Consider the following 57671-nt stretch of genomic DNA (forward strand, 5'->3'; position numbering starts at 1 on the left):
TTATCAGGCCAGTGATTCCAATAATGGCAATGGAGCCGGTTTTGGATTAGGGCTAACTATTTCAAATGAAATTATAAAGCTGCATCACGGAGAAATAACCGTTAAAAGTAAAAAGGGTTCCGGCAGTACATTTATAATCACATTGAAAAAAGGGAATGCTTATTTTAATGAAGATGAAATTGGAGGAAATGAAACCAATGATGAACTTATAGAAAATTATTTTACCAGTAAAAAACGGAAGGAACAAATCGTTGAGCAAACTCATGATGCTATTGCTGTAATCAAAGAGCAAACGTTACTTATAGTAGAAGATAATGCGGACATATGCAACTATATCGTTGACCTTTTTTCTGATGAGTTTACTGTTTTACAAGCTTCCAATGGAAAAGAAGGATTAGAAATTGCCTTAGAAAAATTGCCTGATCTCATTGTGAGCGATGTCATGATGCCTGTAATGGATGGAATAGAGTTAACTCATAATTTGAAATCAAACGTTAGTACGAGCCATATACCAGTCATTCTTTTAACAGCGAGAGCTTCTTTTATGCATAAAATGGCAGGTTTTGAAACGGGTGCGGACGATTATATTACAAAACCTTTTAATGAGTCGCTCCTTCGTGCCAGAATTAAAAATATTTTAAAAAATAGAGCACGATTACATGAAATATTCCGTTCAGAGGATTTTATGGCTATTGGGGACTTAACCAAAAGCAAATCAGACCTTGCCTTTCTTCAAAATCTAGGCAATTTAATTGAGGAAAATATAGATTGTAATGATTTTTCTGTAAATGTAGTAGTTAAGCATTTGGGCATGAGCCATTCCGTAATTTATAAAAAACTTAAAGTTTTAACAGGTTTGTCACTGGTGGAGTATGTCCGAGAATACAAATTAAAGAAGGCTAAACAATTGCTCTTAAAAAAAGAAAATACAGTAGCTGAGGTCTCCTATTTGGTAGGATATTCTGATCGTAAATATTTTAGCAAGCTCTTTAAAGAACGTTTTGGCAAAAATCCTTCCTCTTATTTAAACGATTAATAGCTTACTGAGGTGTTGGATTATTCAGGTAACACTTTAATTTCCTTTTTAATTCCATTAGGAATTCTATACCCGTTACAATCTGGAATGCATCCATTTTTTAGCACATTACCTAATTACTATAATTCTGGATTATAGTGCCCAAAAGCAGTGTCGTTTTTTATTTCACAAATGAAAATTGATGCTAATTCTTTCCTTGTTTGCTACTTCAGTCCTGCTTGGGAATTCCTAAAATCGATGTTTTTTTTTAAAGTTGCAAAGCGAACTTGCTTTGACTTTAATACCGTTGTGGTTTTTAAATAAAAAAATAATAATAATTTAAAAAATCGCCTTTTTTTTCTATATCCTTAATTTTATTGGTGTTTTATGCCGATAAAACGATTTTGTCTCCCTATAAAGATGAATTAATTCCCCTTTGATTTTTTACCCTAAACCTAAATTGCAACGTATTAGAACCACCTATTTTTTTAAAAAAAATTAACCAAAACAACCAAAAAAATTAATTATGGGAAAACGAATTAACAGTAATCAATCCAAAACCAAATTGAAGCAATCAAACATTTTATAACCAAAACATAATATGAATTCAAAATTAAAGCAAAAGAAAAAGAGAACATTAATAGCTTTTAAGCTATCCTGTTCAATGATATTTTTTTTAATACCTCTTGTGTTTTTCGGACAAAAAACAGCCATTATAGGTGCCGTTGTAGATGAAGCTACTAAGGCGACTCTTTCTGGTGTAACGGTAACATTAAAAAACAGCACTAATTCTACTATTTCAGATAGTAATGGGAATTACCAGATAAATGCAGAAAACGGAGATATTGTACTATTTTCATTTGTAGGATATCGAACAATAGAAAAGAAAATTTCAGGGAACATATTGAATATATCCCTTCGTGAAGATTCTAAAACACTAAATGAAGTTGTGGTTATTGGATATGGATCAACCAGAAAAAAAGACCTTACAGGTTCAGTAACACAAGTAAGTACTAAAGATTTCCAAAAAGGATTTGTAACCAATGCAGAGCAACTTATAGCCAATAAAGTTCCTGGATTGCAAATCACACCAATAAGTGGAAAGCCTGGAGCTGGAAGTTCCTTTTTATTAAGAGGTGGAGCTTCGTTAAGTGCTTCCAATAATCCGTTATTTGTAATTGACGGTGTTCCTATTGGTCTTAATGACGGACCTGGAGTGCTAAGCGCTTTGAATCCTGATGATATTGCATCTTTTAGTATTTTAAAAGATGCTTCAGCCGCCGCAATTTATGGTTCAAGAGGGTCGAATGGAGTTATAATTGTCACAACTAAAAATGGAAGAAATGGAGACTTGAAAGTTTCATTTGTTTCTAAGATTTCTGCTTCGAACAATATTTACAAACAAGATGTATTGTCAGGAGATCAATATAGAGAAGCTGCAAAGCAAGCTTCTTTAGTTTCAGGTATACCTATTTCTAATTTTAATTTAGGTACAGCAAACACGAATTGGCAGAATGAAATTTATCAAACGGCTTTGACTAAAGACAATTCAATTAGTTTTACAGGAGGGATAAAAGTATTGCCATACCGCTTGTCATTGGGTTATTTAGATCAAGACGGTACACTTAAAACGGGTAATTTTAAGAGAAATACAATCTCTCTTAATATTAATCCAACTTTTTTTGACAATCATCTTAAAGTAAATTTAAATGTAAAAGGAATAAGTCAAAAAGAAAGAAGAGCCGATGAAAGTGCTATTTATACAGCAGTAACATTTGATCCAACACAATCGGTTAAAGACCCAAACTCAATTTATGGGGGCTACTGGCAATATTCTGAATTTGCATCAAATCCTGCCGTTTTACATGGTCATAATAATCCGGTGTCTCTATTGGAACAGGTCAATGACAGGGTTTCAAGTCTAAGAAGTATTGGGAACATTCAATTAGATTATAAAGTGCATTTTTTTCCGGATTTAAGTGTAAAAATAAATTCCGGTTATGATGTTGCTAAAGGGACCTGGAATTATAATGTACCTGCTAATTATTTCCCGGCAATTATTTCTAATGGACTGGTATCTAAAGGCGATCCCAGTTCTAAGACGGAGAATGTGTTTTCAGAAACTACCTTGAATTATTTTAAAGAAATTAAAGCTTTAGACAGTCGTATAGAGGCTTTGGCGGGGTATTCATATAACGATTTTAAAACAACCAACTATTATTATCCCTCTTATGATGTAGCTGGGAATGTACAACCTGGTTCTACTCCGAATTTCAATTTTGATATTCCTCAAAACACTTTGATATCTTATTTTGGAAGATTAATGTATACGTTTAAGGATAAATACGTTCTTACCGGAACGTATAGAACAGATGGTTCTTCAAGATTTTCTAACAAAACAAGATGGGGTTCATTCCCTTCTGTATCGGCTGCCTGGAAAATAAATGATGAAAAGTTTTTGGTTGATTCTAAAGTTATTTCAAACCTTAAATTTAGAGTGGGATGGGGTATTACAGGACAACAGGAAGGAATAGGTAATTATGGCTATATCCCAATTTATAATTTAGGGGCTTCAAATATTAAATACCCAATTGGTAATGATTTTATACAAGGAGTTAATCCTAGTGCAACTGACCGTAATAGAAAATGGGAGCAATCAAAATCTTTAAATGTTGGGTTAGATTGGGGTTTGTTTAAAAATAGAATAAATGGAGGTGTCGATTTTTATCATAGAATTACCGATGATTTATTAAACGATGTAACCATTCCTTCAGGGACAGATTTTGCTAATAATATTGTTAAAAATATAGGAAGTTTGGATAACAAAGGTTTTGAAATAAATGCTAATGCAGTGTTGATTCAAAAAACAAATTTTAATTGGAATTTAGGCGTTAATTATAGCTATAATGAAAATAAAATAACAAAGCTTTCTATAGGAGACAATTCTGGTGTTGGTTTATTTAGCGGTAATTTATTGGTAAATACGGTTGGATATTCTAGAAATACCTTTTTTGTTTATCACCAAGTTTATAATGCACAAGGAAAACCTATCGAAGATCAAATGGTAGATTTAAATAACGATGGTGTTATAAATGAACAGGATAGATATAGAACCGAAAGTTCCACTCCAAAACATGTTATAGGCTTTAATACCGCTTTTAATTACAAAAAGCTTGCCTTAAGTATGGCGTTTCACTCAAATCTTGGACAATATGTGTTTTATAACCCTAACGATAATTTATCGGCTATATATGATGGTATCACACGTAATAACATCAACCAATTGTATTACAAAACTAATTTCACGCAAACCGGAAATAACAATCAAAAGTATAGCGATTATTACTTGCAAAATGCTTCCTTCTTAAAAATGGATAACATCAACCTAAGCTATGATTTTGGGAATTTAATAAATCCTAAAAAAGATAATAATAATGTTGTGTTGTCAGCTTCTGTTCAAAATGTATTTGTAATTACTGATTTTACAGGAGGCGACCCGGAAGCATCTTATAATTATGGGACCAATTTTGGAGGTAATTATACATCACCAAGAACGTATTCAATTTCTTTGAATTTCAATTTCTAGAGAATACTTAATTTATTAAAATTATAAAAATGAAAAACAAACTATTTAAAATCAGATATATAGCGGTTGTTTTGGTCGCGCTAATGATTACGTCTTGTACGGATGATTTGGACCGATTTCCTACAAACGCATTGACAAATGAAGCCCAGTTTAGTTCGCTTGAAGGATATAAACAAGGACTTGTTTCTACTTATATTCAATTATCCGGGGCCAACAACTTTTTTTACAGAGGATACTGGGAATTACAAGAACTTTCAAGTGATGAAGCCGTAAATACTTGGGACAGTCATAAAACAACTGAGTTGGACTGGTCTTCTGATCATACAGAATCGGCTGATGTTTATAAAAGTGGCTTGTATCTTATAACGCTATGTAATAATTTTATTATTGAAGCAGCACCAGGAATGGTTGAGAAAAGAGGATTTTCAAATGCAGATAAAGCAGAGATTGCAAAGTATTATTCTGAAGTTCGTTTTGTAAGAGCGTATGCTTATTGGATGCTTTTAGACTTATTTGGAAACCCTTCATTTGCAACAGAACAAACATTAGCCAATGGTGAAATTCCAAAACAAATAAAACAAGCCGATTTATACCACTACATTGAATCGGAACTAAAGGCTATTGATGGATCTATGATTGCTCCAAAAACGAATGAGTATGGACGCGCAGATCAAGCTGCGGTATGGTCGCTTTTGGCAAGACTTTATTTAAATGCTGAGGTGTATTCTGGTGAAGCACATTATACAGAAGCCATCACTTATAGTAAAAAAGTAATCGATGCGGGTTATTCTTTAATTTCGAATCATCAGTGGTTGATGCTCGGAGATAATAATAAAAACACCAGTGAATTTATTTTCACCTTCAATTATAATAATGAATATGTAACTTCTTGGGGAACGACAAATGTTTTTGCTCTGGGAGCATCAGGAGTTCCTGAGGAAATTAATGGTATGAGTGCCAGTTGGAATCTATACAGGGTAACGCCTTCTATTCCGGCATTGTTTCCAACCCATGATACAAGTGTAGATAAAAGAGCAGTGTTTTGGACGGAAAAAGAAGAACCAAAACGCACTTTAGAAATAGAATCTTTATCCAATTCAAAAAGTGGCTATTCTATCTATAAATACCGTAATGTGGATAGAACAGGAGCCAAAATTCCACAAAAAAACACCTACAATAATTTAAGTGATATTGATTTTCCTGTTTTCCGTTTACCCGAAATGTATTTGATTTATGCCGAAGCGGTTTTAAGAGGAGGAGCTGGAGGAGATTCTCAATTGGCACTAAGCAATATAAACAAGTTAAGAGGTAGAGCTTATGCAAATGATCCCAACAGTACGCTAGGAAATATAACTTCAACGGATTTGAATTTAGAGTTTATTTTAGATGAGAAAGCTAGAGAAATGATGTGGGAAGGGTATCGAAGAACCGATCTTATAAGATATAAAAAATTCACTTCCGGAGATTATCTATGGGCCTGGAAAGGTGGTGTGTTAAATGGAAAAGCAGTGGATAGTAAATACAAATTATTCCCAATTCCAGTATCTGAAATTCTATCAAATCCAAATTTGAAACAAAACCCAGGGTATTAAAATATTAAAACTATACTAAGATGAAAAAAATAATCTATTCCATATTACTTATTGGTAATGTGCTGTTATTTACGGGTTGTACAGATGACAAACCAATTTTTATTGCTGATTTAAGTTCAGAAAGCATTGCTTTTACGAACGATTTCGCAAGTGAATATGTATTGTCCAAAGAGACAAAGAACAATATAGCCGATCGATTGATTTGGGACGCATCGATTTTAGGTGTAAATACCGATTATGAAGTTCAGGCAGCAACAGATGAGTCGTTTACTAAGGTAGTTTCATTAGGAGTTACAAAGAAAACCAATATGACAGTTTTAGTAAGTCAATTATTAGATTTGGCCGATCAATTGGGTCTGGATGAAGATCCAAAAACGACAAACAGTGATGGAAAGCTAAATAATTCTGGAGTTGTTTATTTTAGAGTTAAGTCTAAAATAGGTAATGGTGGTGCAGGTACTGAAGAAATTATTTCGACTGTTCAAATGATAAATATTAGATTAATTGAAAAAGTGGCAACTTCAACCGCCTGTAATCCAATATGGGTAGTTGGTGATGCAATTAAAAATGTTGGATGGAATTTCACACTAAATACAAAATGTGAATTGGAAGTGCAACGAGTTAAAATTTCATTTCTAAAAGGAAAATTTAGATTCTTTACTGCCGAAAATGATTGGGCTACAGGATTAAATTATGAATATTATAAAGGCAAAGGATATACAATTGATTCCCGTTTGATAAGTGAAGGTTCGGGAGATTATAATTTTGTTTTTGATGGTACTCCGGGTATTTATGAATTGGTAGTAGATAGCACTAAAAAAACGATTGTTTTAAACCCATCAGGCCCACTTTGGGTTGTAGGTGATGCAACACCGGGAGGATGGAATTTTAGTGGAGGCGAAACACAAATTGTTGAAATAAATCCTGATATTTGGCAAGCTACTTTTGCATTCTCTGCTGGAGTTTTCAGATTTTTTGAAAGTCAAGGGGTTTGGGATACCAATAATAATTACAAACATTATGCGGATGCCGGTTATGTCATAGATTCAAAATTTCAAAATGATGGAAGTGGTGATGCAAATTTTAAGTTTGTAGGTACCCCAGGAACTTATACAGTAACAATTAATGCAATAGACAAAACAATCAAGTTAAATTAATAATTAGCAGTATGATTCTATTGGTTGATTCTAATAAAATTAACCAATAGAATTAAAAAAAGAGTTGAATAAAGGTATCTAAAGAAATTTAGAATCAGAACTCTATAATACGTCTGTTTTTCAGGCTTTAAAAAAATTAAGATGAATAAAATATTTGTACAAGTAAGACAGATTTTCATAGTATTAATGGCATTGGCAACTTTTTCTTGTAGTAATGCACAAAATCCAGAGACAACTCCTGCGGAGCCAACAGTACCAACAACTTTTGCCTTGTCAAAAGGAGCCGATGTAGGATGGCTACCCCAAATGGAAGCTACAGGGTATGAATTTTATGATACAGACGGTACAAAGAAAGACTGTTTGCAACTGTTGAAAGACAGAGGAATCAACACGATTCGTCTTCGGGTTTGGGTAAATCCTTCCAATGACAAAGCAAGTGGACATTGTAGTCCTGCAGAAACAGTGGTTATGGCTGTTCGTGCTCAAAAATTAGGAATGCGCATTATGATCGATTTTCATTACAGTGACACTTGGGCCGACCCCGGAAAACAAACAAAACCCGCGGCTTGGGCAAACCATTCTTTTACGGAATTATTAAATGATGTTTATAATCATACGTATGAAGTTTTGAATTCTCTAAAAGCGGCCGGAGTAACTCCTGAATGGGTACAAGTGGGGAATGAAATTCCTGACGGCATGTTATGGCCAGAAGGTAAATCGGCTAATTTCGGTCAACTCGCACAACTTTTGAATAAAGGCTATGATGCTACAAAAGCCATCAATTCGGCTATCAAAGTTATTGTCCATCTTGATGAGGGGAATAATAATGCCAAGTTCAGATGGTTTTTTGATAATGCTAAAGCAAATAATGTAAAGTATGATGTAATAGGTCTTTCGTATTATCCGTATTGGTTAAAAAGTGATTATAAAGCTACTATAGCTGATTTAGCCAATAATCTCAATGATATGGTTTCCAGATACGGAAAAGAAGTTATGGTTGTTGAGGTTGGTGGCGATTATGCCTTAGCCCAAAATACCAAGGATATGTTGACAGCCGTAATTAATGCGGTTAAAAATGTGCCTAATAATAAAGGGCTTGGCGTAATTTATTGGGAACCTGAAGGAGAGAAAAGTTGGAGTGGCTATCAATTAAATGCATGGCAGTCAAATGGGAAACCATCACCGGCCTTAGACGCTTTTAAAGAATAATTTATGATTGATAAAACAGGATAGCTTAATAATAAAGTTACATTGAAAAAAGATAAGATTTTTTTTCATATTATAATATTAAATAATTAGACAGATTGATAATGAATAAATTGATGAATATTATAATTGTATTTTTAACAATTACACAAATTTCCTTTGCTCAGGTACGGACAGTTAGGGAATTAGACTCGAACTGGAAGTTTCAAAAAGGAGATTTCGAAAATGCTTTTCAATCCAATTTTAATGATTCAAAATGGGAAAAAGTGAGCGTGCCTCATGATTGGGCAATTTACGGTCCTTTTGATAAAGAAATAGACAAACAAAAAGTAGCTATTGTTCAAAATGGCGAAAAAGTAGCTTCCGAAAAAACAGGAAGAACAGGTTCATTGCCTCATGTTGGTTCCGCTTGGTACAGAAACAAGTTTTCGATATCGGCTGCGGAGAATGGAAAGAAAGTGATTCTGCTTTTTGAAGGTGCCATGAGCGAACCACAAATCTATTTAAACGGGAAAAAGGTGGGCGAATGGGCTTATGGTTACAGCTATTTTTATTTTGATGTAACTGATTTCATTACAACAGGAGAGAATTCCTTGGCGGTAAAATTAACCAACAAAGAGTTTGCTTCACGTTGGTATCCGGGTGCCGGTTTGTACAGAAAAGTAAGCCTTATCATAAAAAATAAGGAAAGTATTGATCAGTGGGGAACTTCTATTACAACGCCTTTTATTAGCAAGGAAGCAGCTAAAGTAAATGTAAAAACAAAAGCTACTGGCGAAAATGGCTATTTAGTTACCACTATTTTTGATGCTAATGGGCAAAAACTAAGTTCTGATAAAGTAACAACAAAATTCGGAAATGAATTCGATCAAAACATCAAAGTTGAAAATCCAAAATTGTGGAGTCCAGAAAGTCCTTATTTGTATAAAGCCGTTTCGCAATGGTTTGTGGGAGACGAATTGAAAGACGAGGTTATTACTCGTTTTGGAATTCGTGACATAAAATATGAAGCTAATAAAGGATTTAGCTTAAACGGTGAAGTTAGAAAATTTAAAGGAGTTTGCCTGCATCATGATTTAGGACCTTTGGGAACAGCAATAAATGTAGCGGCTTTACGTCGTCAATTGACTATTTTAAAAGACATGGGGTGTAATGCTATTCGAAGCTCTCACAACATGCCATCATTGGAACAACTGGAATTGTGTGACGAAATGGGTTTTATGTTTTTAGCTGAAAGTTTTGACGAATGGGCAAAGCCAAAAGTTAAGAATGGATACAATCGATTTTTTGAAGCTTATGCGGAAAGAGACTTGGTTAATTTAATTCATGCCACCAGAAATCATCCTTCTATTGTAATGTGGAGTTCCGGAAATGAAGTTCCGGATCAATGGGGAGAAGCTGGGGTAAAACGTGCCAAATGGTTACAGGAAATTTTCCATCGTGAAGATCCAACAAGACCTGTAACGGTAGGTATGGATCAGGTTAAAGCTACTATGGAATCCGGTTTCGGAGCTTTGTTAGATGTTCCGGGCTTAAATTACAGAGTACATTTGTATGAAGAGGCATTTAAAAAATTTCCACAAGGATTTATTTTAGGTTCTGAAACGGCTTCTACCGTAAGTTCAAGAGGAATTTATAAATTTCCCGTAGTACAAACTAAAGACAAGCAATATGCTGATTTTCAAAGTTCTTCTTATGATTTAGAAGCCTGTAGTTGGTCAAATGTACCTGATGAAGATTTTATATTACAAGATGATAAGCCATGGGTTATTGGTGAATTTGTTTGGACAGGGTTTGATTATTTAGGTGAACCGACTCCTTATGATGAAAGCTGGCCTTCTCGTAGTTCATATTTTGGAATTAATGATCTAGCAGGTTTGCCTAAAGACCGATTCTATTTGTATAGAAGCCGTTGGAATAAAGAAAAAGAAACCTTACATATTTTACCACATTGGAATTGGGAAGGTCGCGAAGGTAAGGTAACACCGGTATTTGTGTATACTAATTATGACAGTGCAGAGCTTTTTGTAAACGGGAAAAGTATGGGAATTCAAAAAAAGAATACTGCAACACCACAAAACAGATATCGTTTGATGTGGATGGATGTTAAGTACGAACCAGGAACAGTGAAAGTAGTTGCCTTTGATAAAGAAGGAAAAGCAGTTGCAGAAGAGGAAATTCATACTGCTGGAAAAGCATACCAAATTGTGCTTAACGCCGATAGAAAAACAATAGAGGCAGATGGTAAAGACTTGTCTTATGTTACTGTTTCTTTAGTAGATAAAAATGGGATTCCATGTCCCATAGCAACAGATCAATTGCAATTTAAAGTGAAAGGAAAAGGAACCTATAGGGCAGCATGTAACGGGGACGCTACTTCACTGGAACAATTTCATTTGCCAACAATGAAACTATTCAGCGGAAAATTAGTAGTGCTGGTTCAATCGTTAAAAGAAGCCGGAAATATGGAATTAACGGTTAGTGGAAAAAGATTAAAAACAGCAACTTTAATTATTAATTCTACTAATTAGAATTTCATAATAAAAATTTAGCACCCCTTCTTTTCTGGAAATGGAAAGAGGGGTTTTTTTGTTTATCGAATTTCTAAATGGATTCTCAAATTGGTTTCTGGACCGATGGTGCAAATTGCAAATTATTGGACAGCGAATTCTCCGTTGAATGTGATTGTGTATAGCAATTGTGACGAAGTGGCATTGTATTTAAATGATATTTTGGTAGCCAAAGAAAAACCATTGATAAATGAAAACAGTAATGAATTAAAACATGCCCCATTTATTTTTAAACTGGATAAATTTGTTCCTGGAACCTTGCGGGCCGAAGGATTTATCAAAGGAGAAAAAGTAATTGCTAATGTTGTCAAAACACCCGAAAGCCCAGTAAAAATGGAATTGAGTTATGATGTTTCGTCAAAAGCAATCAATGCGAATTCTCCTGATATGGTTTTTGTATATGCTAAAATCACCGATGCGAATGGAACCATTATCCCAACGGCAATGAACGAAGTGACTTTTGCTTTAAGTGGAAAAAATGCAGCATTAATTGGCGAAAATCCCGTGAAAGCCGAAGCAGGAATTGCTACCATTATTCTTAAAACTAAGAATTTAAAAAGTCCGATAACGATAAAGGCTTCGGGAGCAAATTTAAAATCTGCAACTCTAAAAATTAATTAAGGCAGGAAATAGTATGAGTTATTGTAATAAACTTTAAAGAACCATCAAGTTACAACCTCGAATATCAGAATTATCAAAACGTCCCAATACCTCGAAAGAGTTGTTGGGATTTTTTTTGCCTAAATCCTGCGTGGCAATAAAAGAGCAGGAATTAATATTAGCCAAATCAATTACGTTGATTCCGCCTGTTTTCCCGTCTTGAATGTAGGTCAAAGCATCTTCGGTGTCGCGAATGAGGATTTGCATCCAAGAAGGGCATTCAAATACGCCATTTCCTAAAGAATAAGCTTGTGAAAGCAATTCGGTCATCCCGTATTCAGAATGAATCGCCGCAACGCCAAATCCTTTGCACAGTTGTTCGTGTAATTCTTCCCGAATCATTTCTTTTCGTTTGCCTTTCATTCCACCCGTTTCCATGATTATGGTGTTTTGCAGTTGGAATAGGTGTTTTTTTTCTGAAAGTTCAGTTGTTTGCCTAAGGTCATCAAGAACCCTCTTTTTTTTATCTGAAAAAGAACTTTTTCCATTGAGGGTTTCAATCAAATCTAACAAAGCATAAGTGACGCCAATCAAAATGACATTTTGTCCTGCTTGATCCAGAGCAATGAGTTTTGCTATAAGTTCGTCATGATTGTGCAGGTAAAAACCGCTTTCCAGATGATTGGAAAGTGTTATCAAATCTTCAACCATGTAAATCAACGAAGAGCCTTCTCTTTCCAAATAAGAAGGAAGCAAAGCCAATACAACATAATCCTCGATGTTCCCATAAAACTCAGAAAATCCTTTGCGGTAGCTTTCTTCATATATGGAAGCATCAGTGACTAAATGCTTACTGGTAATCATTCCGGTTGTTCCGCTACTGGTAAAAGTTTCTTCAATCGCATCTGTATTAGAAACGACTTGGTGACTCTTGAAAAACTGTATCGGTAAAAAAGGAATTTGAGATAATGATTTTACTTTGTGAGGATCTGTTTTTAAAAAATTACAAAATTCCTGATACACCTTATTGTTTTCGTATTGAAAACGAAACACTTTTAAAGCGATTTTCTCAAACTGTTTTTGACTGGAAATAGCAAATATATCGGTAGTTGGAATCAAGAATTTTTTTTACAAAAGTAAGTAAAAAAAATGTAGGCACTTAAGCATTCAAAGTCTTTGCAAGCGCTTTACTCAATTTAATAAATAGCAGTACTGTTTTATAAAAAAAGCCCCAATAGAATTGGAGCTTTTGAATTTGTCAGTTATAGATTATTATCGAACAATTAATTTTCTTGTGGCTGATGCGTCATTTTCATTGATTTTAATGATATAAACACCTGATGTAAGATTTGAAACATTTAGTTCTCTTGAACTCAGCATTGTTTGGAGTACTTTTTTTCCTAAAACATCAAAGATAATGATTTCTTTATCCAAGTCATTTTTTGAAGTAATGTAAACTTTGCCATTACTCACGGGGTTCGGGTACAAGCTTAAGCCTTCTATCGAAGCAGTTTCTTGTGTTCTTGGCTGTTGTTTGTTTTCCTGAGCGGAAAGGCTCACAGAAAAGAAAAAAACCAATAAGATAGTAATATAAAAGTAGTTTTTCGCCATGATTTCGATTTGTTATGTAAATATATAAAAAATAATTCAAATATTGTACCACAAAAAAAAAACACCTCTCATAAAGAGAGGTGTTTAACTATTATTTTTGAGTGTTTTAACTAAAAATTATTTAATTAAGCTAGTTCCACCAACAGTTGCCCATGCACCAGCAGTTAATGAAGCCCCAGTCGCAGTTGTAGTTGTTGCAAAATTTCCAACTGGGAAATTAACTAGAATACTTGAAGTTGCTCCTACAGGTGTAATTTGTGAAGTTGAAGAGATGGTCACATTAGTTAATTTTATTTTTGATCCATTAACTTGATTGGTATTTGTGGTAGCATCTTGAATTTTTACTGCTGCACCTTTGTAAACAGTTGTTCCTTCAGTATAATCTCCGTATCCTGAGATAATGATGTTGCTATAATCTCCATTTCCTTCTTTTTTGAATTGGAAAGCATCAACTTGAACATCACCAGCAACTTCTGGTACACATCCTGCTTCTCTTTTTAAAGTGATATTAATAACTTTTGGCCAGAATGCATTGTTGTTGTTAGAACATTCAATTTCCATTCCGTAATTCCCTTTACCCGTTTGGTAAGCATACCAGTTAGAGTTGTTTTGACCTTGCCATCCATCTTGCCAGTCAAAAGCATCATCATAGTTACCATAAGAAATAGCGTTTGTCATGCTTACAGTTCCTCCAAAAAATTCATATCCATCATCAGCACCTTTGTAAGAAACTAAGTGGTCTAATGTTGTTCCTGAACCTACTGAATAAAATGTAAATCCATTATTTTCTTTTGTTCCATCAGCTAATTTTGCTCCAGCATATTCAACTCTTGCATAGTTTAATGAACCTCCGTTGTGAGCAGCATTTGTTCCTCCGTAAGGTAATGCATTTCCATCTTCTGAAGTAGAAGTAGTTACGCCACCAATTGCTTTTATTGGAGCATCACCATAGATGATAATTCCTCCCCAAGAACCTGGAGTTGCAGATGCTTCTGTAAATACAACTGGTTTATCAGCCGTACCGTTAATGTTTAATTTTCCTCCGTTTAAAACAACAAATGCGTTGTCTCCTGTAGTCTTATTTGCTGTAATTGTAGAACCTGCATCGAAAGTTACTGTTACTCCTGAAGCAACTTTAACAATACCTTTTAAAGTGTAATTTCCGTATGCAAAAGTTTTATTTGCAGTTATTGTACCTGTGATTTCGCCTGTTGCCGGTGGTGTAACAGGAATTGGACTGTCACTACTTGAGCAAGAATTTAGAAATAACCCTGTAGCAAGTGCTAAAGCAAAAAATTTAGTTTTCATAGTTTATTGTATTATTTATTGTTTTTTATTTTTGTCAAAATTATAGGATAACTTCATAAAGGGTGTTAGCTGAATATTACAATACAGTTACTAAAAAAACACTAAAATGTGAAGAGAATGTTAAGTGCGTTATGTGGGTTTTAAGCATAAAAAAAGCCCTAAATAAATTAGAGCTTTTGGTATTAAATAGGGTGTCTCTGTTAAAAAGTGTATCCTAAGTTTATAGAGAATCCTCTTCCTTTTTTATAACTGTTTGTTATGGTTGAATTTTCAACTATAATTGAAGTTCCGTTATTTCCTTGTTCGGATTTGCGTATTGGATCAAGTAGATTGTCGGCGCTAAATTTTAAATCAAAATGATCTGATAATTTGCTGCTCCAAATGAAATCCAACTGTTGAACCGGTAATTCATAAATATGGTCTAATCCACCAGTTCCCACTGCATAAATTCTTTTTCCAAATACAGAATAAACTAATGAAACGGTGTTGCTCCAAGATTCGCTTAAGTCAAATTGATATTTTAAATCAGAGTTGATTAACCATTTTGAAGCTCCTTGAAGTTCTCTATTTTTAAAGGTTTCGATTGATGTTGTTACATTACCGTCGCTGTCAGTAGTTGTTGGCTTCACATCTACTTTAGTATGCATTAAAGAAGTATTAAACCCAAATGAGAAATCAGATAAACTTTCGTCAATTCTTGCAAAATCTAAGATAAATTCAATTTCTGCTCCATATAAAACTGCATTGTCTGAATTTAAATAAGTTGTGATAGTTGAATTTGCAGCATTAGAGATGAATGTTCTTTCAATAGGCTGATCGATTTTTTTACCGAACAATCCAAGTACAAAAACTTCTTTTGATGTTGGGAATAATTCATATTTTAAATCAACATTGTAGTTGCTGCTATTTTTTAAAAATGGATTTCCTTTTGTTGAAGTTCCGTCAGCATTGATATACTCGATAGGATAAGATTCCATTACTACCGGTCTTGTATATGTTTTTCCAGTAGCAAAACGCAGATTCGAATTCTCATTCAAACCGTATTTCACATTTAAAGCAGGTAAAACATACAAGTTGTCATATTTTAAAGTTTTAAATGGGTCTGAGAAAGAACCTTGAGTTCTGTACTTTGTTTCTCTCATGGTGCTTTCTAAACGAATTCCTCCGTTTAATTCCCATTTTTCTCCAAACTTGTAAAGCAAGTTAGCATAACCGGCATTGGCAGTTTCCTTTAGTTTTGCCTGATATGTTGCATTGGAACTTTCTCTAAAACTAATAGCATTTGAAGCTAAATAACCATTTAATTGAGTGTCCAATGAATTTAACGGTGCTGTAAAACTGTTTGGGGCACTATTATTAACTGGTGTTATAAAACGATAGGATGAGGTCATGTCAGACATGTTTCCATTGTATCCAGCAGTGAAAATATTATTTTTTTCAGTTTTGCCAAATTTCAAACTGTATTCTCCTAATCCAGAAAAATAAGAATCACCAGAAATATCCAAATACTGCTTGATGAAATTATTTCCGGCAACTGAAACTAAAATATCCTCAGTTCCTGATCTTGTTCCTGAAAAGAATTTTCTGTCCGGTTGCGCATACTTAGTAATAGCATACGAAACTGCCGCTTTTACATTTTGACTTTTATCCTCATTCAATGCATACTCACCTAATAACTGGTTGTTTAAATAATTAGATTCGTCTAATTGATTGGTTCTAATTAAAGTGTTATTGTTGCTTGAGTTTGAATCAGCTACACCAAATTGATCTTTAACTAAATTTTCAGTAGTTCTGATGAAAAGTGTATTGTAAGAGAGTTTTAGTCTATTTGTCGTGTAATTTAATCCTACTAAAGAAGACAGTGATGTTTTATATCGGTATTCCGTGTTGTCAAAGTCATTTCTATAAGTGAAGCCAGAAGGATTGTTAGTAAAAGTTCTTTCCACTCCATTTCTAATTGAATAATTATTGTCAAAATTAATCGAAAGTAAATAAGAAAAAGTCTTGTCGTCTTTCAGGTTAAACTTCTCTGAATGAAGAAAACCGATGCTTGAATTCAAAGGACTGTTTATTTTTGAAACATCAAATCCACTTTTAAAAGATCTCAAAGATTCATCGGCAGTAAGCGTGTAACTTGAAGGTGCATTTCCCAATAATCCTGGAAGTTTTCTGTCGTTTCCGGTCAAGCCAAATAATCCTTTGGTAGAATTAGCGTCTTTAGAAATTAAAAATTTTTCTAAATTATTATTTACTGTGTACCCAACTCCAACATTCAATTTGGTTACGCTTTTCGAACCTTTAGAGGTTTGGATATTAAAAGTTCCTCCGGCAAAATCTCCATAAATATTCGGGTTAAACGTTTTGTATACTTCAATAACACCTACAATATCGGTAGAAAATAAGTCTAACGGAATAATTTTTTTGAAAGGATTGTTAGTTGGAGCAGCAAGATCATTTATCAGTAAATTGTTGTATCGATCTTCCAGTCCGCGTACAAATAAACCTCTTGAGCCTACTTTTGTAATTCCTGTTATTTTGGTAAGCCCTTCCTCTACATCGCTAACTCCTTTACGAGCCATTTCTTGGGCGCCAATACTTTGTTTTATGACAACTGCTTTCTTTTGGTCAAGTAATAATACAGTTTCTTTTTCTCTGCTTGCCGTATTCTTTATTACTACATCTTCCAGTTTGTAACTTCCTGAACCTATCGCTTGATTTAGATTTACAGTTTCATTTGCAACTACAGTTACCGGAACGTCTACAGATTCATAACCTACGAAACTGAATTGTATCGTATAATTCCCAGGTGCCATAGCGATAGTATATTTTCCATCAATATCAGTATTGGTTCCTATAGTGGTCCCTTTTATAAGTACATTAGCAAAAGGCAAGGATTGATTGTTAGCATCTTTATCAGTTAGGATTCCAGAAACGGTACCTTTATTCTGTGAAAAAGAAAAAGTTGTAATTAATAATGCTATAAACAATATTCTAAATTTCATTTTTGTGTGTTTTATTTTTATGCAAAGTAAAGTTGGTTTTGTAAAGTAAAAGTTACTTGACTATTACCATTTAGTTTCGTGAATATTAATAAATCGTTAACATATTAAATTACGGTTAATGTGATTTTTAAACGATTCTTTTATTGCTATATTTACAATCGGAATTGAAAATCACTGAGCATTTCAGGCGTAAATTCTATCAGAATAATATAATTTTTCTATTTATGAAAAAAAGAAACACAAAGATTTTACTCGTTGATGATGAGCCGGATATTTTGGAAATTGTAGGATATAATCTTACTCAGGAAGGATATCAGATCTTTACTGCAGCAAACGGAAAAGAAGCTATTATAAAAGCAAAAAAAGAATTGCCGGACCTTATTATCATGGATGTAATGATGCCGGAGATGGATGGAATGGAAGCGTGTGAAAATATTAGAAAAATACCGGAATTGAATAATGTGATTATCACTTTTCTTACAGCTAGAAGTGAAGATTATTCTCAGGTGGCCGGTTTTGATGCTGGCGCAGACGATTATATTACAAAGCCAATCAAGCCAAAATTATTGGTAAGTAAAGTAAAAGCATTGTTAAGACGCTTGAAAGAGCAAGAACAAAATAGTGAAACACTTAACGTAGGAGGAATCGAAATCAATCGGGAAGAATATAAAATAAGAAAAGATAATGTGGAGATTGCTTTGCCACGAAAAGAATTTGAATTGTTTTATTTATTGGCTTCAAAGCCGGGAAAAGTATTTAAGCGCGATGAGATTTTAGATAAAGTCTGGGGTAACGAAGTCGTTGTTGGCGGAAGAACCATAGATGTACACATTAGAAAATTACGTGAAAAAATTGGTGAAGATTTATTTAAAACAATTAAAGGAGTAGGATATAAATTTGAAGTATAATTACACTCACTTTTTTAGAATAACAAAATGCAAATCAAATCGCTGTAAGAGCGCGATGTGAAATCGATGAAAATAAATTTTAAGAAAACCTATAAGTTTGCCATAAAATCTGCTTTATTCATTAGCCTTTTTGCTACTGGATTTGTTATTTTAATGGTGTTATTATTCTTTGGTTCCAAAGTAAAAAACATACTATTTTTTGGAATAGTTTGTCTGTTGGTTATTTATCTATTTTCTTTTTTGGTTTTGCAATATCGCGTTGAACGGTTTATTTACAGACGTGTAAAAAAAATATACGATGATGTATCGTTATTAGAATCCAGTACTTTTATAAATCAGCCCATTACTACTGATATGGAAACCTTGACGCGAGAAGTCAAGAAGTTTGCCACGGATAAAAAGCTGGAAATTGAAATGCTGCAGATTCGGGAAGAATACCGAAGAGAATTTCTTGGAAATGTTTCACATGAACTAAAAACACCCTTGTTTACAGTTCAAGGTTATATTTCTACTTTGCTTGATGGCGCAATGGATGATAAAAATATCAGAAAAAAATATTTAAAACGTGCTGAGAAAGGAGTAGAACGATTAATTTATATCGTTGAAGATTTAGACATGATTACAAAGTTGGAATCGGGTGATTTGAATCTGGAGTTTTCTGAATTTGACATTGTAGAATTGATACAAAACGTTTTTGATCTATTGGAAATGAAAGCTGATAAAAAGAAAATCACCTTAGCATTTGAAAATTATCACATACAGCCTATTATCGTGCATGGAGATAAAGACAAGATTCAGCAAGTTGTTGAAAATCTAATTGTAAACTCCATTAAGTATGGTAGAGAAGGTGGTTTTACTGAAGTAGCCGTTGTTAATTTAACCAAGAAAAAGGTCTTGGTTCGAATAACTGATAATGGAGAAGGAATTGAAAAACAAAATATACCAAGGCTTTTTGAACGTTTTTATAGAGTAGATAAAAGCGGTTCCCGTTCAGAAGGAGGGTCAGGTTTAGGATTGGCAATTGTAAAACACATTATAGAAGCACATAAAGAGAAAATATATGTGGAAAGTGAATTTGGAATAGGATCTGAATTTTCCTTTACAATCGAGAAGGCCAAATTAAAAAAACCAGAATTAAATCCTGAACAAATATATAGTAAAAGTCTTAAAATTAATAAACTAAAAAAACTGTAAGTCTAGAAATGATTATGAACAAATCCTACAAATTGGATTGGAAACATTAACGAAACAATAATTTATCATCAACATAATATTGTGTTAACATTAGCTTAACATAGCTGGTTCACCTTTGCAAAAAAATTAATCATATAACAACAATGAAAAAAATTTTATTTGCAGTTTTAGTTATGACCTCAGTTTTGGCCAATGCACAAGATGTTAAGAGTGATACTATTAAAGCAGTACCTGTTGATTCTTTAGAAACAACTAGTATTGATTCAGTTAAGACGGTAAGCGTAGAATCTTTGAAAGAATCCCTTGATGAGCATTCCATGAAATTTTCAGGTTTAGAAGAAAGACTTTCTACTATGGACAGTGATCTAGCAAAATTAACAAAAATTAAATTTTCAGGTTACTTACAGGCGCAGTATGAAATGTATAATTATCAAGATAATATTGGACCAGGGCCATCTACGACAGCTGTGCCAATAACAAATACTTTTTTTATCAGAAGAGCTCGTGTGAAATTGACTTATGAGCCAGTTACTGGTGCGGTATTTGTAATTCAACCGGATTATGCTTTTGATAAAGTTACTTTAAGAGATGCTTATGTGCAGTTAAATGATAAGTGGTTGCAAACATTTAAGTTGTTTTTAGGACAGTTTAACAGAACCAGTTATGAAGTGGAGTTTTCTTCTCGCTCAAGAGAATTGTTAGAAAGAAGTAGAATGTCCGGAATTTTGTATCCGCAAGAAAGAGACTTAGGAGCAAAAATCGAAATGGATTTAGAGACTAAATATGAGATTCCGTTTAAGTTTCAGTTAGCAGTTTTTAACGGAAATTATGGAGAAGGTTCTTTGACAAATAATCTTAGAGATGTCGATAATAAGAAAGACGTCATGATGAGAGGTGTTTATTCTTTCAAGTTTCCATCTAAAGGATTGGGAGTTGATATAGGAGCTCATACTTATTTAGGTAATACAGCTGTTTTACAGGCTGGAACCTTCAGCGATGCAAATAATAATAATTTCACGGCTAAAGTAGGGGATAGTTTTCAAAAAAGATGGTTTGGTGGAGAGATGAGGGTTTACTATGATTTTCTTGGTGGAATGTCTCTTAAAGGAGAATATATTTCTGGAACAATATCAGGCGAAAAATCAACAACAGTATTACCAGTTGCTAATAGTAACCCTAGTTTTAACTTTAATGGTATAAGAGATTTTTCAGGATATTATGCGACTTTGGTGAAAAACATTGGAAAAAGCAATCAAATCGCAGTTCGATATGACAGTTGGGATCCAAACAGACATTTAGCAGGAAATGCAGTGACTATTAAAGAAGATTTAAAGTACAATAACTGGTCATTTTCTTGGCAATATTTTTATGATGACAATGTAAAAATTGTTGCAGGCTATAGTTTACCAATTAATGAAAAAAGTACCACAGTTGGTGGCGATTATATAAAAGATAAATTAGATAACACGTTTACAATTAGAATTCAAGCAGGATTTTAATGCAATAAATTAGATTTAAATACAATAAAAAAAATAAAAATGAAAACAACAAAAATTAAATTAGCAGCTATTCTATTAGTTGTTATGGCAGTAGGATTTTCTTTTACTTCATTGGATAAAATAACAGTTAAAGGTTCTGATACCATGGTTATTTTATCTCAGAAATGGGCTGAAGTGTATATGCAAAAACATCCAGGAACAACTATTCAGGTTACTGGTGGTGGGTCTGGAGTAGGTCTTGCAGCTTTAATAAATGGATCAACTGATATTGCAAATTCAAGTCGCCCTATCAAAGCTACCGAAGTAGAAAAATTAAAAGCACGATACAGTACATTAGGAGTAGAAATTCCTTGTGCAAAAGATGGTTTGTCCGTTTATTTGAACAAAGCAAATGGTGTTTCGGAACTTACAATCAAACAAATTGGTCAAATTTTTTCTGGAAAAATTACAAATTGGAAAGAAGTAGGCGGAGCAGATGCCGGGATAAAATTGTACGGTAGAGAGAATAGTTCAGGAACTTTTGGATTTTTTAAAGACAATGTAGTAAAAACTGATTTTTCTCCAAGCTGTCAAACTTTACCAGGAACTGCTGCTATTGTAAATGCTGTGAAAAAAGATAAATACAGTATTGGTTACGGTGGAGCGGCGTATGCTGAGGGTGTTAAAGATTGTAAAGTTAAGAAAGACGATAAAAGTCCAGGGGTTTATCCAACGGCTGAAACTATTAAAAACAAAACGTATCCAATTACTAGATACTTGTACATGTACTTGAAATCTAGGCCAACAGGCGAAACTAAAGCCTTTATTGATTGGATTTTAAGCCCGGAAGGACAAAAAATCATAACATCAGTTGGTTATTTTCCTTTAAAATAAAAATATATAAAAATATCCCTCTCTTTAATTATAGAGGGATTTTTTTTAAAATATATGAATTCTTAAATAAATCAAATGAATTCCCAATTTCCAAGAAATCAAAGTTTCACAAAAGAAAGTTTGAAAAAGCAATTCAGGCTTTCGGAGTTTTTAGCCGAAAAAATTATTTCAAGTGTTGCTTTTTTATCGATTGCAATAATTTTTTTAATCTTCATTTTTGTTTTTAAAGAATCACTTCCGATTTTTAATTTTGGTAAAGACAATAAAGCAAAAACAGAAATAGGAACAACTGCTGATTCAGGTTCAAAACCAGAATCTTACGGTGCTGCGCCTACTGAAGATTTAAAACCGGAATCCTATGGTAGTGAGCCTGCTGAGGATTTGAAACCTGAAACCTATGGTTCAGAACCGGTAACTCAGGAAGATTTAAAACCAGAAACTTATGGTTCAGAACCAGTAACTCAAGAGGACTTAAAACCGGAAACTTATGGTGATGTAAAAGCAGATCCTGCTATTGCATCTTCAGAAGAAAAACCAGAAACGGTTACAGCAGATAATGATGGCGCTGATAAAACATGGAATACTTTCTTTACAACAGAATGGGTTCCAGTTTCGGAACATCCTAGATTTGGTCTTTTAGGCTTGTTGATAGGAACATTAAAAGTTACAATAATAGCGATGCTTATTGCAGGTCCTCTGGCAGTTTTGGCTGCGCTTTATACTTCTTGTTTTGCATCCAAAAGAACGAAGGAAATCATAAAACCTATCATAGAAATGCTGGCTGCTTTTCCATCAGTGGTTATTGGATTCTTTGCCCTGATGGTTTTAGCAACTTTCTTCCAGGACATTTTTGGTTATGAATCAAGATTAAACGCTTTTGTGGGTGGAGTTGCTATGGCATTAGCTGCTATACCAATTATTTACACCATTTCAGAAGATGCACTTTCTGCAGTGCCTAAAACATTTACCGAGGCAAGTTTAGCATTAGGAGCGAGTAAATGGCAAACGGCATTTTTTGTTATATTGCCAGCTGCTACGCCAGGTATTTTTGCTGCTTTACTTTTAGGAGTAGGTAGGGTTTTTGGGGAAACCATGATTGCATTAATGGCTACAGGAAATGCAGCCTTATTGTCTTCAAATCCTTTTGAAAGTGTACGAACTTTTGCCGCTACGATTGGAGCGGAAATGGCCGAAACTGTTTTTGGAGAAACCCATTATAGTGTGCTGTTTTTTATTGGGTCACTACTTTTCATTTTTTCTTTTGCATTGAATGCTGTTGCAGAGTTTTATGTTAAAGGGAAATTAATCAAAAAATTCCAAGGTAAATAAATCATGAACACAACTATAAACGAAACAGAAAACTCTTTTTTCGCAAGTAAGAAAAAGGGTTCAGATATAAAAGGAAAATTGATTATCGGTATTACTCAATTGGCGGTTGTTCTAATTATTGTAATTCTTTTTATCATTTTGGGAATTATTATTTATGAAGGACGTGAAAAATTTTCTTGGGAATTCATTAGTTCATTTCCAACAAATGGAATGACTGAAGGAGGAATCTTTCCTGCATTGATAGGAACCTTTATATTAGTTATTGTCATGTCAATTGCTGCGGTGCCTTTCGGGACGATTACGGCGATTTATTTGACAGAATATGCTAAGGAAAATTCAAAATTTGCAGCCGCAGTTCGCTTTTCTGTTAGAACATTGGCCGTTGTACCTTCCATAATATTTGGTCTTTTTGGTCTTGGATTTTTTATTCAATTTGTAGGAGGCGGAGTTGATAAAGCTTTTAATGGAGGAGAACTGCATTGGGGACAACCCAATATTCTTTGGGCTAGTTTAACGATGGCATTGCTTACGTTACCAGTAATTATTGTTTCGGTAGAAGAAGCATTAAAAACGATTCCCCGTGAATTGCGTGAGGCAAGTTTAGCATTAGGGGCAACAAAATGGCAAACAATAAAAAATGTGGTACTTCCGGGATCTATTTCTGGGATTATGACAGGGACAATTCTGGCGGTAAGTAGAGGTGCTGGTGAAGTAGCTCCAATTTTATTTACAGGAGCGGCTTATTATTTGGCTACTTTACCGGGATCTTTGAGTGATCAATTCATGAATTTGGGGTACCATATTTATATCATGGCTACTCAATCTTCGGATGTAGAAAAAACAATGCCAATACAGTTTGCTACAACATTAGTGTTGTTAATCCTTACTTTATCCTTAAACTTAGTTGCAGTAATTATTAGATCTAGAATTAGAAGAAGAGCAAAATAATTTTTGAAATCTACCTAATAAATTATATTTTAGACATAACAAAAAAGACATGAAAGACATAAAAATACAAGTAAATGATTTGTCATTGTACTATGGAGAAAAAAAAGCATTAAAGGAGATTTCAATGCATATCCCAGCTAATAAAGTAACTGCTTTGATTGGACCTTCCGGTTGTGGTAAATCTACTTTTCTTAGATGTATCAATAGAATGAATGACCTTATTCCAGATGTTAAAATAACTGGAAATATGCTTGTGGAAGGCGTTGATATTTACAATAAAGATGTTGATGTTGTTAATATTAGAAAAAAAATTGGAATGGTTTTTCAAAAATCAAACCCATTTCCAAAGTCCATTTATGAGAATATTGCTTATGGTCCGAAAATTAATGGGATAAAAGACAAAACTCAATTAGACGAAATAGTAGAAACTTCATTGAAACAAGCTGCTATTTGGGAAGAAGTAAAAGATAGATTGGGAGATTCAGCTTTAGGACTTTCGGGAGGACAACAACAACGACTTTGTATCGCAAGAACATTGGCTGTAAGTCCTGAAATTATTCTTATGGATGAGCCTGCAAGTGCTTTGGATCCAATTTCTACGTCAAAAATCGAGGAGTTGGTTCATGAATTAAAAGAGCAATATACTATAATCATTGTTACCCATAACATGCAACAAGCGGCCAGAACCAGTGATTATACTGCATTCTTTTATTTGGGGGAATTGATCGAAATTGGTAAAACTAATGATATATTTACTAAACCAGAGCAAAAACAAACGGAAGATTATATCACGGGAAGATTTGGATAAAAAATAGCAAGTTGGAACAAGCTTTTTAGTCTTGTTTTAATTTTGTAATTTATGTAAATCTTTAATTTTAAATAAAAAAATATGGCATCACACTTTGAAATAGAATTAGAAAAACTTAAAAATGTTATCCAGAAAATAGGTGTTTTAGCTGAGGGTCAAGTAGGAGAATCAGTGAATGCTTTACTTTCAGAACCTTTTGCGGAAGTTAAAGAAGTAAAAAAAACAGAAAATAAGATTGATAAATTAGATGTGAAGATTGATGAAATTTGCCAAAGTATTTTTGCTTTGCAACAGCCAGTCGCTTCTGATTTACGCTTTATTATGTCAGCTATGCAAATTAGCAATGAGATAGAAAGAATAGGGGATTTGGCGATAAGCATCATAAAAAAGTCTAAGAATATTAAAGATAAACATGACTTAATTGTTAAGTTTAATATTACGGATATAGCCAGACATGTTGAGGTGATTACTATAAAAACGAATGAATGTTTCTTGACTCGTGATGAAAGTACGATTGGGGAAATTTTCGTTTTGAACAATACCATAAAAAATGAATGTGATGAAGCGATACATAATATCATCAATGAAATGAAGTCAAATTCTAAGACGGTAGTTTCAGGAACAAATCTTGTGATTGTTTTAAAACATTTAGAACGTATTTCTGAACATTGTACAAATATTGCAGAGTATGTTTATTTTATGATTAATGCCAAAATCATCAAACACGAAAAATTTGGAGAGAAAAAATCAGAGGATTAATCTGGTACTGATAATCTATTAAGTTATAATTTTTGCAAAAACACCCTAATTATAATACTTTGAAAGTATGTAATAATTAGGGTGTTTTTTTGATTATAAAATAAATTGAAATTATTGATTCTATTCAAAAACCTGAAACAGTGTTTTCCAGTCTAATGGAGTGTCTAATTGTGGCAATCCTTTGTATGACTTAATTTCGTCAAGGTTTTCTATTTTAAAATCGTTTTGCTCCGCATATGGCACTAATCCTTCTTTTTTTAGTTTTTTTGCCAGATATTCTTGTTCGTATTGACCGGGAGTAGGAATAAAAAAAGCTTTTTTATCTAATTTTGCCAAATCCATAATTGTTGTATATCCTGACCTGCATAATACGGTGCCACTCTCGTTAAAAGTTTGTTCAAGTTGTCTCGTATTCATAAAATTATAATAGGTGACATGGTCAATTTGTTCCTTTATTTGGTCTTTTTCAATTATCCCTTTTATAAAAACCACATTCCCATTATATTTCAATACTTCAGTCTTTAATTTTTCTTCCAGCATACCACGTTGTGGTTCTGGTCCAGATAAAATAACCATCAAATCATATTTTTTTGAAGTCTCACGTTTGTGCAATCGACTTAATGGTCCGATGTATCTTGTCACAAAATCAGCCTTTTTTATATGTCCTAATTTGCCTGTCAAATTTGGGGTTCCTTCCAAATCCGGGATCCAACATTCAGCATATTTTTTTATAATGTGTTGGTGGAGCATACTGGTAATCCAAGTGGTATTTCCGGTCATCACATTCAATTGATGCGTCATAAATACCGAAGGCACTTTTTTACTAAATACGCCAAGTCTATTATCCGATAGTACGCCATCAATGGAATATTTCTTAATCCATTTCTTTACTAATTTCTTTTCGGCCCAAATGGCTTCAATCATTTTAGGACAATTTTGCAATAATTTCCATTTGAAATTTTTACCGTTTTTAGAATATTCTATTTCGTATGAGGGCAATTCAAGTGTTTTTAAATACGGGAATTCTTTTCGCAATAATTCAAGCGCAATACCATCGGATGCTATTATTGGGATGTAATTATTGTCTTGTAAAGCCTTAATAATAGGGATGCAGCGCGTAGCATGTCCCAGACCCCAATTTAATGGAGCAATCAAAATAGTCTTGTTCGTATTCAAATCCATTTGGCGATATAGGTTCGTTATTTAAATTTGAAAGTTACTCAATGAAGTGGTTTTATATATTTCGAGCGTATTACCAAACTATTAATTTATTCTGGTAAATATACTTTACTATTTGTTAAATAGGAAGAGGCTGTTCGTTTTTGAACAGCCTCCTTGTTGTTATATTAAATTAGAAAATATTACTCTTGAATATAGGTTTTGTTTCCGTTAGAGTTGATATAATATTTCCCGCCTCTAGGACCGGTATATACTTTTTTACCGTTGTATTCTCCGGTAATTTTATCTGCTACTTTAGGTGCTTTTTCATTGGTTTCTTTAACTTTCGAAGCGGCCTTTTTGGTTGCTATTTTTGCAGAAGAGGTTTCTTTCTTAGCCTTTTCTATTTTTTTATCGGTCTCTGTGACTTTGTTTTTAATGTCTTTTTCTGTTTTAGTAGCTTTCGCTTCGCTTTTTACTTTAGTGGCTTTTTCTTTAGCTTCTGTTTCAGTTTTGGCTGCTTTGGATTTAGCATCACTTTTTACTTTAGTGGCTTTTTCTTTAGCTTCTGTTTCAGTTTTAGCTGCTTTAGATTTCGCATCGCTTTTTACTTTAACTGCTTTGTCTTTAGCATCTGTTTCAGTTTTAGTTGCTTTAGCTTTCGCCATTTTTTCTTGGGCTTCCTTTTTTGCTTTTACACCTTTCTCGGTTTTTGCTTTTGCTTTTGTAATTTTCTTTTCAGCAGCAGTTTCTTGCGCATAAAAGTTTCCAGATAGAATAAATACTAAACAGAATAACACTAATTTTTTCATGATGTTGTTGTTTTAAAGTTTGGATTGTTAAATGAAAATTCAGAATAAATTTAATAATTTTATTCTGAATAATTGAGGTAAAAGCTTAAAAATAAGCTCTCAATTGTATATTTCCTGTGTGGATGGTTTGGCTGGACTCACTTTTCCTTCCTTGGTAATTTAAATTTATATCTAAAAATTGCGTCAGGTTTTTTTGCAACAATAATCTCCAAGTCATATTTTGCCCCGTTTGTAGCCCTTCTAGCATCTGGAAACCAACCGAGGAGAATTCATTTCCAGTGAATTTATTCTGATAAAAAGAAATCTCCCCATTCATGGTGAATTTTTTATCACTCGAATAAGAAAATGAAGTTCCAAAACGATTTTGTACTAATTTCTCTAAAACCCCAATCTGATTTTCTTTGTTTTGCAATTCATAAAATAAATCCCAACTGGTGTTTTTGGAGAATAAATAGCTGATTTTTGGAGCCAATTGATAGCCGCTAATGCTATAGTTTTTTTCTGTAAAATTTTCAGATTCAATAGCGGTTTGGATTGTTTTTGCAAAAAAATTGAATAACCAACTTTTCTGGTATAAGTTGGTATATTGTAGTTGATGGGAACTGTTTTTTGCTTCTTGAGTTCCTATTGATAATAAATTTTTGATTTGATTTTGCAGATAAGTATAGGTTACGGAATGTTTTTGTTTTCCTCGATTATAAAACAAACTATTCCTGAAACTGGAATTCAATCCCAGTATATTTTCTTTGGAGGCACTAAAAGGATTTAATTCGAAATTGTCGCCTTCACTTTTTATTTTTCGATCAATTATAAAAGAGGTTTGATTATAAAAATAGGACAGTAATTTTTTTAATCCAAGTTCATTTTGCCATTGATTCGGATTTATAGTTACGGATTGGGAGAACTTATTTTGATGTGTTTTTATGTAAATTCGGTTCGGTAAGAATATCCGAATGTATTTTGCCTGATCAATAAATGGAGCGATTTCAAATTCCTGTAATTCCTGAATTCCATTACTATTGTAGTCATTCCAGGTGTAAACGCCTTGGCCAGCCGGAACTTCAAGATAGGTAAATTCCTGTTGCGGAATACTTCCAGAATTAGTTTCATAAACGGTCGTGCTTTGAATTAATTGATTGAAAAAACGATCTGAATACACTATTCTGGAATTGAGGGAGGATTCTTTTTTCTTTGTTGCATCAGCAAAATCAAGCACTCTATAATTCACATAAGCGGTTAAATCACTTTTCTTTGTTTGAATTAATTTCGATTTTAAAAAATACGTTTGGGATGCATTTACACGTTGTATGAATCCATTTTGTAGACTATCATTCGTTCTTTTAAAATAGCCTAATTCTACATAAATTTTGGTGCTGTCTCCTCGTCCGGTAAAAAAGCCATATTCAGTGAATCTTTGGCTTAAAGCCGAAAATTGATTGGTAGTTTTAAACTTCTCCTGATTATCTTCTAATCTAAGATGCGTCCCAATCCAGTTTTTATTAAAATGAAATCGAGCTTGAGTTTGGTTTCTATAAAATTTAGAAGAAGATTCAATTCCATCGCTTTTTAAGAAACTGCCATGATTTTGAATCGTCCAATTTTTCAGTTGAAATACTCCGTCAATATTATGTCTGCTTCCCGAAAAGCTTTCCGAGAAATCCAGTTTTTCAAATTGATAGTTTAACAATCCTTTGTTCTGGGGATTTTCTTTTGGATTTAATTCGAAATGTAGGCCAGAAACCAACAAACTTTGATTTCCAATTGCGGTTGTGCTTAAATTCCAATCGCGATCAAATTCAATACTGTAAAGGCGTTCCACAGATTTAAAATTCTTCTGAATAAATTGATAACTGGCAAAAGCATCAACACTCCATTTCTTTGAAAACAAGCGTTGTTTGGCATTTATTTTGGCAGCCAAGCCACGGTTATCGGCATCATCTGTTGAGGAGAAAAGATTTTTATCATTGTTGCTAAATCCTATTTCATAATCAAAAGCTGTTTTTTCGGTGGGTTTATATTTTCCTAAAAATGTTGCCACTTGAATTTTTGTTGGAGAAACTAGTTGTATAATCGGCTCATAATTTCCTTGCGGAATAGTATTCATTGGTTGAACAAATTCATAAATTCGACCATTAGCCGATGAATTTTTCAAGATGTAATTTCCTTTATTTGTTCCCACTAAACTGAACCGAACATTGAAAAGTTCGTCATCTGGATTGTTCGAATATTCGAAAATTGCTGTCGAATTAAATGTTGTTTTTCGATACAACACTTTATTATCCGAATAGGAATCTGCATAGGCGGAAGGTGCTGTCATCAAATCCGGATTGTCACCGGCATTCACTAAAATCTGGGCTTGCTCTTGAGAAAGATTTTGTTGTAAAGGTTGGTTTTTCAAATCACTTTCGGAATATAAATACCCTCCAAAACTCCATTTCTCATTTTCGTGCGAAGCTCCGGCATAGGTGACAAATCGAGAGTAATTTCGATCTGAATATTGGTATTCTATAGCGATTCGCATTTCGGAAGTAATAGTGAAAAGCGATGTAAAAACGATTTCACCAGCATTATAATCAATGGTGTAATCATTATTTTCACCTCGTTTCAATAAAACTCCATTCACATAAACCCGCTCCGAACCTGAAATCACTAGAACATACAATTCGCCATTTTGACCTTTTAATTTATAAGGTCCCTGATTACCTTCCTGACCAACAAAATTACTTTTGGCATATTGTCCTTTCACTAAAGCTACTGATGCAAAAACATTGGTTTTACTGTCTTCTGTTACAAAATCGAAATTAGTGGCTAGTCCCTGTACTTTTTTATTGAAATTAAGGAACTGTGTTTTTTTGTTTTCAAGAAAGACATCACCGGCTCTAATATTCCATTTATCACTAAAAAGTTCCATGAAAATATTGTCAAACTGATCTAACTTTTGAGAATAACCTCCATCTTGCAATGGAATATTGCTGTCTTGTAATGAAGCCCTGAGACTCACTTTCTCGGATAGTTTTCCTGTGATTTGTAAATCTAGATTTGAATTTAAAACGGTGTTTTGATTGTTACCGATAGTAACGCCACGGGTGATACTTCCGGAAGTGTTTAACCCATCAAAAGGGATGTTTTTTTTGACTGGATCTGTTTCAATTTTATATAAATTTCCCGAAGCGGCTTCGTTGCTTACTATTCGGCTTGAATCATAAATACGATATTCTTTGGTTAGAATCTCAGGAAGTTTGAGATAGTGAATCGTTATAGAATCAGATTGTTGAGTGAAATTTTTATTAAAAATCAAGGTCGATTTTTGAAAATTTATTTTATAAAAAACGGTGTCAATAGGTTTTTCATTGGCGTCAAGCACTTTGAAGAAACTAGAATTGATACTTTCATTTTCTATATGAATAGTATCTTGAGTAGCGGGGATTTTTTTGGTTTTGTATAATGAGTTAGTTTCCTGGGCTTGTAGTCCGGAAAAACAGATTATTAGAAACAAAAACACTACTTTTTTCAACATAGATAGTATAACGTCTATGCATCAAAAGTAGTGTATTCTGTAAAACAATAAGTACAAGTCGAGACTTTACGATGAAAAGATTTTCTAACTTTCTTTCGTTACCATCTGCATGGTCTCACGGCTCACTTGTTTCAATAAAACGGTTTTGTTTTCTTCAACAGTTGCTGCTGCTTTATCATTGAAATGTCGGATGGTGTATAAAGTAACATTTTCATCAAATTCTACTTTGAATTTTTTTGAAAGAATGGCGTTCAAATCCTTGAAATTTTCAAATTTGTCCTCAACGCAAACAGAGAAACTAATCGCTGAATTTTGAATCAAATTCACTTTTATTTTAAATTGGTGAAACAAAGCAAAAATTTCGCTGATGTTTTCTTCCATGATAAAAGAGAAATCTATTGACGAAAGCGAAATCAGGAGTTGGTTTCTTTTGACAATAAAACAAGGTAAATAAGGTTCTAAATCGGCACCTTTGGCAACACGAGTTCCTGGTAGCAAAGGATTAATAAACGATTTTACGAACAAAGGAATTTCCTTTTTTTGCAAAGGCTGTAAGGTTTTCGGGTGAATAACCGTAGCACCATAAAAAGCCAATTCAATCGCTTCACGGTACGAAATTTGGTTTAGTAAACTTGCATTTTCAAAATACCTCGGGTCAGCATTCATAACTCCAGGAACATCTTTCCAGATGGTTACACTTTCGGCATTTAGACAATAAGCAAAAATTGCGGCAGTATAATCAGAACCTTCACGACCTAAAGTAGTGGTAAAGTTATTTTCGTCTGAACCCAAGAAACCTTGAGTAATATTTAATATTTTTCTTTTTACGTTTTTGGCAATATTCTTCTGTGTCAATTCCCAATCTACTTCTGCATCTCTATAGGTAGCATCGGTTTTTATAAAATTCCGCACATCTAACCATTGTGTTTTTATTCCCATAAAGCTCATGAAATGGCTCAGGATAGTGGTAGATATCAATTCACCATAACTTACGATTTGATCGTAAACGAAATTATAATTTGGCGATTTATTATGCGCTAAAAAATATTCTAAGTCAGAAAATTGATTATTTACCGCAGTAAAAACTTCGTGCTTTTCTTCTTCAAACAAATCCATCAGAATTTGATTGTGGTATTTCTTTACTTCTTGAACAGATGAATTTAATTCAGCCGATTTGTCAAAATAATTTTTTATAACGGTTTCAAGTGCGTTAGTGGTTTTTCCCATTGCAGAAACGACCAATAATACATCCTCATAACCTACTTTTTGCAAAACGTCATATACGTTTTTTATTCCTTCGGCATCTTTTACAGAAGCACCACCAAATTTGAATACTCTCATACTTTTTAAACAAAAAAATTTGTAATTTTATTTCAATCTATTATCTACAAAATTGTTGATTCCTGCTTCATCCATTTGTGCCACGTACCAATCTCTGAGCACTTTTGCACCTGATTTTTCATAAAAATCGATTGCTGGAGTGTTCCAGTCCAAAACATGCCAGTCAATTCTTCGAACATTATCTCTTTTGCCTTGTTTAATAATTTCAGAATACAATGCATAGCCTAATCCTGTTCCGCGCATTTTATCTTTTACCACTAAATCTTCCAGATGAATTATTTTCCCTTTCCAAGTAGAATAGCGATAATAATACAAAGCGATACCCACAATTTCTGATTCTACTTCGGCAACAAAAACATGAAATAAAGGAGTTGTACCAAAACCATCACGAACTAAATCATCAACCGTGATAAGAACTGCATCAGGCTCTTTTTCAAAGTCTGCCAATTCCTGAATTAGTCCTAAAACCGCTTCCATGTCTTCTGGATTTCCTTTTCTAATATTCATATATTCTTATTTTAAATGATTGAATTGCTCAAAATAAAGCATTTTTCATTCATTATTCAACTATTTTATAAGCAAATATACAATAGTGGTAAACTAAGTAAATATTATTCAAATCATTTTCACAAAAAGAGCGATATTTGTGACTTCAAACTAACTACAACGATTTCGTAATGGAAGAACGCAACAGAACACTAGGTGAATTTATCATCGAAAACCAAAATGCTTTTCAATATTCGTCAGGCGAATTATCCCGGATTATCAACTCAATTCGGTTGGCAGCAAAAGTAGTCAACTACAAAGTAAACAAAGCTGGACTAGTAGACATAATTGGTGCCGCAGGAGAACAAAATATACAAGGGGAAGACCAACAAAAACTCGATGTATATGCTAATGACATTTTTATTCAAACATTAATCAACCGTGAAATTGTATGCGGAATCGCTTCGGAAGAAAATGATGACTTTATTACAGTGGAAGGAAGTGACAAAAGCCACAACAATAAATATGTGGTTTTGATGGATCCGCTAGATGGATCTTCGAATATTGATGTTAATGTTTCAGTAGGAACAATATTCTCTGTGTACAGACGCGTTACTCCAATAGGTACTCCGGTAACAATTGAAGATTTTTTACAGCCCGGAATCAATCAGGTTGCGGCTGGGTATGTAATTTATGGTACTTCAACAATGCTGGTTTATACTACAGGACATGGCGTAAATGGATTTACATTAAATCCGGCAATTGGAACCTTTTATTTATCGCATCCCAACATGCAGTTTTCTAAGGATGGGAATATTTATTCTATCAATGAAGGAAACTATGTTCATTTTCCGCAAGGAGTAAAAGACTATATTAAATATTGCCAACTCGAAGAGGAAGACAGACCTTATACTTCACGCTATATAGGAAGTTTGGTTTCGGACATTCATAGAAATATGATTAAAGGTGGAATTTATATTTATCCAACAAGTTCTAAAGCTCCAAAAGGAAAATTACGTCTGTTATATGAATGTAATCCAATGGCGTTTATTGTGGAGCAAGCGGGCGGTAAAGCCTCTGATGGTTTTGGAAGTATAATGGAAATTGTGCCTACTGAATTACACCAACGCGTTCCTTTTTTCTGCGGAAGTTATAATATGGTAGAGAAGGCCGAAGATTTCATGCACAAAGCAAAACTGAGCAAGTACTAAAAAACGACTATAAAAAAAGCTCCCGATTTGGGAGCTTTTTTATGGTTTTATTATTTATGCATATTTTGCATTTCGAAAAGGAAAGTATCTAAATCTACTTTTTTATCTACCAATGATAATGCTTTAGATATAATGTAATTCACATTATCGGCATTAAAGCCTAATGCTACTCCAATTTTTCCTAACAATAATTCTTGTTTATCTCCTAAATGATGATCGACATGAACCATTCTGGCTAAATCATACAAACGTTCTAATCTTTGCTCATGTAAATAAGGAGCATTAATAGGATATTTTAATGGGTTTTCTAAAATTTCGGTATATTCTTCTGGAGAAATTTCTAGTCTAATGGCCAGTTTGTCTAAAAATAATTTTTCTTCTGGAACAAACTTTTCATCGGCAAGTGCTACACGAACTATGGCTGAAAAATGACCTTTATTTCTTTGTTTGAATTCGCTATCAAATAAATCTGAAAATGACATAATTATTAATTTTTTATCTTACAAAGATAAATCTATTTTTAAATTATTGATTTTAATTTTATTTAAAATTATGATTTGTTAATCAAAGTGTTTTAAATCCTTTTTTAAGGAATGATTTATATTTTGAAATCAATCATTTTCAAAATTAATCGTAAGTTTACAACCCCATATCAATTTAATAAATAACCTATGTCAGATTTTTGGATTTACTTTCAAATAGGATTAAAACACGTTTTGGATATTCATGCGTATGACCATGTTTTGTTTTTAATAGCATTAGCCGTTCCTTTCTCTTTCAAGGATTGGCAGCGAATAGTACTTTTAATAACGCTGTTTACAATTGGACATACATTGGCTTTAGTTCTTTCCGTTTTTGGAATAATTGCCATAAAAGTGAATGTTGTTGAATTGTTAATACCGATAACGATATTAATTACGGCATTATTTAATCTTTTTACGGCTGGTAAATCCAGTAAAAAAGAAAGTATAAATTTGGTGTTTTTTATAACACTTTTCTTTGGGATTATTCATGGTTTGGGTTTTTCAAACTATTTTAAATCAATTCTGGGAGGAAGTGCAACCTCTAAATTATTGCCTTTGGGTGAATTTGCATTGGGGATAGAAGCAGCTCAAATTATTGTAGTTTTTGTTGTTTTGGTATTGTCCTATATTGTTCAAACGGTTTTTAGATTCTCTAAACGCGATTGGACTTTGGTGATGTCAGCATTTATAATAGGGGTAGTTTTGCCAATGATTATTGAAAATGAAATCTGGATTAGATAAAAAATAATGGAATCAAAAAAATTGAATAAATACGATAAAGCGTATCTTAGAATTGCCACTGAATGGGGACTTTTGTCTTATTGTAAAAGAAAACAAGTAGGTGCTATCATTGTAAGAGACCGAATGATTATTTCTGATGGTTACAATGGAACGCCAACTGGATTTGAAAATTGTTGTGAAGATGAAGAAGGGTTAACGCGTTGGGATGTGTTGCACGCTGAGGCGAATGCTATTCTCAAAGTGGCGCGATCAACACAGTCTTGTGAAGGTGCTACATTATATATTACGCTTTCGCCTTGTAAAGAATGCAGTAAATTAATCCATCAATCGGGTATAAAAAGAGTGGTGTATCACAATGGATACCGCGATGATTCGGGAATTCAGTTTTTGATAAAAGCGGGAGTAGAAGTAGAGCATATTCCAGTATTAGAAGAATAAAATGAAAATCGACAATAAATACCTGCCTATAATTATTAGTGTGGCTCTTGGTCTGGGAGTTGTTCTGGGCGGGTTATTGAATGCTCCAAATCAAAGCCCATTTTTTGCTAAAAACAGTTCCAAAAATAAACTCAATAAACTGATTGATTTTATTGATAACGAGTATGTTGATAATGTTAATACAGATTCTATTGTAAATCTGACCGTTGATAATATTTTGGCAAAATTGGATCCGCATTCTGTATATATTCCACCAAGTGAGCAGGCTGAAGTTGTTGAAAGCATGAAAGGAGATTTTGTGGGTATAGGTGTCAATTTCTATATGTACAATGATTCGGTGGCGATAATAAAACCAGTTGAAAATGGCCCTTCGGCAAAAGCTGGAATTAAAGCGGGCGACCGAATTTTGTATGCTGATAAAACTAAATTATTTGGGCGTAAATTGCCGAATGATAGTTTGTTTTCTAAACTAAAAGGTACTGTGGGTTCTGAAATTGAACTTACCGTTTATAGAAAATCAGAACGTAAAAAGATTAAATTAAAAGTAAAACGAGATGTTATTCCTTTAAAAAGTGTCGATGTTTCCATGCTTTTGAAAAATGATACCGGTTATATAAAAATAAATCGTTTTGCCGAAACCACTTACGGCGAGTTTAAAAGAGGTTTGGATGCATTAAAAAAACAAGGTGTCAAATCATTAATTATCGATCTTCGGGATAATGGTGGCGGTTATATGGAAGAAGCCATTGCAATTGCCGATGAATTGCTAAAAGACAACCAATTAATTGTTTTTACCAAAAATAAAAAAGGGAATATAGATAAAACTTTTGCAACGGAAAAAGGAAGTTTCGAAAGCGGAAATGTGTTTGTTTTAATTAATGAAAATAGCGCGTCTGCAAGTGAAATTCTGGCGGGAGCAATACAAGATAATGACAGAGGAACAATCGTAGGTCGACGTTCTTTTGGAAAAGGATTGGTACAACGTGAAATGGATTTTGATGATGGTTCAGCTGTACGATTAACTATTGCCAGATATTACACGCCAACAGGTCGTTCGATTCAAAAACCATATTCAAAAGGGAATGAGGCGTATTTTAAAGAATCAGACACTCGTTTTGTAAATGGGGAATTGTATGAAAAAGACAGTATAAAAGTTTCGAATGCCTTAAAATTTAAAACCAAAAAAGGCAAAATTGTTTACGGTGGCGGCGGAATTGTTCCTGATGTTTTTGTGCCACTTGAAGTAGAACATGGAAATGAAAGCACGGCTTATTTGTTGCAATCTGGGGTTGTTGGGCATTTTGTATTCGAGCAATTAGACAAAAATAGAAACGCATTCAATGGATTGACTTTTCAGCAATTCCTAACTAAAATGAATGAAACGGATAGGTATTTTGATTCTTTCCAAAAGTATATTTTCGAAAACGGATTGGATCTGAAATTTGGGAAAAGCAAGTCGTTAGTAAAACGTTATATAGCTGCAGAATTCGGCAGACAATTGTATGGTGAAAAGTATTATTATGAAATTGTATTGAAAGAAGATGCGATGATTAAAGCGGTTTTAAATTAGAAAACAAATAGAATCCCAAACTTATTACCTAATACTATCATGACAATGCGTTTGTACGCCACCATTCCATAAAGTAAGAATATCAGTGGCAACGGCAGCGCCGCTTCCGGCAGCAATGGCCAGTTGGCTTCTCCAGCCCGCTAAAGTTCCTATTACATAAATCCCGTCAGTAACTTTGTGGTCACTATTTTTGAGTTGGATTCTTTGTTTTTCAGGAAGTGCTTTTTGGTGTGGTTCTACATAATGCATTAATCCATCTATTGCAAAAGTGTTTGCAGACCCAATGCCTATGACGATTATTTTAGTTTTGTAAGTGCTTTTGTTTGTAGTTACGGTGAATTCAGGAAAAATGCCTTCAATTTTCAGCACTTTTTCATTCGGAATTTGTGTAATGTGTGGATAAGTCTCTGAAAGATGTTGAATGCTTTCCGTTAATAATTCGGAGCCTGATTTGCCTGGAATTATTCCGTAGGCATTATTAAACAATGCGTCTTGAAGTGCTGATGCTTTTTGATGGGTGAAAATACCAATTTTTTTATCAATGGCAAAGGGTTTATTTTTTGCAGAACCCAATACAAGTGCACATGACATTCCGGAAACGCCACCGCCAATAATTAGAACATCAAGCATGTTAGAACTTATCGTTTGATTTTTCTTCTATTTTTTTTGACATTCTAAAGATAAGAAGAATCAAAACAGCACAAAAAGAGGCTGCAATCCCAATAAAAGCGACAACGCTGTCTCCTTTAAATGGATTTCTGAAATCAAGCAAAGTAACATTAAATATGATTAAAGCTATTGCTAAAAACACCAGTATGTTAGTAAAGATTTTCATGATATTTTTTTGTTTTTAATATAAAAAATGACGGTTAGAACTATTTTTTTAGAAATTCAAGTCCCAAATAAAATCAAATTATTTTATATTATTGCGTTATGGGGTAAATTTATGAAAATTTATTTTAGACAAACAAACCTTTAACATTAGCAGCGAATAATTTAACAGCAATGGCAAGAAGTACAACTCCAAATGTCTTTCTTATTACTCCAAGGCCATTTTCTCCCAGCATTCTTTCGATTTTAGCAGATGATTTCAAGACAATATAAACCAGAATGATGTTTAAAATGATAGCAACGATAATATTAATGGTTTGAAATTCTGCTTTTAGTGATAATAAAGTAGTCATGGTTCCTGCGCCGGCAACAAGAGGGAAAGCGATAGGGACAATTGAGGCGGAACTGGCGGCTTCGTCTCGATACAGTCGAATGCCTAAAATCATTTCCAGCGCCAGAAAAAACAAGACAAAGGATCCTGCTACAGCAAAGGAGTGGACATCAATCCCAATCAGATTTAAAAATTCTTCCCCTATAAAAAGAAAAACAATCATAATTGCTCCTGAAGCCAAAGATGCTTTTTCGGATTCAATATGCCCAAATTTTGCTCTTAAATCGATGATAATTGGAATAGTACCAATGATATCAATTACTGCAAAAAGCACCATACTTACGGTAACAATTTCTCTGATGTCAAATCCTATCATAGCTTTTTATTTACAAAGTTAAACTTTTCGTCTCATTATTGGATAAAATAGCACAGTATTCCGATTTATTTAGGCATTTTTTAAAGATTATTTAAATAACTATCATTTTGGGAGTTTTTTTCTATTGTATTCAATTTTAGTTTGTTGCTGTCAATGGGATAGTTGGGTTGGTTTGAACGTTAAAGTTAGTTTTTATCTAAAAAAGTACAAATTACTTTAACTACCTTTGCACTTTATAATCTCAGTACCCCAAAATAATGTTTCAATTAGGAAAAACCATCGTCTCAGAAGACATTCTCGAAAAAGATTTTGTTTGCAATTTATCAGCTTGTAAAGGGGCTTGTTGCGTTGATGGAGATGCTGGAGCTCCATTGAGCGTTGAGGAAACTAAGATATTAGAAGAAATTTATCCTAAAGTAAAACCGTTTCTTCGTAAACAAGGAATTGCTGTTATTGAAGCGCAAGGAACTTGGGTAAAAGGAACAGATGGTGATCTTGAAACACCACTGATTGACGATAAGGATTGTGCTTACGTTATTTTTGACGGAAAAACAGCACTTTGCGGTATCGAACAAGCGTATAATCAAGGAATAATTGACTGGAAAAAACCAGTTTCTTGTCATTTATATCCTATTCGTGTGAAAGATTTTACGGAGTTTGCCGCGGTCAATTATGACAAGTGGGATATTTGTGATGCAGCCTGTTCTTTAGGTCAGGAACTTGAAGTTCCTGTTTACAAATTTGTTAAAGAAGCATTGGTTAGAAAGTTTGGAGAAGACTGGTATGCAGAGCTTGAAAAAGTGGCTCTGGACATGAAAAAATAAATCCAAAAAAAATTAAATTTTTCTTGTTTCCTGTTTTTAAAATCCTATATTTTACGGTGCTTTACGCTCTTTTTTAAATTTTAAATTACTGATATACAGTTTTTTATAGTTTGTCTAAAAAATGTCCTATTTTTTTCTATTTGTTAAAAACTAGAGTCGATTGTGAATAAGTTTGACTTTTATTAACCGCAATATTTCACAATCTTTGTAATCCACAGAAAGCATAAAATTTCGTTAAAACCTCAAAAAAATAAACAATTATAATGGCGCAAGTTGAACCAATTTTACAAGAAAATAAAAATCGTTTCGTAATTTTTCCTATCAAACACCATGATATTTGGGAATTTTATAAAAGTATGGAAGCCAGTTTCTGGACTGCTGAAGAAATCGATTTGTCACAAGATTTAAACGACTGGAATAATAAACTTTCTGATGAGGAACGTTATTTTGTAAAACATATTCTTGCTTTTTTTGCTGCCTCTGACGGAATTGTAAATGAAAATCTTGCTGAAAATTTTGTGAACGAAGTACAATATGCTGAAGCAAAATTCTTTTATGGTTTTCAAATCATGATGGAAAACATTCATAGTGAAACGTATTCGTTGTTGATTGATACCTATGTGAAAGATGAAGCAGAGAAAGATGAGTTATTCAATGCTTTAGAAGTTTTTCCGGCGATTAAGAAAAAAGCGGACTGGGCTTTGAAATGGATTGAATCAGATTCATTTGCTGAGCGACTAATTGCTTTTGCAGCTGTGGAAGGAATTTTCTTTTCGGGAGCATTTTGTTCTATTTATTGGTTGAAAAAACGTGGATTAATGCCAGGATTGACGTTTTCTAACGAATTGATTTCTCGTGATGAAGGGGTTCATTGTGATTTTGCAGTGCATTTACACAACCACCATTTGGTTAATAAAGTTTCAAAACAAAGAATTAGAGAAATTATCGTCGATGCTTTGAATATTGAAAGAGAATTTATCACCGAATCGCTTCCTGTGAGTTTAATAGGAATGAATGCGGTGTTAATGACACAATATTTAGAATTTGTTGCTGATAGATTATTAGTAGAATTAGGTTGCGACAGAGAATACAACACTTCAAATCCTTTTGATTTTATGGATATGATTTCGCTTCAAGGGAAAACAAACTTCTTTGAAAAGAAAGTTGCCGAATATCAAAAATCAGGAGTAATGAATACGGATGAAGATGCTCAGAAAATTAGTTTTGACGCTGATTTTTAGAAAGTAGTTATCGCATCATCGGGCGTTTTTAGCCCCGATGGAAGGGAATATCCTTTCTAGTCCTGAACTTTTTTCAGGACTAGAAAGATTGGAATGACAGCGGGATTAGCTTCCCAAAAAAATGAAACAAATACTCAAAAACGGGAAAGGGATTTTCTGTTTTTTAAAACAATTAAGCGTATGTATGTAGTTAAAAGAGATGGCCATAAAGAGCCAGTAATGTTCGACAAAATCACAGATAGAATTAAAAAACTATGTTATGGTTTGAATGATTTGGTTGATGCCGTGAAAGTGGCAATGCGAGTAATTGAAGGACTTTATGATGGTGTTTCAACATCTGAATTGGATAATCTTGCTGCCGAAACTGCTGCATCAATGACTATTGCGCATCCTGATTATGCCCAATTAGCCGCTCGTATTGCAATCTCAAATTTACATTCGAATACAAAAAAATCATTCTCGGAAACGATGAGTGATATGTTCAATTATGTAAACCCAAGAAACGGTCAATATGCTCCGTTACTTTCTGAGGAAGTACATAAAGTGATTATGGATAATGCTGAGTTTTTAGACTCACATATTATATATAACAGAGATTTCAACTACGATTATTTTGGTTTCAAAACCTTGGAAAGATCGTATTTGCTGAAAATAAACGGTAAAATCGTAGAGCGTCCGCAACACATGTTGATGCGTGTTTCTGTTGGGATTCACTTAGACGATTTAACTTCTGTAATAGAAACGTACGACTTAATGTCGAAAAAGTTCTTTACGCATGCAACGCCAACATTGTTCAACGCCGGAACGCCAAAACCTCAAATGTCTTCTTGTTTCCTTTTGGCCATGCAAGACGATAGTATTGACGGGATTTATGACACGTTGAAACAAACGGCTAAAATCTCCCAATCAGCAGGTGGTGTTGGACTTTCTATTCATAATGTAAGAGCTACAGGTTCTTACATACGTGGGACAAACGGAACGTCAAACGGAATTGTTCCTATGTTACGTGTTTTCAATGATACAGCACGTTATGTGGATCAAGGTGGTGGGAAACGTAAAGGTAGTTTTGCTATTTATATCGAAACTTGGCATGCGGATATCTTTGAATTCTTAGACTTGAAAAAGAATACCGGAAAAGAAGAAATGCGTGCAAGAGATTTATTCTTCGCAATGTGGACTTCGGATTTGTTTATGAAACGTGTACAAGAAGACAGTTATTGGACGTTGATGTGTCCTAATGAATGTCCAGGATTGTATGATGTGTATGGTGAAGAATTTGAAGCGATGTACATTGATTACGAGAAACGTGGAAAAGGTAGAAAAACCATCAAAGCACATGAATTGTGGGAAAAAATTCTAGAATCACAAATCGAAACTGGAACGCCATACATGTTGTATAAAGATGCAGCCAATAGAAAATCAAACCAAAAAAATCTAGGTACGATTCGTTCTTCGAATTTGTGTACCGAGATTATGGAATACACTTCGAAAGATGAAATTGCGGTTTGTAACCTGGCTTCTCTTTCGTTGCCAATGTTTGTGGAAAATAAAAAATTCAATCATGACTTGTTGTACACCGTTACAAAACGCGTGACCAGAAACTTGAATAAAGTTATTGACAGAAATTATTATCCGGTAAAAGAAGCCGAAAATTCTAATATGCGTCACAGACCAGTTGGTCTTGGAGTGCAAGGATTAGCCGATGCTTTCATTATGTTGCGTTTGCCATTTACAAGTGATGAAGCTAAAAAACTGAACCAAGAAATTTTCGAAACTTTATATTTTGCAGCGGTTACTGCTTCAATGGAAATGGCGAAAGAAGAAGGACCTTATTCTACTTTCGAAGGTTCGCCAATGTCACAAGGAGAGTTCCAGTACAATTTGTGGGGAATGAAAGATGAGGAATTATCTGGTCGTTGGGACTGGGCTTCATTGCGAAAAGAAGTGATGCAACACGGAGTGAGAAACTCCTTGTTAGTGGCGCCAATGCCAACTGCTTCGACTTCTCAAATCTTGGGTAACAACGAAGCATTCGAGCCATATACTTCTAATATTTACACCAGAAGAGTACTTTCAGGAGAATTTATTGTGGTAAACAAACACTTGTTACACGATTTAGTGGAGCGTGGTTTGTGGAACGAAACATTAAAACAAGAATTAATGCGAAATAACGGTTCTGTTCAAGACCTGAACATTCCGCAAGACTTGAAAGAATTATATAAAACAGTTTGGGAAATGTCCATGAAAGACATTATCGATATGTCTCGTCAACGTGGTTATTTTGTGGATCAATCACAATCGTTGAACTTATTCATGCAAAACGCCAATTATTCTAAATTGACATCGATGCATTTCTACGCTTGGCAATCCGGATTGAAAACGGGAATGTATTATTTAAGAACGAAAGCTGCGGTAGATGCGATTAAATTTACATTGAACAACGATAAAAAAGCGGAGCCAATTGAAATTAAAGAGCAACCAATCGCTGTTCCTGTAGTAGCAGAACAAGTAGAAATGACTACTGAAGAATACAAAGCAATGATTGAATTGGCAAAAAATGCCGGTCCAGACGAATGTGAAATGTGTGGGTCTTAAAGATTTCAGAATGATGATTAACGATTTTTGATTTTTGATCGAGAATCAGTAATAAATAAATCTTTGTCATTTTGGCGAAGGAGAATCTAAAGCAGTTATTGTAATGATAACTGCTTTTTTTTGGAGCTATTTACTTCGTCAGTTCGCTTCAATTGGGGCTAAAATATCAGGAAATTACCTCTAAAATTTGCGAATAATTCACTATATTTGAGATAGTTATCATTATGAGTAATCATTTTTTATACGAACTATCATGGAAAGTAAAAAATTTACTGTTACAGATGATTTATTAGCTTCTAAAAGCCAACGTCTCCTGAATTTCATTATCGATGTATTGATCGTTTATCTTATTGAAATCACCATTGGCACCACCATAATTATAATTGGAGACTTAACAAATAGTTATGCAGCCTCGAATTGGGTTAAATCATTGAGCCCAATCGAAAGCTTCTTTTTTGGACTTATTATCCTGTTTTTTTACTATGGACTGACTGAAATGTATTTCTCAAGAACCTTCGCTAAATATTTTACTAAAACACTAGTTGTAAAGCACGATGGTTCAAAACCAAATATGAAAAGCGTTATAATAAGAACATTATCCAGATTAATTCCTTTGGAGCCTTTTTCTTTTTTAGTAGATACAAGAGGATGGCATGATACTTTATCCGTTACGTATGTGGTGAAAAAGCATGAGTTTATTGCAAAAAAGAAATTGCTTGATCCATTTGATGAAATTGTAGTTTGATAATAGTTTCCCTTAAAAAAGAAAACCTAGTAAATTTTTTAAATCTACTAGGTTTTTTTGAATTATACAGTTGCTATATTTTCTACAGCTATTCTCATTTCTTGAGCAGCGGCTACCATTTCGATTAAAGCCTTTTTAGTTTCATCCCAATGACGGGTTTTTAAACCACAATCCGGATTTACCCAAAGTTGGTCGACAGGAATAACTGCCGAAGCTTTTTCTAATAATTTCACCATTTCGGTACTTGAAGGTACACGAGGTGAGTGAATATCATATACCCCAGGTCCTATTTCGTTTGGATAATTAAAATCGGCAAAAGCATCCAGTAATTCCATTTGCGAGCGCGAACATTCTATGGTAATTACATCGGCATCCATATCAGCAATATTTTGTATAATATCGTTGAATTCGCTGTAACACATGTGCGTGTGAATCTGGGTGTCATCTTTTACGCCACTTGCCGAAATTCTAAAGGCTTTTACGGCCCAGTCCAAATACGTTGCCCATTCTTCTTTTCGTAAAGGTAATCCTTCTCGAATGGCTGGTTCGTCAATTTGGATAATCTTAATTCCTGCATTTTCTAAATCGACTACTTCATCTCTAATCGCCAATGCAATTTGGGTACAGGTTTCCGAGCGCGGCTGATCGTTACGGACAAAGGACCATTGCAAAATAGTTACGGGACCGGTTAGCATTCCTTTTACCCATTTTGGCGTAAGCGATTGAGCAAAAGCCGACCATTTCACAGTCATTGGATTTGGACGTGATACATCGCCATAAATAACGGGAGGTTTCACACAACGGCTGCCGTAACTTTGTACCCAACCGTTTTTGGTAAACGTAAATCCGTCGAGTTGTTCACCAAAATATTCCACCATATCATTGCGTTCAAATTCTCCATGAACTAATACATCAATGCCCGTTTCTTCTTGAAAACGAATCGTTTCTTCGGTTTCTTTTTGAAGCAAATCATCATATTGTTGTTGGTTTAATTCGCCTTTTTTGAACTTCGCTCTCCAGCTACGCACTTCAGTAGTTTGTGGGAAAGAACCAATAGTTGTAGTAGGAAATAATGGAAGATTCAATACGTCTATTTGTTTTTTTCTTCGAACGGGAAATGGATTTTGTCTTTGATCATCACCAGTTGTAATGCTGGCAACGCGATTTTTTACCGCATCATTGTGGATTAATTTTGATGTTTTTCGGTTTTCATTGGCAATTGTATTTTCTTCAAAACGGATAGAATTACTGATGTCTATTTCATTCGAAGCAAAATATTTAAGCAGTACTATTTCTTCTGTTTTTTGTTTGGCGAAAGCCAGCCATTGTTTGATTTCGGGAGTTAGTGTTGAGTTGTTGGTTTCTAGTTCCAAATCACACGGGGAGTGAATAAGAGAGCAAGATGGTGCAATTAAGATTCTATTTTCGCCAAGTGCGTCCGTTGCTTTTTTGATAAGAGCTAACGATTTTTTGAAGTCGTTTTTCCAAATATTTCTTCCATCTACAACCCCAAGTGAAAGAGTTACATTGCTTGATAATTGTCCTGATTCCAGAATGTCATCCAATTGAGAATGACAACGCACCAAATCCAAATGCAAAGTATGAACAGGTAAAGCAAGAACAGTGTCAAGATTTTCGCCAAAGCAATCAAAATAATTAGCCAGAATCAATTTGATTTTAGGAAAACGCTTGTTTATTTCGGTATACACATAAGTGATAGTATTTCTTTCTTTATCAGTTAGATTCAAAGCCAAAAATGGTTCGTCAAATTGAATCCATTCTACATTTTCATTTTCCAGTTTTTGAAGAATTTCAAAATATACCGGAAGTAATTTATCGATAAGGTCTATTCTATGAAAACCTTCTTCCTTTTCTTTTCCAAGAAGCAAATACGTTACAGGTCCTATAATTACTGGCTTTGTAGCGATTCCTAAAGCATTGGCTTCTTTGAACTCATCAATTATTTTTTCGGAGAATAATTTGAATTCTTGATCTTTTGCGAATTCCGGTACGATATAATGGTAGTTGGTATCAAACCATTTTGTCATTTCCATGGCAACCACATCTTGTCCGTCTTTTTGCGAACCTCTTGCCATGGCAAAATACAAATCGATAGTGGAGTTTGTTTTGGCTAGTTCTTGATAACGTTTTGGAATAACACCTAATGTAAGTGATAAATCCAGTACTTGGTCGTAAAACGAAAAGTCATTGGAAGGGATTAAATCGATTCCGGCTTCTGCTTGTAATTGCCAGTTTTCCTTGCGGATAGTTGCGCCTACAGTTAAAAGTTCTTCTACGGAAATTTTTCCTGCCCAATACGATTCGCAGGCTTTTTTTAATTCTCTGTTGCTACCAATTCTTGGATAACCTAGATTGTTTGTTTTCATTATATACAGTATTTTTTACTATGCAAAGTTATTGTATTGGATATTTAAACTTAAATTAGCCTATTGTTTCAGTGAATAAAAGTATTATATGGAGGTATGTCAGGTTTTAGTTCTGAATGAAACTTTGAAAATGATTTTTAACAGTAAAAAATACTATGGAAAATATAGACAACATTGATTTGCAAATCTTAAAACACCTGCAAGAAAACTCGAATATCAATACTAAAGAGCTGGCAAGTAAATTATTTCTGACGGTGACGCCAGTCTATGAACGAATAAAGAGATTGGAACGAGATGGCTATATTATGAAATATGTTGCGTTGCTAGATAAGAAAAAATTAAATCTTGGAATGACAGTTTTCTGTAATGTTCGGCTAAAGGAACATGCTAAAAATGTGGGGAGTAATTTTGTAAAAGATATTGTTGCCCTTCCTGAAATTATAGAATGCTACAATATAGCAGGGGATTATGATTTTATGCTGAAAATTTTGGTGGAAGATATGTCCAGTTATCAAGATTTTGTAATGAATAAATTATCAACTATTGAGAATATTGGTAATACTCAAAGTGTTTTTGTGATGGGAGAAATCAAGCACAGTACCGCATTATCCATTTGATTATTTACATTTTTGATTTGTCTTTTCTGTATCTTTGAAACCAAATCCTAAAAATAAACCATGAACTGGGAACAACTTTTATCATTAAGAAGACAAGGCGACAAAGGCAAAAGATTACGTGTAGAACAGGACGATACCCGTTTGGGTTTTGAAGTTGATTATGACCGTATAATTTTCTCTTCCGCTTTTAGAAGTTTACAGGATAAAACACAGGTTATTCCATTGTCGAAAACTGATTTTGTACACACCAGATTAACGCACAGTTTAGAAGTCTCGGTAGTGGGGCGTTCTTTAGGGCGATTGGTTGGAAAAAAAATTATAGAAAAATATCCACATTTAAAAGAAGTTCACGGCTATCATATGAATGATTTTGGCGCTATTGTTGCCGCAGCATCATTGGCTCATGATATTGGAAATCCACCTTTTGGACATTCTGGTGAAAAAGCGATTGGAGAATATTTTTCTATTGGAAAAGGACAGCAATACAAAGACCAACTTACTGCAAAAGAATGGCAGGATTTAATTGATTTTGAAGGGAATGCCAATGGATTTTCGGTACTGACAGCAGGTCGTCCAGGAATAGAAGGCGGACTTAGAATTTCCTATGCTACTCTTGGTGCTTTCATGAAATATCCAAAGGAAAGTTTGCCGAAAAAACCAACCGCAGCTATTGCCGATAAAAAATACGGTTTCTTTCAAACGGATAAAGCCTTTTTTCAAGATGTGGCTGCTGATATGGGTTTGATTCCAAATAAATCAGGAGATAATGTAGGTTTCGAAAGACATCCTTTGGCTTATTTAGTCGAAGCTGCGGATGATATTTGTTACACCATTATTGATTTTGAAGACGGTATCAACTTAGGATTAGTTTCCGAAGATTTTGCCTTGGAATATTTGATAAAATTGGTAAAAGACAGCATTGACACGTCTAAATATAAGACTTTAGAAACCAAAGAAGACCGAATTAGTTATTTGCGCGCTTTGGCAATTGGAAGTTTAATTAATGATGCAGTTAAAGTTTTTATCGAAAATGAAGCATTAATTCTGGAAGGTAAATTCCCTTTTGCAATTATGGATAAAAGCAAGTACAAAGCACAAATGGATGATATTATAAAAATTAGTGTCAAAAACATTTATCAAAGCCGAGAAGTCATCGAGAAAGAAATCGTCGGCTATCAGATTATACAAACACTATTGGATAAATTCATAACTGCTTTCAATAATAAATTCAACGGAGAAGCATCTAATTATGATGCTTTAATCATGAAAATGTTGCCGGAGAAACACCATTTAGAAAAAGAAAATCTTTATGGAAGATTACTTCATATTTGTCATTATGTGTCTCTTTTGACTGATGGGAATGCACTTGAATTATTTGAAACTATTAATGGAAGAAAGAAGGCTTAATGTTAAAAAACATAAACAATTCCAACTCCTAGCAGTTGTTTTAGTTGTGCTTTAGCGCCTTGGGTAACTTGAGTGCCGTCAACTTCTTTTTTTGATTTTATATCGTCATCATAAACGATTCGCGTTCCTATATTTGCTTTTACATATTGATTTACAACTAAGTCTAATAATAAATCGCAATCCACATCGACATTGCCAAAGTTATTGATGTAATCAGAGTACAAACTCAAGCGGTTTTCTAAATTGATGTTTTTAAAAATTTCTTTCTTATAAGAGCTAGTCATTAAAAAACCAAGTTCTGTTTTAGATTTTTTACCTTCAGTAATTAAAACACCGTTTGCGTCATAGATAGCTTTTGTAACTCCAAAAGCCCCTTGATTTGCCAATCTTTGATCTAAAACTAATGTAGTTTTAAATGTAAAAGGGGAAACATAAAAGGTTCTTTTTTTCTCTTTGTTTATATTTTCGGCTCCTATCCCCATGAAAATATAAGCAGGTGCAAATGGTTTTGAAATAGCAATTTCCTTGTTAGGATATGAATAACCATTAGTAAACTGGCTATTGAAATTAAATTTTGCTGAGTGGTACCAGTTAGAAAGAGTATCTTGGCGATAACCAAATGTAGAATTGAATTGAAGTGCATCATCTGTTTTTCTGACTTCAATTCCGTCTTGCTTATTTAAGCCATAGCGAACAATAAGCTCATTGGACCATTTGTAATTATCTCGATTATAAACCCTTAAAAAATTGCCCTTAAAAAGTCCTGATATTGAACTTGTACCACCGGCACTCCAATTGACAAAAGCAATTTCTGAAATGTCAAAGCCTAAAGTATTTTTTTTTATCCAATGCGATAAAGGAAGGTAATATGTTTTCGTTTGTATTTTTAGTGCGACAGTCAATGGTGTGTATGGAGTCACTTTTACGAGCGTTGAAACAGGTGAAAGTTCTGATATTGCTGTTTCTTGGGAAAAACTATTTATAGAAATTGTGAATATAAAGAAAAGAATAGCGTAGGACAGTAATTTCATTATAATGTGTTTAAATTTAAGGTTGCAAAATAATTATTTTAATAGCTTGAAAAAAGTATTTCAAGACTTTTAACGTCAATTTTGCAATATTGTTGTAATTCAGCTACAGTTCCCTGTTCAATGAACTCATCAGGAATACCAAGAATGGTTATTTTTGAAATATAATTATTCTCAGATGCAAACTCAAGAATCGCACTTCCAAAGCCTCCTTTGATAACGCCATCTTCTATTGTGATTATAGTTGTAAATTTAGTGAAAATGGAGTGTAAGGCGTTTTTATCTAGCGGTTTAACAAAAGGGAAGTCGTGATGAGAAATGTTTGTTGCATCTTTCATTTTGTTTATAGCCAAAGTAACATTGTTTCCAATTGTTCCATTGGATAAAACGGCTACTTTCGAGCCTTCTTTAATACAAATACTTTTTCCAATTTCTATTTTTTCATACTTTCCAAGATGTTGATTTTGCCAATCTGCAATAACACCACGACCACGCGGATACCGTATTGCTATTGGATGGTTTAAACCCAATTGTGCTGTGTATAAGATGTTTTGTAATGCTATTTCGTTCATTGGAGCATAAACAATCATATTGGGAATGCAACCTAAATATGCCAAATCGAAAACGCCATGATGCGTTGCGCCATCTTCACCAACTAATCCGGCTCTGTCCAAACAAAAAATTACCGGGAGGTTCTGTAAAGCCACATCATGAATCACCTGATCATAGCCTCTTTGTAAAAAAGTAGAATAGATGTTGCAAAAAACGACCATGCCTTGTGTCGCCATTCCAGCTGCTAGAGTCACTGCGTGTTGTTCAGCAATTCCCACATCAAAAGCACGTTTTGGAAAAGCGTCCATCATAAATTTCAAGGAGCTCCCTGACGGCATTGCAGGCGTGATTCCAATAATTTTTTCGTTCTTTTTGGCTAAATCTAATAGGGTCAAACCAAAAACATCTTGGTATTTTGGTGGTAAATTTTCTTCGGATTTTATATGAATTTCGCCTGTGTTGGCATCAAATTTTCCGGGTGCATGGTATTTTACCTGATCGTCTTCGGCTTGTCGCAATCCTTTTCCTTTTGTGGTAATAACATGGAGGAATTTTGGACCTTTTATTTTTTGCAAACGTTTTAATTCTTTGACAACGGCAAAAATATCGTGACCGTCTATTGGACCTGAATAATTAAAATTCAGGGACTTAATCATGTTGTTTTGTCTTGGGTTCTTTCCTTCTTTTACGGCAGTGAGATATTTTTTCAATGCTCCTACGCTTGGGTCAATTCCAATAGCATTATCATTGAGAATTACCAATAAATTAGCATCAGTAACTCCAGCGTGATTTAGGCCTTCAAAAGCCATTCCTGATGCGATGGAAGCATCTCCAATCACCGCAATGTGTTGTTTGTTGTAATCGCCTTTCAAATTAGAAGCAATTGCCATTCCTAAAGCTGCCGAAATTGAAGTAGAGGAGTGGCCTACGCCAAAAGCATCATAAATACTCTCACTTCTTTTTGGGAAACCGGAAATACCGCCCAGTTGTCTGTTGGTATGAAAATTTTCTCTTCTGCCCGTCAGTATTTTATGTCCATAAGCTTGATGTCCTACGTCCCATATCAACAAATCGTTTGGTGTGTCAAAAACATAATGCAGGGCAATAGTTAGTTCTACAACTCCAAGACTTGCGCCGAGATGTCCTTCTTTTACAGAGACGATATCGATAATGAAATCACGTAACTCTTGAGCGACTTGCGGAAGTTGGGCTTCATCAAGCTGGCGTAAATCGGTTGGGTTATTTATGTTTGAAAGTAAATTATCTGACATAAAGCAAATGTACGAATTGAATTCTTATTTTTGTAACTATGATAAATCCTTTCACTGACGAATATTTTATGAAAAAAGCTTTGCAGGAAGCCGAAATGGCTTTTGAAAAAGGCGAAATTCCTGTTGGTGCCATTATTGTTGTTGATAATAAAGTAATAGCACGAGGTCATAACCTTACTGAAATGCTAGTTGACGTAACGGCTCATGCCGAAATGCAGGCTATTACTGCTGCTGCGAATTATCTCGGCGGAAAATATTTAATTGGTTGTACACTTTATGTGACGTTGGAACCCTGTCAAATGTGTGCTGGTGCTTTGTATTGGAGCCAGATTTCTAAAATCGTTTTTGGCGCAAGCGATGAAAATCGCGGTTTTGTAAAAATGGGAACGCAATTGCATCCTAAAACTACTGTTGTTTCTGGAATTATGGCAAATGAAGCTTCGGAGTTGATGAAGCGATTTTTTGTGGAGAGAAGGAAATAAAAAAGTAATCTCGTTTGAAAAAATCACAGTTTCTTAAAGTCGCTAGGCTTCATGTTTTTTTGTTTTTTAAAGTAATTCGACAGATGGCTTTCGTCTGTAAAACCAAATTCATAAGCAATTTGTTTGATGGACATTTGGTTGTTAGAAATTCTTTTTTCGATTAATTTGGTTCGTAATGTATTGATGTAATCTCTATAAGTTATCGAAAAACTTCGTTTGAAATAAGTACCGAAGTAGGTGTGGGAGATATTAAAATGTGTCGAAATTGATTTGATTTGAATCAGTTTTGGATTGTAAATATTTTGATGAATATAAGAGGTAATCTGTTCGTTGTCAATGTTTGTACCTGTGACTTGCATGTTCATACAACGCATTGTTTCCTTAATTAATCCGAAAAGAGATAAAATTTGGTAAAAAATAATTGGCGATGTAGAAACATTTGTTTTGCTATTGTAAGCTGTAATGTTTTCGATAGTGTTTTTTAAAATTGTCTTGCAAGGGTCGTCGAGTCTTAATACGGTTTCCTTTAGTGATTTGTCCCTCATGAAATTTTCCGGCGTATTCAACAGAAACTCGTCACAAGAAAGCTTTTTATTCGAATTAAAATAATTGTCCGTAAATTTTATAAAGACAAAACGTGTGCTTTTTTTTATGTCAAAATAGTGCTCATCGTCTGGTGAAATTACAAATAAATCCCCAGTTTTATACGATAATAGATTGTTGTTCAAATGATGGATGCCGTTACCTTTTGCTATATAAATAATTTCATAATAGGTGTGACTATGGGTTGGAAGATGAAATTTGTCTTCTTCAAATTCATCAATGACTAAAGTTTCAAATTGATTTAATTTGGGCATATTGTATAATTACAAGTTTATATTGCAAAAATACAACTTATTTGGATTAGCTATAAATAAATTTGTCCCATGAAAAAACAATCAATTTTAAAAACACAAATTAGGATATTAGGTGTTGTTGTCGCCCTTTTATCTTATCGTGGAGAATCTTGAAATCAAAACTTGGTTTCAAAACTATCTCAAAAAAAATAGTTTTAAATACATTAATATTTTTATAAAAAGAAAATGAAAAAAAGTCTCATCGCGCTCTCATTGGGCGGTTTAACTATAGGAATAACTGAATTTGTGATGATGGGTTTGCTGCCGGACATCGCTTCAGATTTAAAAATTACAATACCAGTCGCTGGATATTTGATTTCTGCATATGCTTTGGGAGTCGTAATTGGCGCTCCCTTATTGGTTATTATCGCAAGAAATTATCCTCCTAAAAAAATACTTTTGATTTTGGCTGCTATGCTTGCTTTTTTCAATGCGCTTTCGATTATTGCACCAAATTATGAATTCTTATTTGCTTCAAGATTGCTTTCAGGATTGCCTCATGGAGCCTTTTTTGGAGTTGGAGCCGTTGTTGCCAGCAGTCTGGCTGATAAAGGAAAAGAGGCACAGGCTATATCTATTATGTTTTCGGGATTGACAATAGCGAACCTTGCGGGAGTCCCTATTGGAACGTATATCGGACATCATTATACGTGGCGTTATACTTTTATAATAATTGCAATTGTTGGGTTGCTAACTTTTGTTTCTCTTTATTTTTGGATGCCGAACCTGAAAGCAGGCGCAAAAGAAACAATTAAAAGCCAGTTGCAATTTTTTAAGCAAACGGAAGCCTGGCTAATCATTTCAATTACTGCTTTTGGTTGTGGTGGATTATTCTGTTGGATCAGCTATATTGCTCCGCTACTGACAGATGTTTCTAAATTTTCAGCCGAAGATGTGCCTTATATCTTAATCTTGGCTGGCTTGGGAATGGTTTTTGGTAATTTTATTGGAGGAAAATTAGCGGATAGATTTTCTCCTGCAAAAACAATTATAATGCTACTTTTTATAATGGCCTTGGATTTATTGTTAGTGTATTTCTTTTCTTCAAGTCAGTATATGACTTTAGCCTTAGTGTTTTCTACGGGTTGTATTTCTTTTGCAATTGTGGCACCAATTCAGATGCTTATGATTCAGACAGCCGTTGGTGCTGAAATGATTGCTTCGGCTGCAATTCAGGCTGCATTTAATGTCGGAAATGCTTTGGGGGCTTTCCTCGGCGGATTGCCTTTAGTGCTTGGTTTTAGTTATGCATCTCCTAATTTAATTGGTGTTGGGATGTCACTTGTGGGAGTTCTTATTACCTTTGTGTTTCTTCAAAGAAAGAGAAGTGCCTTGAAGTTGCAAGCTGTTTAAATATTTAAAGGCACGCCTTTTATTAGTAAAAAAAAGACATAAAAAAACCGCCAATCTCACGAAAGGCGGTTTTAATTTATTCTATAATAACATTTTCTTTTTTATCGAAGAAATGATATTCTAAATACGTGTAAGCGTCACGAGGTATGATTTTCACCCACTTTTTATGTTCAAGAAACCATTTTGAACGTAATGATGGAAAACCTTTGGTAAGGTATGCTGCCACAAATGGATGTACATTAAGTACGACTTCTTTGTGATTTTTTAAAACTCTTTCTAAATCGGAAGCAATTTTATCAATGATTAATATTGGAGCTTCAATTTCTCCATTTTCATTGTTTGGATCTTCTTCTCTAGTTTTAATGTTTACTTCTGGTCTTACTCTTTGTCTTGTAATTTGAACTAATCCAAATTTACTCGGAGGTAAGATTTTATGTTTTGCTTTATCGTCGCTCATTTCTTCCCTTAGGAATTCGAACAAAACTTTACGATTTTCTGGATTAGACATGTCGATAAAATCTACTACGATTATTCCGCCCATATCACGAAGACGCAATTGTCTTGCAATTTCAGCAGCAGCAATCATATTCACTTCCATGGCCGTATCTTCTTGGTTGGTAGCTTTATTAGAACGGTTTCCGCTATTTACGTCTATAACGTGTAAAGCTTCAGTATGTTCGATAATAAGATAAGCTCCTTTACTCATGGAAACGGTTTTTCCAAAGGATGTTTTGATTTGTCTCTCTATGTTATATTTCTCAAAAATTGGTGTATCATTTGATTGATAAAACTTAACAATTGATTGTTTGGATGGTGCAATTTCTTGCAAGTAATCCTTCGTTTGGTTGTACAACTCTTCGTCATCAATTTGAATACCACTAAAGGTATCATTAAATACATCTCTTAATATAGAAGAAGCTCTGTTGAGTTCTCCTAATACTTTGGACGGATGATGAGCAGTTGGTAATTTTTTACACATTGCAGTCCATCTGCTAAGCAGGTTCTGCAAATCTTTTTCTAATTCGGCTGTATTTTTGCCTTCGGCTACTGTGCGAACAATAACACCAAATCCTTTTGGTTTGATGGATTGTACCAATCGTTTCAAGCGTTCTTTTTCTTTTTTGTCTTCTATTTTTTGAGAAATAGAAACGCGGTCAGAAAACGGAACTAAAACTATAAATCTTCCGGCAAGAGAAAGCTCAGCGCTAATTCTTGGACCTTTAGTAGATATAGGTTCTTTGACGACTTGTACTAAAACAGATTGATTGGCACTTAATACATCAGTAATGGTACCATCTTTATCTATTTCTTTTTCAAACTGAAAGGTTTTTAGGGAGAAATCTTTTAATTTACCTGCGCTTACAAGTTTTATGAATTTCAGTTGGGAAGATAGATTAGGTCCTAAATCGTGATAATGTAAAAAAGCATCTTTTTCGAAGCCTACATTTACAAAAGCAGCATTAAGTCCGGCAACTGGTTTCCTGATTTTGGCAATAAAAATATCACCTACCTGGAAGTTGCTTTTTTCTTCTTCTTTGTGTAATTCAATTAGTTTTCCATCTTTTAATAAGGCAAAATCTACGGCTTCAGAACTAGATCTTATGATTAATTCTTTATTCACGCTGTAAATTTTTTATCTATTCGCCGAGGCGAACAAATGGATTAAACAATATTTAACAGGTATTGAACCCGGGGAAAATTAGCTGGCAGTTTGCAGTCTTAAGTTTGCAGATAACTGAATACTAAAAACGGAATACTGATTACTAACTTTCGATTTCAATGAACGTTTAAAAAGAAAAAAGTAGTTTAAAACTACTTTTTCTTTTTGTGACGGTTAGCTCTCGCTCTTTTTTTACGTTTGTGAGTCGCTACCTTATGTCTCTTTCTTTTTTTACCGCTTGGCATATCTTGAAGATTTATGATTAATTAATATATTATTTTGCTTCGTTATTTATTTTTACTCCTTCTACAAAAACTTTTGCAGGTTTGAATGCAGGAATATTGTGTGCAGGAATTTTTATTGTTGTGTTTTTTGAGATATTTCTACCAGTTTTCTCCGCTCTAGTTTTTACGATAAAACTTCCAAAACCTCTTAAATAAACATTGTCTCCAGTTTCTAATGAATTTTTCACTTCATTCATAAAAGTCTCTACAGTTGCTTGCACATCTCCTTTTTCAAGACCTAATTTTTCTGAAATTTTTGCTACGATATCTGCTTTCGTCATTTTCTTTCCTATTTATTATGTTGTACTATTTTTTTGAGTTTGCAAATATAGGAATTTAAAAAACAATTATTCAAGCTAATTCATTAAATTTTAATAACATAAACTTTTACTTTTGCCAACAAATAATTAAAACATGACTTTTTCTAACTTGCTAATACAATGGTATTTATGTAACAAGCGCGATTTGCCTTGGCGAAATACGACCAATCCTTATCCTATTTGGCTCTCGGAAATTATGTTGCAACAGACAAGAGTCGCTCAGGGGATGCCTTATTTTCTTTCTTTTACAGCAGCATTTCCTACTGTTTTTGATTTGGCAAAAGCCGATGAAGAGCAAGTTTTGAAACTTTGGCAAGGTTTGGGCTATTATTCGCGTGCTCGAAATTTGCATAAAACGGCACAATATGTAGCGAACGAATTATCGGGCGTTTTTCCTATTACTTATAAGGAGTTACTGGAACTAAAAGGAATTGGAGAATATACCGCGGCGGCAATTGCTTCTTTTTCTTATAATGAAGTGGTTCCTGTTGTTGATGGAAATGTGTTTCGGGTTTTGTCGCGTTATTTTGATGTTGAAACGGATATTGCTGCGGCTTCCACCAAAAAAGAATTCGCTGCTCTGGCTTTTGAATTAATGCCAAAAGACAATCCTGCTATTTTCAATCAAGCCATCATGGAGTTTGGTGCTTTGCAATGTGTTCCTAAAAGTCCCAATTGCGGCATTTGTGTTTTTAACGAGAGTTGTGC

47 protein-coding genes (2 of these 47 cut by a window edge) are annotated in these 57671 nt (G+C 34.0%); 28 read left to right on the top strand and 19 right to left on the bottom strand.

What is annotated here, in order from left to right; translation table 11 throughout:
• From ACM55H_RS07260 to ACM55H_RS07290, 7 genes are all read left to right on the top strand, one after another.
• Nucleotides 1–1036, top strand: partial view of a hybrid sensor histidine kinase/response regulator transcription factor gene (locus ACM55H_RS07260; RefSeq protein WP_416835889.1) — the final stretch only. 3038 nt of this gene lie to the left of the window's left edge; the window shows 1036 of its 4074 coding nt (coding positions 3039–4074); the start codon falls outside the window, past its left edge; the stop codon is at nucleotides 1034–1036.
• 580 nt (nucleotides 1037–1616) lie between these two features.
• Entirely contained in the window at nucleotides 1617–4601 is a 2985-nt protein-coding gene (locus tag ACM55H_RS07265) for a SusC/RagA family TonB-linked outer membrane protein (protein ID WP_416835890.1), read from the top strand.
• A 29-nt stretch (nucleotides 4602–4630) separates the two neighbouring features.
• Nucleotides 4631–6193 (top strand): RagB/SusD family nutrient uptake outer membrane protein, encoded by a 1563-nt coding sequence (locus ACM55H_RS07270; RefSeq protein ID WP_416835891.1) that lies wholly within the window; start codon nucleotides 4631–4633, stop codon nucleotides 6191–6193.
• Nucleotides 6194–6213: 20 nt separating this feature from the next.
• The gene (locus tag ACM55H_RS07275; RefSeq protein WP_416835892.1) at nucleotides 6214–7350 is read left to right on the top strand and encodes a SusE domain-containing protein; all 1137 of its coding nucleotides are present in this window, start codon (nucleotides 6214–6216) and stop codon (nucleotides 7348–7350) included.
• A 141-nt stretch (nucleotides 7351–7491) separates the two neighbouring features.
• Nucleotides 7492–8559, top strand: a complete 1068-nt coding sequence (locus ACM55H_RS07280; RefSeq protein ID WP_416835893.1) for a glycoside hydrolase family 53 protein — start codon at nucleotides 7492–7494, stop codon at nucleotides 8557–8559.
• Nucleotides 8560–8672: 113 nt separating this feature from the next.
• Nucleotides 8673–11087, top strand: a complete 2415-nt coding sequence (locus ACM55H_RS07285) for a DUF4982 domain-containing protein (protein WP_416835895.1) — start codon at nucleotides 8673–8675, stop codon at nucleotides 11085–11087.
• Nucleotides 11088–11192: 105 nt separating this feature from the next.
• Nucleotides 11193–11747: a DUF4982 domain-containing protein gene (locus ACM55H_RS07290; protein WP_416835896.1), complete on the top strand. Its 555-nt coding sequence runs from the start codon at nucleotides 11193–11195 to the stop codon at nucleotides 11745–11747.
• Nucleotides 11748–11780: 33 nt separating this feature from the next.
• On the opposite strand, the gene ACM55H_RS07295 is transcribed toward ACM55H_RS07290, so the two are convergent.
• The 4 genes from ACM55H_RS07295 to ACM55H_RS07310 all read right to left on the bottom strand — a co-directional run bounded on the left by ACM55H_RS07295 (nucleotide 11781) and on the right by ACM55H_RS07310 (nucleotide 17647).
• Nucleotides 11781–12845 carry a LuxE/PaaK family acyltransferase gene (locus tag ACM55H_RS07295; RefSeq protein ID WP_416835897.1) on the bottom strand — a complete coding sequence of 355 codons (1065 nt, stop codon included), beginning with the start codon at nucleotides 12843–12845 and terminating at the stop codon, nucleotides 11781–11783.
• Between the two features lie 153 nt (nucleotides 12846–12998).
• Nucleotides 12999–13337, bottom strand: a complete 339-nt coding sequence (locus tag ACM55H_RS07300; protein ID WP_039108636.1) for a T9SS type A sorting domain-containing protein — start codon at nucleotides 13335–13337, stop codon at nucleotides 12999–13001.
• A gap of 117 nt (nucleotides 13338–13454) precedes the next feature.
• On the bottom strand, nucleotides 13455–14645 hold the full coding sequence (locus tag ACM55H_RS07305) for a hypothetical protein (protein WP_416835898.1): 1191 nt from the start codon (nucleotides 14643–14645) through the stop codon (nucleotides 13455–13457).
• A 200-nt stretch (nucleotides 14646–14845) separates the two neighbouring features.
• Entirely contained in the window at nucleotides 14846–17647 is a 2802-nt protein-coding gene (locus ACM55H_RS07310) for a TonB-dependent receptor (RefSeq protein ID WP_416835899.1), read from the bottom strand.
• A gap of 224 nt (nucleotides 17648–17871) precedes the next feature.
• Here ACM55H_RS07310 and ACM55H_RS07315 point away from each other — a divergent pair, with 224 nt between their 5' ends.
• The 8 genes from ACM55H_RS07315 (at nucleotide 17872) to phoU (ending at nucleotide 25965) form a co-directional block, all read left to right on the top strand.
• Nucleotides 17872–18555 (top strand): response regulator transcription factor, encoded by a 684-nt coding sequence (locus tag ACM55H_RS07315; RefSeq protein WP_035669540.1) that lies wholly within the window; start codon nucleotides 17872–17874, stop codon nucleotides 18553–18555.
• Nucleotides 18556–18621: 66 nt separating this feature from the next.
• Nucleotides 18622–19749, top strand: a complete 1128-nt coding sequence (locus ACM55H_RS07320; protein WP_416835900.1) for a sensor histidine kinase — start codon at nucleotides 18622–18624, stop codon at nucleotides 19747–19749.
• Nucleotides 19750–19892: 143 nt separating this feature from the next.
• Nucleotides 19893–21248: a porin family protein gene (locus ACM55H_RS07325; protein ID WP_416835901.1), complete on the top strand. Its 1356-nt coding sequence runs from the start codon at nucleotides 19893–19895 to the stop codon at nucleotides 21246–21248.
• Nucleotides 21249–21287: 39 nt separating this feature from the next.
• On the top strand, nucleotides 21288–22121 hold the full coding sequence (locus ACM55H_RS07330) for a phosphate ABC transporter substrate-binding protein (protein WP_416835903.1): 834 nt from the start codon (nucleotides 21288–21290) through the stop codon (nucleotides 22119–22121).
• Nucleotides 22122–22196: 75 nt separating this feature from the next.
• A complete protein-coding gene (gene pstC / locus ACM55H_RS07335; RefSeq protein WP_416835904.1) occupies nucleotides 22197–23450 on the top strand; it encodes a phosphate ABC transporter permease subunit PstC in 1254 nt (417 codons plus the stop codon).
• A gap of 3 nt (nucleotides 23451–23453) precedes the next feature.
• Entirely contained in the window at nucleotides 23454–24398 is a 945-nt protein-coding gene (gene pstA / locus ACM55H_RS07340; RefSeq protein ID WP_416835905.1) for a phosphate ABC transporter permease PstA, read from the top strand.
• Nucleotides 24399–24447: 49 nt separating this feature from the next.
• The gene (gene pstB / locus ACM55H_RS07345) at nucleotides 24448–25206 is read left to right on the top strand and encodes a phosphate ABC transporter ATP-binding protein PstB (RefSeq protein WP_416835906.1); all 759 of its coding nucleotides are present in this window, start codon (nucleotides 24448–24450) and stop codon (nucleotides 25204–25206) included.
• A gap of 81 nt (nucleotides 25207–25287) precedes the next feature.
• Nucleotides 25288–25965 (top strand): phosphate signaling complex protein PhoU, encoded by a 678-nt coding sequence (gene phoU / locus ACM55H_RS07350; protein ID WP_416835907.1) that lies wholly within the window; start codon nucleotides 25288–25290, stop codon nucleotides 25963–25965.
• Between the two features lie 120 nt (nucleotides 25966–26085).
• Here the strand turns inward: phoU and ACM55H_RS07355 are convergent, their stop codons facing one another.
• From ACM55H_RS07355 to ACM55H_RS07375, 5 genes are all read right to left on the bottom strand, one after another.
• Nucleotides 26086–27147: a glycosyltransferase gene (locus ACM55H_RS07355; protein WP_416835908.1), complete on the bottom strand. Its 1062-nt coding sequence runs from the start codon at nucleotides 27145–27147 to the stop codon at nucleotides 26086–26088.
• A gap of 179 nt (nucleotides 27148–27326) precedes the next feature.
• Nucleotides 27327–27935: a hypothetical protein gene (locus tag ACM55H_RS07360; RefSeq protein ID WP_416835909.1), complete on the bottom strand. Its 609-nt coding sequence runs from the start codon at nucleotides 27933–27935 to the stop codon at nucleotides 27327–27329.
• A gap of 85 nt (nucleotides 27936–28020) precedes the next feature.
• Nucleotides 28021–31452 (bottom strand): hypothetical protein, encoded by a 3432-nt coding sequence (locus tag ACM55H_RS07365; RefSeq protein WP_416835910.1) that lies wholly within the window; start codon nucleotides 31450–31452, stop codon nucleotides 28021–28023.
• Between the two features lie 84 nt (nucleotides 31453–31536).
• A complete protein-coding gene (locus tag ACM55H_RS07370; protein ID WP_416835911.1) occupies nucleotides 31537–32793 on the bottom strand; it encodes an aspartate kinase in 1257 nt (418 codons plus the stop codon).
• A gap of 27 nt (nucleotides 32794–32820) precedes the next feature.
• Nucleotides 32821–33300 (bottom strand): GNAT family N-acetyltransferase, encoded by a 480-nt coding sequence (locus ACM55H_RS07375; protein WP_039108649.1) that lies wholly within the window; start codon nucleotides 33298–33300, stop codon nucleotides 32821–32823.
• 170 nt (nucleotides 33301–33470) lie between these two features.
• Between ACM55H_RS07375 and fbp the strand changes: the two genes are divergently transcribed.
• Nucleotides 33471–34490 (top strand): class 1 fructose-bisphosphatase, encoded by a 1020-nt coding sequence (gene fbp / locus ACM55H_RS07380; protein ID WP_291247646.1) that lies wholly within the window; start codon nucleotides 33471–33473, stop codon nucleotides 34488–34490.
• A 50-nt stretch (nucleotides 34491–34540) separates the two neighbouring features.
• Here the strand turns inward: fbp and ACM55H_RS07385 are convergent, their stop codons facing one another.
• Nucleotides 34541–34972 carry a tellurite resistance TerB family protein gene (locus ACM55H_RS07385; RefSeq protein WP_039108652.1) on the bottom strand — a complete coding sequence of 144 codons (432 nt, stop codon included), beginning with the start codon at nucleotides 34970–34972 and terminating at the stop codon, nucleotides 34541–34543.
• A gap of 189 nt (nucleotides 34973–35161) precedes the next feature.
• Here ACM55H_RS07385 and ACM55H_RS07390 point away from each other — a divergent pair, with 189 nt between their 5' ends.
• From ACM55H_RS07390 to ACM55H_RS07400, 3 genes are read left to right on the top strand one after another with little or no spacing between them, the layout of a single operon-like run.
• A complete protein-coding gene (locus tag ACM55H_RS07390) occupies nucleotides 35162–35755 on the top strand; it encodes a HupE/UreJ family protein (RefSeq protein ID WP_039108653.1) in 594 nt (197 codons plus the stop codon).
• Nucleotides 35756–35761: 6 nt separating this feature from the next.
• The gene (locus tag ACM55H_RS07395) at nucleotides 35762–36193 is read left to right on the top strand and encodes a deoxycytidylate deaminase (RefSeq protein WP_416835912.1); all 432 of its coding nucleotides are present in this window, start codon (nucleotides 35762–35764) and stop codon (nucleotides 36191–36193) included.
• Nucleotide 36194: 1 nt separating this feature from the next.
• On the top strand, nucleotides 36195–37763 hold the full coding sequence (locus tag ACM55H_RS07400; RefSeq protein ID WP_416835913.1) for a S41 family peptidase: 1569 nt from the start codon (nucleotides 36195–36197) through the stop codon (nucleotides 37761–37763).
• Nucleotides 37764–37787: 24 nt separating this feature from the next.
• Here ACM55H_RS07400 and ACM55H_RS07405 read toward each other — a convergent pair whose 3' ends face one another.
• From ACM55H_RS07405 to ACM55H_RS07415, 3 genes are all read right to left on the bottom strand, one after another.
• Nucleotides 37788–38393 carry an FAD-dependent oxidoreductase gene (locus ACM55H_RS07405; RefSeq protein ID WP_416835914.1) on the bottom strand — a complete coding sequence of 202 codons (606 nt, stop codon included), beginning with the start codon at nucleotides 38391–38393 and terminating at the stop codon, nucleotides 37788–37790.
• Nucleotide 38394: 1 nt separating this feature from the next.
• Nucleotides 38395–38598, bottom strand: a complete 204-nt coding sequence (locus tag ACM55H_RS07410) for a hypothetical protein (RefSeq protein ID WP_035669579.1) — start codon at nucleotides 38596–38598, stop codon at nucleotides 38395–38397.
• Between the two features lie 124 nt (nucleotides 38599–38722).
• Nucleotides 38723–39301: a MarC family protein gene (locus ACM55H_RS07415; protein WP_039108660.1), complete on the bottom strand. Its 579-nt coding sequence runs from the start codon at nucleotides 39299–39301 to the stop codon at nucleotides 38723–38725.
• 257 nt (nucleotides 39302–39558) lie between these two features.
• Between ACM55H_RS07415 and ACM55H_RS07420 the strand changes: the two genes are divergently transcribed.
• The 4 genes from ACM55H_RS07420 to ACM55H_RS07435 all read left to right on the top strand — a co-directional run bounded on the left by ACM55H_RS07420 (nucleotide 39559) and on the right by ACM55H_RS07435 (nucleotide 44706).
• A complete protein-coding gene (locus ACM55H_RS07420) occupies nucleotides 39559–40125 on the top strand; it encodes a DUF3109 family protein (RefSeq protein ID WP_416835915.1) in 567 nt (188 codons plus the stop codon).
• A gap of 263 nt (nucleotides 40126–40388) precedes the next feature.
• Nucleotides 40389–41366: a ribonucleotide-diphosphate reductase subunit beta gene (locus tag ACM55H_RS07425; protein WP_416835916.1), complete on the top strand. Its 978-nt coding sequence runs from the start codon at nucleotides 40389–40391 to the stop codon at nucleotides 41364–41366.
• A gap of 180 nt (nucleotides 41367–41546) precedes the next feature.
• Nucleotides 41547–43961 (top strand): ribonucleoside-diphosphate reductase subunit alpha, encoded by a 2415-nt coding sequence (locus ACM55H_RS07430; protein WP_416835917.1) that lies wholly within the window; start codon nucleotides 41547–41549, stop codon nucleotides 43959–43961.
• Nucleotides 43962–44214: 253 nt separating this feature from the next.
• Entirely contained in the window at nucleotides 44215–44706 is a 492-nt protein-coding gene (locus tag ACM55H_RS07435) for an RDD family protein (protein ID WP_416835918.1), read from the top strand.
• 62 nt (nucleotides 44707–44768) lie between these two features.
• Here ACM55H_RS07435 and metE read toward each other — a convergent pair whose 3' ends face one another.
• Nucleotides 44769–47093 (bottom strand): 5-methyltetrahydropteroyltriglutamate--homocysteine S-methyltransferase, encoded by a 2325-nt coding sequence (metE, locus tag ACM55H_RS07440; protein ID WP_416835919.1) that lies wholly within the window; start codon nucleotides 47091–47093, stop codon nucleotides 44769–44771.
• 155 nt (nucleotides 47094–47248) lie between these two features.
• On the opposite strand from metE, the gene ACM55H_RS07445 reads away from it, so the two are divergent.
• Together ACM55H_RS07445 and dgt are read left to right on the top strand one after the other, a co-directional pair.
• Nucleotides 47249–47710, top strand: a complete 462-nt coding sequence (locus tag ACM55H_RS07445; protein ID WP_416835920.1) for an Lrp/AsnC family transcriptional regulator — start codon at nucleotides 47249–47251, stop codon at nucleotides 47708–47710.
• A 60-nt stretch (nucleotides 47711–47770) separates the two neighbouring features.
• The gene (dgt, locus tag ACM55H_RS07450; RefSeq protein ID WP_416835921.1) at nucleotides 47771–49117 is read left to right on the top strand and encodes a dGTP triphosphohydrolase; all 1347 of its coding nucleotides are present in this window, start codon (nucleotides 47771–47773) and stop codon (nucleotides 49115–49117) included.
• A gap of 2 nt (nucleotides 49118–49119) precedes the next feature.
• Here the strand turns inward: dgt and ACM55H_RS07455 are convergent, their stop codons facing one another.
• Both ACM55H_RS07455 and ACM55H_RS07460 read right to left on the bottom strand, forming a co-directional pair.
• Nucleotides 49120–50148 carry a DUF3078 domain-containing protein gene (locus ACM55H_RS07455; RefSeq protein WP_416835922.1) on the bottom strand — a complete coding sequence of 343 codons (1029 nt, stop codon included), beginning with the start codon at nucleotides 50146–50148 and terminating at the stop codon, nucleotides 49120–49122.
• 38 nt (nucleotides 50149–50186) lie between these two features.
• Nucleotides 50187–51968 (bottom strand): 1-deoxy-D-xylulose-5-phosphate synthase, encoded by a 1782-nt coding sequence (locus ACM55H_RS07460; protein WP_416835923.1) that lies wholly within the window; start codon nucleotides 51966–51968, stop codon nucleotides 50187–50189.
• A gap of 38 nt (nucleotides 51969–52006) precedes the next feature.
• Between ACM55H_RS07460 and ACM55H_RS07465 the strand changes: the two genes are divergently transcribed.
• Entirely contained in the window at nucleotides 52007–52450 is a 444-nt protein-coding gene (locus ACM55H_RS07465) for a nucleoside deaminase (RefSeq protein ID WP_416835924.1), read from the top strand.
• Between the two features lie 23 nt (nucleotides 52451–52473).
• Here the strand turns inward: ACM55H_RS07465 and ACM55H_RS07470 are convergent, their stop codons facing one another.
• Nucleotides 52474–53307 carry an AraC family transcriptional regulator gene (locus ACM55H_RS07470; protein ID WP_416835925.1) on the bottom strand — a complete coding sequence of 278 codons (834 nt, stop codon included), beginning with the start codon at nucleotides 53305–53307 and terminating at the stop codon, nucleotides 52474–52476.
• Between the two features lie 225 nt (nucleotides 53308–53532).
• On the opposite strand from ACM55H_RS07470, the gene ACM55H_RS07475 reads away from it, so the two are divergent.
• Entirely contained in the window at nucleotides 53533–54699 is a 1167-nt protein-coding gene (locus ACM55H_RS07475; protein ID WP_416835926.1) for an MFS transporter, read from the top strand.
• 76 nt (nucleotides 54700–54775) lie between these two features.
• On the opposite strand, the gene ACM55H_RS07480 is transcribed toward ACM55H_RS07475, so the two are convergent.
• A complete protein-coding gene (locus ACM55H_RS07480; RefSeq protein ID WP_039108670.1) occupies nucleotides 54776–56320 on the bottom strand; it encodes an Rne/Rng family ribonuclease in 1545 nt (514 codons plus the stop codon).
• A 313-nt stretch (nucleotides 56321–56633) separates the two neighbouring features.
• The gene (locus tag ACM55H_RS07485) at nucleotides 56634–56924 is read right to left on the bottom strand and encodes an HU family DNA-binding protein (protein ID WP_016989051.1); all 291 of its coding nucleotides are present in this window, start codon (nucleotides 56922–56924) and stop codon (nucleotides 56634–56636) included.
• A gap of 133 nt (nucleotides 56925–57057) precedes the next feature.
• Here ACM55H_RS07485 and mutY point away from each other — a divergent pair, with 133 nt between their 5' ends.
• On the top strand, nucleotides 57058–57671 hold the 5' portion of the coding sequence (gene mutY, locus ACM55H_RS07490) for an A/G-specific adenine glycosylase (protein ID WP_416835927.1). It continues 424 nt past the right edge of the window; 614 of the gene's 1038 nt are visible here — the first part of the coding sequence; its start codon is at nucleotides 57058–57060; its stop codon lies off the right edge, out of view.

The sequence above is a fragment of the Flavobacterium cryoconiti genome, from assembly GCF_048158645.1.
Taxonomy (GTDB): domain Bacteria; phylum Bacteroidota; class Bacteroidia; order Flavobacteriales; family Flavobacteriaceae; genus Flavobacterium; species Flavobacterium cryoconiti.

What these genes read in the sequence shown, in the direction of transcription:
- ACM55H_RS07265 (WP_416835890.1), top strand. Translation starts at nt 1,617, where the DNA reads ATGAATTCAAAATTAAAGCAAAAGAAAAAGAGAACATTAATAGCTTTT.
- ACM55H_RS07270 (WP_416835891.1), top strand. Translation starts at nt 4,631, where the DNA reads ATGAAAAACAAACTATTTAAAATCAGATATATAGCGGTTGTTTTGGTC.
- ACM55H_RS07275 (WP_416835892.1), top strand. Translation starts at nt 6,214, where the DNA reads ATGAAAAAAATAATCTATTCCATATTACTTATTGGTAATGTGCTGTTA.
- ACM55H_RS07280 (WP_416835893.1), top strand. Translation starts at nt 7,492, where the DNA reads ATGAATAAAATATTTGTACAAGTAAGACAGATTTTCATAGTATTAATG.
- ACM55H_RS07285 (WP_416835895.1), top strand. Translation starts at nt 8,673, where the DNA reads ATGAATATTATAATTGTATTTTTAACAATTACACAAATTTCCTTTGCT.
- ACM55H_RS07290 (WP_416835896.1), top strand. Translation starts at nt 11,193, where the DNA reads ATGGTGCAAATTGCAAATTATTGGACAGCGAATTCTCCGTTGAATGTG.
- ACM55H_RS07300 (WP_039108636.1), bottom strand. Translation starts at nt 13,337, where the DNA reads ATGGCGAAAAACTACTTTTATATTACTATCTTATTGGTTTTTTTCTTT.
- ACM55H_RS07305 (WP_416835898.1), bottom strand. Translation starts at nt 14,645, where the DNA reads ATGAAAACTAAATTTTTTGCTTTAGCACTTGCTACAGGGTTATTTCTA.
- ACM55H_RS07310 (WP_416835899.1), bottom strand. Translation starts at nt 17,647, where the DNA reads ATGAAATTTAGAATATTGTTTATAGCATTATTAATTACAACTTTTTCT.
- ACM55H_RS07315 (WP_035669540.1), top strand. Translation starts at nt 17,872, where the DNA reads ATGAAAAAAAGAAACACAAAGATTTTACTCGTTGATGATGAGCCGGAT.
- ACM55H_RS07320 (WP_416835900.1), top strand. Translation starts at nt 18,622, where the DNA reads ATGAAAATAAATTTTAAGAAAACCTATAAGTTTGCCATAAAATCTGCT.
- ACM55H_RS07325 (WP_416835901.1), top strand. Translation starts at nt 19,893, where the DNA reads ATGAAAAAAATTTTATTTGCAGTTTTAGTTATGACCTCAGTTTTGGCC.
- ACM55H_RS07330 (WP_416835903.1), top strand. Translation starts at nt 21,288, where the DNA reads ATGAAAACAACAAAAATTAAATTAGCAGCTATTCTATTAGTTGTTATG.
- pstC (WP_416835904.1), top strand. Translation starts at nt 22,197, where the DNA reads ATGAATTCCCAATTTCCAAGAAATCAAAGTTTCACAAAAGAAAGTTTG.
- pstA (WP_416835905.1), top strand. Translation starts at nt 23,454, where the DNA reads ATGAACACAACTATAAACGAAACAGAAAACTCTTTTTTCGCAAGTAAG.
- pstB (WP_416835906.1), top strand. Translation starts at nt 24,448, where the DNA reads ATGAAAGACATAAAAATACAAGTAAATGATTTGTCATTGTACTATGGA.
- phoU (WP_416835907.1), top strand. Translation starts at nt 25,288, where the DNA reads ATGGCATCACACTTTGAAATAGAATTAGAAAAACTTAAAAATGTTATC.
- ACM55H_RS07355 (WP_416835908.1), bottom strand. Translation starts at nt 27,147, where the DNA reads ATGGATTTGAATACGAACAAGACTATTTTGATTGCTCCATTAAATTGG.
- ACM55H_RS07360 (WP_416835909.1), bottom strand. Translation starts at nt 27,935, where the DNA reads ATGAAAAAATTAGTGTTATTCTGTTTAGTATTTATTCTATCTGGAAAC.
- ACM55H_RS07365 (WP_416835910.1), bottom strand. Translation starts at nt 31,452, where the DNA reads ATGTTGAAAAAAGTAGTGTTTTTGTTTCTAATAATCTGTTTTTCCGGA.
- ACM55H_RS07370 (WP_416835911.1), bottom strand. Translation starts at nt 32,793, where the DNA reads ATGAGAGTATTCAAATTTGGTGGTGCTTCTGTAAAAGATGCCGAAGGA.
- ACM55H_RS07375 (WP_039108649.1), bottom strand. Translation starts at nt 33,300, where the DNA reads ATGAATATTAGAAAAGGAAATCCAGAAGACATGGAAGCGGTTTTAGGA.
- fbp (WP_291247646.1), top strand. Translation starts at nt 33,471, where the DNA reads ATGGAAGAACGCAACAGAACACTAGGTGAATTTATCATCGAAAACCAA.
- ACM55H_RS07385 (WP_039108652.1), bottom strand. Translation starts at nt 34,972, where the DNA reads ATGTCATTTTCAGATTTATTTGATAGCGAATTCAAACAAAGAAATAAA.
- ACM55H_RS07390 (WP_039108653.1), top strand. Translation starts at nt 35,162, where the DNA reads ATGTCAGATTTTTGGATTTACTTTCAAATAGGATTAAAACACGTTTTG.
- ACM55H_RS07395 (WP_416835912.1), top strand. Translation starts at nt 35,762, where the DNA reads ATGGAATCAAAAAAATTGAATAAATACGATAAAGCGTATCTTAGAATT.
- ACM55H_RS07400 (WP_416835913.1), top strand. Translation starts at nt 36,195, where the DNA reads ATGAAAATCGACAATAAATACCTGCCTATAATTATTAGTGTGGCTCTT.
- ACM55H_RS07405 (WP_416835914.1), bottom strand. Translation starts at nt 38,393, where the DNA reads ATGCTTGATGTTCTAATTATTGGCGGTGGCGTTTCCGGAATGTCATGT.
- ACM55H_RS07410 (WP_035669579.1), bottom strand. Translation starts at nt 38,598, where the DNA reads ATGAAAATCTTTACTAACATACTGGTGTTTTTAGCAATAGCTTTAATC.
- ACM55H_RS07415 (WP_039108660.1), bottom strand. Translation starts at nt 39,301, where the DNA reads ATGATAGGATTTGACATCAGAGAAATTGTTACCGTAAGTATGGTGCTT.
- ACM55H_RS07420 (WP_416835915.1), top strand. Translation starts at nt 39,559, where the DNA reads ATGTTTCAATTAGGAAAAACCATCGTCTCAGAAGACATTCTCGAAAAA.
- ACM55H_RS07425 (WP_416835916.1), top strand. Translation starts at nt 40,389, where the DNA reads ATGGCGCAAGTTGAACCAATTTTACAAGAAAATAAAAATCGTTTCGTA.
- ACM55H_RS07430 (WP_416835917.1), top strand. Translation starts at nt 41,547, where the DNA reads ATGTATGTAGTTAAAAGAGATGGCCATAAAGAGCCAGTAATGTTCGAC.
- ACM55H_RS07435 (WP_416835918.1), top strand. Translation starts at nt 44,215, where the DNA reads ATGGAAAGTAAAAAATTTACTGTTACAGATGATTTATTAGCTTCTAAA.
- metE (WP_416835919.1), bottom strand. Translation starts at nt 47,093, where the DNA reads ATGAAAACAAACAATCTAGGTTATCCAAGAATTGGTAGCAACAGAGAA.
- ACM55H_RS07445 (WP_416835920.1), top strand. Translation starts at nt 47,249, where the DNA reads ATGGAAAATATAGACAACATTGATTTGCAAATCTTAAAACACCTGCAA.
- dgt (WP_416835921.1), top strand. Translation starts at nt 47,771, where the DNA reads ATGAACTGGGAACAACTTTTATCATTAAGAAGACAAGGCGACAAAGGC.
- ACM55H_RS07455 (WP_416835922.1), bottom strand. Translation starts at nt 50,148, where the DNA reads ATGAAATTACTGTCCTACGCTATTCTTTTCTTTATATTCACAATTTCT.
- ACM55H_RS07460 (WP_416835923.1), bottom strand. Translation starts at nt 51,968, where the DNA reads ATGTCAGATAATTTACTTTCAAACATAAATAACCCAACCGATTTACGC.
- ACM55H_RS07465 (WP_416835924.1), top strand. Translation starts at nt 52,007, where the DNA reads ATGATAAATCCTTTCACTGACGAATATTTTATGAAAAAAGCTTTGCAG.
- ACM55H_RS07470 (WP_416835925.1), bottom strand. Translation starts at nt 53,307, where the DNA reads ATGCCCAAATTAAATCAATTTGAAACTTTAGTCATTGATGAATTTGAA.
- ACM55H_RS07475 (WP_416835926.1), top strand. Translation starts at nt 53,533, where the DNA reads ATGAAAAAAAGTCTCATCGCGCTCTCATTGGGCGGTTTAACTATAGGA.
- ACM55H_RS07485 (WP_016989051.1), bottom strand. Translation starts at nt 56,924, where the DNA reads ATGACGAAAGCAGATATCGTAGCAAAAATTTCAGAAAAATTAGGTCTT.